The sequence below is a fragment of the Mycobacterium sp. IDUB_28 genome (genome assembly GCF_055419285.1).
This window is the reverse complement of record NZ_JBVAXK010000001.1, coordinates 724,809-782,479: the sequence shown is the minus strand read 5'-3', so window position 1 is coordinate 782,479 and position 57,671 is coordinate 724,809. Positions and strand designations below refer to the sequence as shown.

Here is a 57,671-nt window from a genome sequence, read left to right as displayed (position 1 = left end):
GCGCTCTACGGCAACCACAGCCCTGTCGGTCTGCATCTGCAGCACACCGAATGGGGCGTCGGGGTGGCGTTGGCTTTCGTCACCTTGCCTTTCGTAGTGCGCGCGGTCCAACCGGTGCTGCTGGAGGTCGATCGGGAGGTCGAGGAGGCCGCGGCATCCCTGGGTGCCAACGGCCCGAAGATCTTCACCTCGGTCGTGCTGCCCTCGCTGCTGCCCGCATTGCTGTCCGGAGCGGGTCTGGCGTTCTCCCGGGCCATCGGAGAGTTCGGTTCGGTGGTGTTGATCGGCGGTGCCGTGCCAGGCAAGACCGAAGTGTCCTCGCAGTGGATTCGGACGCTGATCGAGAACGACGACCGCACCGGTGCGGCAGCAATATCGATTGTGCTGCTCTCGATTTCGTTCGTGGTGCTGCTCGTGCTGCGCATCGTCGGCGGTCGGGCGGCAAAGCGTGAGGATACGGTCCGGTGAAACAATCACGGAGTGTGCGTTACCTGTTGCGCTACACCGCGCTGGCCTATATCGCGGTGCTGCTGATCATTCCGGTGACGCTGATCCTGTGGCGCACCTTCCGGCCGGGCCTGGGCCAGTTCTTCGACTGGATCAGCACCCCGGCGGCGGTGTCGGCACTGAATCTGTCGTTGTTGGTGGTCGCCATCGTGGTGCCACTGAACGTGGTGTTCGGCATCCCGACGGCATTGGTGCTTGCGCGCAACCGTTTTCGCGGCAAAGGTGTCCTGCAGGCAATCATCGACCTACCCTTCGCGGTCTCACCGGTGATCGTGGGCGTCTCCCTGATCGTGCTCTGGGGCGCCAGCGGCGCACTGGGTTTCATCGAGCGTGACCTCGGGGTGAAGATCATTTTCGGGCTGCCCGGCATCGTGCTGGCCAGCATCTTCGTCACCCTGCCGTTCGTGGTGCGGGAGGTCGAACCGGTGTTGCACGAACTGGGCACCGACCAGGAACAGGCCGCCGCGACATTGGGTTCCAGCTGGTGGCAGACGTTCTGGCGGATCACCCTGCCATCGATCCGGTGGGGCCTGACGTACGGCATCGTGCTGACCGTTGCCCGCACCCTCGGTGAGTACGGTGCGGTCATCATGGTGTCGTCCAACCTGCCGGGGCAGTCGCAGACCCTGACGCTGTTGGTTTCCGACCGCTACAACCGGGGCGCAGAGTACGGCGCCTACGCGTTGTCGACTCTGTTGATGGCAGTTGCCGTGCTCGTCCTCATCGTCCAAGTGGCGCTGGATGCGCGGCGGGCACGGGCAATCAAGTAGGCCGGACAAGGAGATTCGAAAATGACCAACACCGGTGACAACCAGGCCGGCCACGCGATCGTGGTGCGGGACGCCTATAAGAACTATGGCAACTTCGTCGCGCTCGACCATGTGGACTTCGTGGTGCCCAAAGGTTCATTGACGGCGCTGCTGGGCCCCAGTGGCTCCGGCAAGTCGACGTTGCTGCGCACCATCGCCGGCCTGGACCAACCGGACTCCGGCACCGTCACGATCGACGGCCGCGACGTCACCCGGGTGCCGCCACAGCGCCGCGGCATCGGGTTCGTCTTTCAGCACTACGCGGCGTTCAAGCATCTGACGGTGCGCAACAACGTCGCCTACGGGCTGAAGATCCGCAAGCGGCCCAAGGCCGAGATCGCTGAGAAGGTCGACCACCTGTTGGAGGTGGTGGGCCTGAGCGGCTTCCAGAACCGTTATCCCAACCAGCTTTCCGGCGGGCAGCGTCAGCGCATGGCGCTGGCCCGGGCGCTCGCCGTCGATCCGCAGGTGCTGCTGCTCGACGAGCCGTTCGGTGCGCTGGACGCCAAGGTGCGGGAGGACCTGCGGTCCTGGCTGCGTCGGCTGCACGACGAAGTCCATGTCACGACGGTGCTGGTCACCCACGACCAGGCCGAGGCGCTGGACGTGGCCGACCGGATCGCCGTGCTTAACAAGGGACGCATCGAGCAGGTCGGTTCCCCGACCGATGTCTACGACACCCCGGCGAACGCATTCGTGATGTCCTTTTTGGGCGCGGTGTCGGCGCTGAACGGGGCACTTGTCCGGCCGCACGACATCCGGGTGGGCCGCAACCCCGACATGGCGATCGCCGGCGGCGACGGATCAGCGGAATCGATTGGCGTGGTGAAAGCGACCGTTGACCGGGTGGTCACGCTGGGCTTCGAGGTCCGGGTCGAGCTGACCAGCGCGGCGAGCGGCGGGCCGTTCACCGCGCAGATCACCCGTGGTGACGCCGAGGCGCTGGCGCTGAGAGAGGGCGACACGGTCTACGTGCGGGCTACCCGGGTGCCGCCGATCGTCGACGCGGCGGTTGACGACGAGGACGACAAGGAGCTCGCCTCCGCGTAGGGCATCGGCCCGGCCACGGTCGACTACCTCGCCGAGCCTGTAGTGAGGGCGGGATTCTGGGCTTCAGGACGGCCTGAGTGCAGGCTCGGCGCCACCAGTGCAGGCTCAAGCTCCGCCAGGGACTACCCGATCAGGCTGCGACGCGCTGCGCCGCGGCTTGATCGAAGCGATCCAGCACGGTGGCAGCGACCAACCGGTGCGCCCCCAACGGCGCCGCCATCTGGACACCGGCATCGTGTGCGAAGCGCTCGACCCGATCCGGGATGCGCCCCGGCGCCAGGAACCACGGCGCGATGACGACCCGCTGTGCACCGCGGCGCCGCAATCCTGCCAGCGATTCGGCCATCGGCAGTTCCGGGCGAGTGGCAAACGCGGTTTGCGCTGCGGCCCAACGGGTTCCTTCCATCAGCTTGGGTGCCACCTGGGCGGTGCGAGCATTCGCCGCCGCGTTCGACGAGCCGATGGCCACCACGAGCACGCCGACGGCAGGGTCGAGTCGAGATACCCCAAGCTCCGCGATCCGCTGGCGCAGCACCGACACCAGCCTGTCGTCTTCGCCGAGCACACCGGCTTGGCGTACCCGGTCACCGACAGCGCTGGACGCGATCTGGGCTGGAATGTCCACCCGCGCGTGGTAGGCATCGGCCAGCAGCAGGGGAGTGACGATCGCGTCCTGGGGGCAGGAGTTGAGCACGTCGATCAAGCCGGGAGTGTTGTGCTCGCAGAACGCGACTCGGACGTCGAGCGAGGGCCGCAGCCGGGTCAGCCGTCCCGCGACGGCGCGCGCGTTGGCCGCCGATCGCGGGTCGGCGCTGCCGTGCGCGGTCAGTACAAGGGTGGTCACGACGCGTGCAGCCCGCATTCGGTCTTGGCCAGCCCCTGCCAGCGTCCGCTGCGCGGGTCGGCGCCCGCCACCGGTTTGGCCGTGCAGGGAGCGCAACCGATCGACGGATAGCCTTCGTAGACAAGGGGATTGACCAACACGTCGTGCTCGTCGATGTAGTCCTGCATGTCCTGGTCCGACCAGGCCGCCAGCGGATTGATCTTCACCAGCTTGAATGCTTCGTCAAAGCTGATCAGCGGGGCGTTGGCGCGGGTCGGCGCCTCGACTCGACGGATGCCGGTCACCCAGGCGGAGTAGCCGCGCAGCGACTTACCCAGCGGGACCACCTTGCGCATCCGGCAGCATTCACCAGGGTCGCGGGCGAACAGATCTTTGCCATACAGCTTGTCCTGCTCGGGCACCGAGTGCTCGGCGGAGACATTCAGGACGCGGATGTCGTAGACGGATTCGATCGCGTCGCGGGTGCCGATGGTCTCCACGAAGTGATATCCGGTGTCCAGGAAAAGCACCGGCACGCCGGGCCGGACCTTGGCGGCCAGATCGACCAGCACGGCGTCCTGCATGTTGGAGGCCACCACGTACTGGCAGGTGGCCCCTCCGCGTGGTCCGTTGACTCCGCCGAAGTTTTCCTCGGTCCACTGCAGCAGTTCGGTGGCGTTGGCGCCCTCGAGCTCGGCCGCTCCGCGCGCCGCCACCCTGCGCAGTTCATCCTCGGTCCGCTTGGTGGCCTCGGTCATCGCAGGTCGTCCTCCTCGGCCCGAATGGCCCACTGGGCGAACCGTTCACCGTCGTTGCGATGCTTGAGGAAGTTGCGCGTCACCCGGTCGATGTAGTCACCCAGCTCCGCGCTGGTCACCTTGTGCTGCCGCAACTTTCGCCCGAACCCGCTGTCCAGTCCCAGACTGCCGCCCAGATGCACTTGGAAACCCTCGACCGGGTTGCCGTCGCCGTCGTCGACCATCTGACCCTTGAAACCGATGTCGGCGACCTGAATTCGGGCACACGAGTTGGGGCAGCCGTTGATGTTGATGGTGATCGGCACGTCGAGCCGGGAGTTGACGTCGTCCAGTCGTGCTTCCAGTTCCGGGGCCAGCGTCTGCGCCCGCACCCGGGTCTCGGCGAACGACAACTTGCAGTACTCAATACCGGTGCACGCCATGAGGTTACGGCGCCAATGGGACGGCCGGGTCTGCAGATCGAGCTTCTCGAGACCGGCGATCGTCTCGTCGACCTTGTCGTCGGGGATGTCGAGGATGACCAGCTTCTGGTAGGGGGTGAACCGGACGCGGTTGGACCCGGCACGCTCGGCCAGATCGGCGACCGCCGTCAGGATGGTGCCCGAGACCCGCCCGGCGATCGGAGAGGCGCCAATGGCGTTGAGCCCGTTCTTGGTTCGTTGCACGCCGACGTGGTCGATCGGGTGCGGCACCGGTTCGGGGGCCGGGCCGTCGATCAGTGGGCGCTTGAGGTACTCGGTCTCGAGAACCTCCCGGAACTTGTCGATGCCCCAGTCCTTGATCAGGAACTTCAACCGCGCCTTGGCCCGCATCCGCCGGTAGCCGTAGTCGCGGAAGATCGATGTCACCGCTTCCCATACTTCGGGCACCTCCTGCAGCGGCACCCAGGCGCCCACCCGCTGACCCAGCATCGGATTGGTGGACAGGCCGCCGCCCACCCACAGGTCCAGGCCTGGCCCGTGCTCGGGGTGGTTGACACCGATGAACGAGATGTCATTGACCTCGTGCACCACATCCTGCAGCCCGGAGATGGCGGTCTTGTACTTGCGCGGCAGGTCGGCGTACTCGGGCTGGCCGATGTAGCGGCGCGCGATCTCTTCGATCGCCCATGTCGGGTCGAGCACCTCGTCCAGTGACTCGCCGGCCAGCGGTGAGCCCAGAATCACCCGGGGGCAGTCGCCGCACGCCTCAGTGGTCTTCAGTCCGACCTCGTCCAGGCGCCGCCAGATCTCCGGGACGTTCTCCACCTCGATCCAGTGGTACTGGATGTTCTCGCGGTCGGAAATGTCGGCGGTGTCGCGGGCGAACTCGGTCGAAATCTGGCCCAGCGTGCGCAGCGCGGCCGTCGACAGGGCGCCCCCGTCGCAGCGCACCCGCATCATGAAGTACCGGGCCTCGAGCATGTCCGTGTTGTCGTCGCCGGTGTAGGAGCCGTCGTAGCCCTGTTCGCGCTGGGTGTAGAGCCCCCACCAGCGAAAACGGCCCCGCAGATCGCTGATGTCGATGCTGTCGAAGCCCTCTTTGGCGTAGATGGTCTCGATGCGCTCCCGCACGTCCAGCGGCGCGCCGGCCTGCTTCATCTCTTCGTTGGGATTGAGCGGCTCGCGATTACCCAGCGCCCACTGACCCTCGTTGCGGGGGGCCTTGGCGGGACGTGCTGTGGTCATGCGGGGATCTCCTTCGCGGACATGCCGACTGGAACACGCGCAGCTCACCGAAGATTCCGGCGGCGCAGATCCGGCAGCCAGGCAGGTGGTACGGGTGGGCTGGGTCTACGACGTCAAGGCTGACAGCAACAGCTGCAAACGCGCTTGAGGTCGATATGCCGCCGCGCTACCAGCGCTACACGCAGGCTCGAGTTGGCGGCGGACACGGGTGCCATTCTGCCATGAATTGGGACCCGCCGTGCCACCAGGACAAATTTGATTTCACGGTGATTAAAACCACGTCGCAACCTGGGTGTTCAGATCAGGAAAACCTGGATTGAGCTGGGAATAACGCCCGAGCTGCGCCGCCGTGTCAAGATTTGGCATGGCTTCTCGCGCCGCGCCGGCAGAACTGCCGGCCACCCAGCCCGTTGCGGGGCGTCCGTTCGGGCTCTACCTGCACGTTCCGTTCTGCATCACCCGGTGCGGCTACTGCGACTTCAACACCTACACGCCGGCCGAACTGGGCGGGGTCAACCCGGATGCCTGGCTCGCGGCGCTACGTACCGAGCTCGAGATGGCGGCGGCCCGGCTGCCGGAGGTGACGGTCGACACGGTGTTCGTCGGCGGCGGGACGCCCTCGCTGCTGGGCGGTGCACGTCTGACCAGCCTGTTGAGCATGGTGCGCGAGCATTTCACGCTGGCGCCGGACGCCGAGATCACCACCGAGGCCAATCCGGAGTCGACCTGGCCGGAATTCTTCGAAGAGATCCGGGCGGCCGGCTACAACCGGGTGTCGCTGGGCATGCAGTCGGTGGTTCCGCAGGTATTGGGGGTGCTCGACCGGGTGCACACACCCAACCGCTCGGCCGCTGCGGCGCGCGAGGCACTGGCGCTGGGCTTCGAACACGTCAGCCTGGACCTCATCTACGGCACCCCGGGTGAGACCGACGACGATCTGCTCCGCTCGGTGGACACGGCGATCGACACCGGCGTGGATCACGTGTCCGCGTACGCGCTGGTGGTCGAGGAGGGCACCGCGATGGCCCGCCGGGTCCGCAGTGGGGAGCTGGCCGCGCCCGACAACGACGTGCTGGCGCACCGCTATGAGCTGGTCGACGCACGGCTGAACGCTGCCGGGTTGGCCTGGTACGAGGTGTCGAACTGGTCCCGGCCCGGTGGTGAGTGCCGGCACAATCTCGGTTATTGGAGCGGTGGCCAGTGGTGGGGCGCGGGACCGGGCGCACACGGTTACCTGGGTGCAACGCGGTGGTGGAATGTCAAGCATCCCAACGCTTATGATGAAATGCTCGCCGGCGGGGCGTTGCCGGTGGCCGACTTCGAGGAGCTGGACGCGGCCGCCCTGCACACCGAAGAGGTGATGTTGCAGATCCGGTTGCGTCAGGGGCTGCCGCTGGACCGGCTCGGACCGGCCGAACGCCTGCGCGCCGACGTCGCGGTGTCGGACGGGTTGTTGGTGCGGGACGGCGCGAATCTGGTCCTGACCGACCGGGGGCGGTTGCTTGCCGACGCGGTGGTGCGGACCCTGCTGGACTGACCGCCCCTAGACGCCGAACAGGTGCTGGAAGGCGCGGGCGATCTCGATGTACAGCGGAATCCCGATCGTCACGTTGTAGGAGAACGTCAACCCCAGTGACGTGGCCAACGGCAGCGTCGGACTGGCTTCGGGGATCGCCAGGCGCTGCACGGCCGGCACTGCGATGTAGGACGCCGCGCCGCACAGCACCGCGAACAACACGTAGGTTCCGGCCTTGAAGTCGGTGTGGGTCAGGGACGCGTAGCTGCAAGCGACGATAATCCCCAGTGTCGCAAAGACATTGGGGGCCAACAGGCCGAACAGGATGAAGCCCGGGCCGGCCTGCCGGAGGTCCTTGAGTTTGCGTGCTGCCGTCATACCCATTTCCAGCAGGAACAGGCAGAGCACGCCCTGGAAGGCCAGCACGAAGAACCTGTCATCGTCGGCGACGACCTTCTGTCCCTGCAGCCCGCTGATCAGACCGATGACGATGCCGCCGATCAGCAGCACGAGTCCCGGGTTGAGGAATACCTCTTGGAGAAGCTCGCGGGTCAGGATGCGCTTGCCCGACGGACCCGGTGCGGACTGCTTTTCCTCCCGGCCCGGGTGGTCGATTTGTTCGAGTGCTGTTGCCCGTTCGGCTGCGAGTTCGCTTTCCAGGTTCAGGCTGTCGCCCGGCGCCGGGCGGGCGGCGGTGCCGGGGCCGATCCCCGCTTTGAGCGTGTACCCGGGCTCGCCGGGCATGTTCCCCGCCGCGTCGAGTCCGTTATGCCGCAGCCGCGCAACGAAAAACAGCGCGGCCAGGCATCCGGGGATCTCCATGACCGCCAGCATCACGGGCATGTAGGCGTTGAAGGCGATGTTCGTGGCGGTCAGAACCGCTACACAGGTCGCGAATGTTCCTGCCGAGTCCGATCCGTAGTAGCCGGCGACGGTGGCCATATCAATTCGTCGCAAGGACTTCAGACGGCTCAGCATCAGGTAGGCCAACCCGCCGATGGCGAAGTTCAGCACGAAACCCAAGGCCATGAAACCCACCACGGCCCCGATGCTGGCGGTGTTGATCTGCGCGAGTTCTTCACCGCCGTGCCAGCCGATGGCCAGCAGCAGGTACAGCGTGAGGCCCTGGTAGAGGACATAGGGGAACTCGAACCGGACTTTGAGGATCGGGATCAGGAAGCCGAAGTAGAAGAACAACAACAGTGGCTTGAACAAGTTGTGCGTGAAGTTGTCCCAGAACTCGTGCAGCATGAGCACCTCCGAGGGGCGGGCGAGACAAGGAAGTACTGACCGCGGAGCTTTCGCGGCGACCAACTACATCCGAGTTGACGCTGAGAATCTAGCCGGGCTCCGGTGTGGCTGCCACTCACCAACGGATTGAAAGACGCTGGCTGGGGCAATATTTGACGATTACGCCGCCCGCGAAACGCGCTGGTAACGATCGCATCGGGCAACTGCGCTGGCTGACGCGTTGTGTTTCCCGGCGGTGTGGGTGACGTACGAATGTGCTGTCAACTCACTGGGAGTGCGAGTGTCGCGACCTTCGTGCCGTCACAGATGATCGGTGCTCTGATGATGGGTGTGCCTGCCAACCACAACGGGAGGTAGCACCGTCGGGGCGGCGCGCGCCCAGGGCATAGGTTAGGCTACATTTACTTGCGTGATGGAGGCCAGCGTCGAGACGAATTCTGCCAGCACTGCATCACTGGCCATACCGTTACCCCCGGATATTGATCCCGCCGACTTGGCGGCCGGGCTCGTCGCCGAGCTCATCGAGCCGACCGGGGAGCAGTACCTGCTCTACGAGCAGGACGGGCAGTGGGTGCTGGCCTGCGGTGTGCAGGCGATGGTGGAGCTGGACAGCGACGAACTGCGGGTCATCCGCGACGGTGTGACGCAGCGACAACAGTGGACCGGACGTCCCGGCGCGGTGCTGGGCGAAGCCGTCGACCGGCTGTTGCTGGAGACCGACCAACTCTTCGGCTGGGTGGCCTTCGAATTCGGCGTCTACCGTTTCGGGCTGCAGCAGCGACTGGCCCCGCACACCCCGCTTGCCCGGGTCTTCTGGCCGAGGACCCGCATCGTGCTGGCTCGAGACGAGATCCGACTCCATGGTGCGGGGCCGGACGAACGGGCGGCGGTGCACCGGTTGCTCAGCGCGGGTCCGCGCCGCGAGCCGCCGACCCGGGCGGTCCAACTGTCCGATGACCCTTCTGCCTACCGCGAGCGGGTGAGTCGCGCGGTCGGCGAGATCGCGTCGGGGCGCTACGACAAGGTGATCCTGTCCCGCTGCCTGGAAGTGCCGTTCGCGCTCGACTTCCCCGAGACCTACCGGCTGGGCCGACGCCACAACACGCCGGTGCGCTCGTTTCTGTTGCGGCTTGCCGGTACTCGCGCGTTGGGCTACAGCCCCGAACTCGTCGCTGCCGTTGCGCCCGACGGTGTGGTGGTCACCGAGCCGCTGGCCGGCACCCGTGCCCTCGGTCGCGGACCCGCACACGACCTGCAGGCACGGTACGACTTGGAGTCGAACTCCAAAGAGATTGTCGAGCATGCCATTTCGGTCCGCACCTCGCTTCAGGAGGTCGCCGAGATCGCCGAGCCGGGGACGGCGGCCGTCATCGACTTCATGGCGGTGCGCGAACGCGGCAGTGTGCAGCACCTCGGCTCGACAGTGACCGGGCGCCTGGACCCGGCCAGCGACCGGATGGATGCGCTGGAAGCGCTCTTCCCGGCGGTCACCGCCTCGGGTATCCCAAAAGCGGGTGGCGTGGAAGCAATCCTGCGCCTGGACGAGGCTCGTGGATTGTATTCCGGTGCGGTGGTGATGTTCTCGGCCGACGGCGGGCTCGATGCGGCGCTGGCGCTGCGGGCGGCTTACGAACGTGACGGCCGCACCTGGCTGCGGGCCGGTGCAGGCATCATCGAGGCGTCCGACCCCGAGCGGGAGTTCGAGGAGACCTGCGAGAAGTTGTCGACGTTGGCGCCCTATCTGGTCGAACGCCGTTGACCTGACATCAGTGTGGCTGCTCGAATTCGGCGGGTTGCTTGAGGTAATCCGCGAGCAGCTGGCTGACCAGAGATTCGATGGTCGACTCGATGGACGACGCCAGCGTTGCGGTGACAGTCGCGACCGCCTGCGTGCGGAATCGGACCAGCATGGTGATCAACTCGGCGACTTCGGCGTCGGCGGGCAGCGCTTCGCCGGGCTTGATGCGGTTGGCGACGTGCTCGAAACCGGCCTGCACCAGCAGGTCACTGATTTCGTCGATCTTCGGCAGAATCTGCTCGTGCAGGTCGATGAGTTTGTCCGCGCTCACGCCGTAGCCGCGCACTTCGTTGAAGGCGTCGATCAGCTTGGGCCGGGTGATGGTGGCCTGATCGCCGTCCACTCGGATCACCTGCAACCCGACCATTCGATCGAAAGCGCCTGCGTCACCGACGAGTTCGCGTGCCGCGGCCAGTGACATGGTCTGTGGCCGCTCGGTGGTCCAGGTGCCCACGATGGCCGATTCCAGTCCGAGCACGTCGCCGAGGTTTTTGCCCTCCTCCCAGGCGCTGAGCATCTCGCGCACATGGGCGATGTTGTAGCCGCGGTCGAGCATCGAGGTGATGAGTCGGAGCCGGGTGAGGTGGGTGTCGTTGAACAGTGCTATCCGCCCGACGCGCAACGGCGGCGGCAACAGGTCGCGGTCGCGGTACACCCGGATGTTGCGGGTGGTGGTACCGGCCAGCCGCGCCAACTCGTCGATCCGGTACTCCCCGGACGTTCCGATTCCGGAGGGATGCCCGACCGCGGCGTCGAAGAGCTGGGCGACGGCCGCCTCGACGAAGTCACGCGATTGCCGGCGCACGCGGTGCGGAGCGCGCCGCAGGTTGTAGAGCACCCCGGCGATCGTGCCCGGTTCAGGTCGTGCCGGCCGTTGCGTTGCCAACAGATCCCCGGTTACGTTGTCCGGCAACGACGTGAGCGACGCACCGTCAGCGTCACGTGGGCATAGCTAGCTTGTTCGGGTCCACCGGATTTCCCTTCCGCCGCGTGTATCAGCGGCTGGCCACCCGCGATATCAGACCGGCCGTGCGCGTATATGCGCCCGGCGCCAGCCGTTTGATATTCCAACCGATCTTGGCCTCCAGTTGTGGCATGCAGTAGAGGTCGCCGCGATCGTGGGCGTCCAGACAGACGCGCGCGACTTTCTCCGCGGTGTAGCCGGTCCAGCTCATCAGCTTGGTGGCCAGCTGGCTGGACTCTTCACTGATGCGACCGGAGCCGACGATGTTGGTCTTGACGAAGGTGGGACACAACACAGTGACTTTGACTGCGCTGCCTGACAATTCGGCCGCCAGCGTTTCCGACAGGGAGAGCACCCCGGCTTTACTGACGTTGTAGGCGCCCATGCCCGGAGCCGCACCGAACGCCGCCGCCGACGCGACGTTGATGATGCCGCGGTCCGCGTGGGCGAGTCCGGCCTCGCGCAGGATTGGGGTGAACACCTGGCAACCGTGAATCGGACCCCAGAGGTTGATGCCCAGCACCCAGGTCCAGTCATCGAGCGCAATCTCGCCGATGGGTGCCCCGCCGGCGCCCACGCCGGCGTTGTTGATCACCAGAGTCGGCGGTGCCCCGAACCACGCTTGTGCCTCCTTGGCCAGGGCGACGACCTCGTCGAATACCGAGACATCACAGCGCACCGCGACGGCTTTGGCGCCCAGGTCGGTGAGCGCGTCGACGGTTTGTTGGGCGGCTTCCAGGTCGATGTCGCTGCACACCACTGCGCCGCCCCGGCGAGCGAGTTCGACGGCGAAGGCGGCGCCGATGCCGCTGCCGGCACCGGTGACGACCGCCAGCGCATCGCGGCTGGTGCATTTCCTGTTCAGGAGCTTGTCCAGGGGACCAAACATCAAACCGCCTCTGCCACTGTGCTTGGCCGGGGTGAGTCCCCGGGGAATCGAACGTAGCTGACCGCGATCGCACCGCACGAGCGCAGTGTCCCGCACCTCGGAGCGCCGTCGTTCATGTCACGGAGTCAATATCAAATGGTGACATTAGTCAATGGCAGGTTCTGGCCGATCCATTCGGAAACACGCTGCACCCAGGTGTCCGACTACTTCGGAATACGTTGCGTGGGTGGCGACCTGACGTCTAGGCAGGACGCCCGGACGAGCCGTCGAATCCATCGGCGCCGTCGGCACCGACCGCGCCCTGGTGCAGGCCGTGCGCACCAGCTTGCCCCGGAATACTGAAGCCGCCCTTGGTTCCTACACCGACACCTGGGTCCCCGCCCGCGCCGTAGCCACCGCCGGCACCCCCGCCGCCACCGTCCGCACCGCCACCTCCGCCGCCCGGACTACCGGCCGAACCGAACAAACCGCCCGCGCCGGCGTTGCCGCCGTTCCCCCCACTACCGCCCTGGCCGCCGTCACCACCGGTGCCACCGTCACCGCCGGTGCCTCCGTTGCCGCCGCTGCCACTGCCGCTGCCGCTGTCCTTACTGATAGAGCCCACGCCGGTGCCGCCCTGACCACCTTTGCCGCCGTCTCCTCCTACAGCGCCCTGACCGCCGGACCCGCCGGCCCCGCCCAGGCCGCCGTCACCACCGGTCCCGAACAGCAGTCCGCCTCGACCGCCGGCGCCACCGCTGCCGCCCTGGCCGCCCGCGCCACCGGATGCGCCGATCCCCCCGGTGCCACCGTCGCCACCGTTGCCGCCGAACCCACCGATCACGTTGCCGCTGTTGGCACCGCCGTAGCCTGTCCCGCCCATCCCGCCGGTTCCCCCGGTCCCGCCACTGATCCCGCCCGTTCCGCCCAGGCCGCCCTTGCCGCCTTGGCCGAGGCCAGCGGGGCCGCCCGGTCCCGCACCCAAACCGCCGTATCCGATTCCACCTGTTCCGCCGTCACCACCAGCTGCGCCCGTGCCGCCGGTGCCGCCGGTGCCGCCGATACCACCGGTGCCGGTACCGCCGGAGTTACCGGGTCCGGACGAGGCGCCACCGACGGCGTCGCCACCGCTGCCACCCAGACCGCCCACCGTGCCGGCCACCGCATCGGTGCCGCCGTTACCGCCGTGACCGCCGTGGCCCCCGGTGCCGGCGGCGCCCGTGTTCGCGCTGCCCTCACCGCCGGCACCACCCTGGCCGCCGGCCTGCGTGGGGGTGGCGCCGTCGGCGCCGGTGGTGCCGGGACTGCCGACAGGGTTCCCGCCCTTGCCGGGGATGCCGCTGTCGGCATAGTCGGACGGATTCAGCGCAGTGGCGTTGACGCCCGGCGCGCCCTGCGCACCCGCCCCGCCCTTTCCGCCCGCACCACCGTTGCCGGACAGGTACCCCGCGGTCCCGCCGCTACCACCGTCGCCTCCGTCGAGTCCGGCTGCCGTGGCGTTGCCACCGTCGCCACCCCTGCCTCCGTTGCCGAACAACCAGCCGCCGGCGCCGCCGTTGCCTCCGGCCGCCCCTGCCCCGCCGGCGCCTCCGAGGCCGCCGTTGCCGTACAGCCAGCCGCCAGCACCGCCGGCGCCACCGGCCTGGCCTGGAATCCCCGCCCCGCCGGCGCCACCGTTACCGATCAAGCCGGCCGCCCCGCCGTTGCCCCCCGCATGCCCGGCGACGGCAGTCCCGCCCTGACCACCGTTGCCGTACAGCAACCCGCCGGCCCCGCCGTCCTGGCCGGGCAGCCCGGCCGTCCCGTCACCGATCAGCGGACGGCCCAGCAGTGCCTGGGTCGGTGCGTTGATGAGGTTCAGCAGTTCTTGCAACGGCGCCGCACCGGCGGCTTCTGCCTGCGCGTAGCTGACCGTCGTCGCGGCCAGCAGGCGGGCAAACTGCTCCTGCGATGCCGCCAATTGAGTGTTCAGTGCCTGGAACTGTCGCGCGTGGGAGCCGAACAGCGCGGCAACGGCCTCCGATATCTCGTCCCGGGCCGCGGCCAGGACATTGGTGGTGGGCGCCGCCGCGGCGGCGCCGGCCGCGTCGATGGAGGCGCCGATGCCGGCTAATTCCGTTGCCGCCGTTGCCACTATCTCGGGTGCCACCATCACAAACGTCATCGACTGTCCCCTTTTTCGGTAGGCGTTACCGGGGATCCTAATTGGATCGGTGTCAGATGAGGCGGAAATTCATGGCGAAAGTCACGGCTGTTCCGCTTGACCGCAGACTTGCGCGACGATCGCTTTCTTATCGACCTTGCCGATCGGGGTGGTAGGCAGCGTCGGCAACGCGACCAGTTGGTCGAGGCGGACGTGGGTAGCCGCACCGCGCTGGTCCAGGTAGGAGTTCAACTCCGTGATCGTCACCGGTTTGCCGGCGAAAACCACAGCAGCACAGATCTTTTCACCAAGACCGGCGTCAGGTACCGGCACAGCGGCGACCGACCGGACCGACGGGTGGCCCAACAGATGCTCTTCGAGGTCCCGGGCGGAGATCGTCTCACCGGCGCGGCAGATGACATCCTTGACCCGGCCGGTGACCACCAGGTTGCCGTCGTCGCGCAACCGGACCAGGTCGCCGCTGCGGTAGAACCCGTGCGGATCGAAGCTGCGCTCGTTGTCGCGCTCGGCACGGAAATAGCCGTTGAGGGTGTAGGGCCCCCGCACCAGCAGTTCACCGTCGGCGCCGGGTGCGACCGGTGCGCCGTCGGCATCGACGATGCGTATCTCGTCGGCCGGGCTCAGCGGTCGGCCCTGGGTGTGCTCCAGCACCTCCGGTGCGTCGTCGAGGCGGGTGAAGTTCAGCAGTCCCTCGGCCATGCCGAATACCTGCTGCAGGCCCGGTGTGAGTGCCGCGCGAATGGCAGCAGCGTCCACGGATTCGAGCTTGGCGCCACCAACTTGCAGCAGCCGCAGCGTCTTTGGTGTCACTGGTTCCCAATCGCAAGCCTGCGCCCACAGATTGGCCAGGGCCGGTACCAAGGCGGTGACGGTGACGCTATGGCGGTCGATGGTGGCGAATGCGGCCTCGGGGCTGGGGTCGGTGCCGAAAACGACGGTGGCGCCGACGCTGATAGCGCCGAGGATGCCGGGGCAGGCGAGCGGAAAGTTGTGCGCCCCCGGCAGTATCGCCAGATACCTGTCGTCCTCGGTCAGGCGGCACAGCGCGGCGCTCGCGGTGGCGTTGTAGACGTAGTCGTCGTGTGTGCGGGGGATCAGTTTGGGCGTCCCGGTAGTGCCGCCGGACACCAGCAACAACGCCGGGCCCGCGGTGTCCACCGCGACGTCCGGGACAGCGCCGTCCGGCAGTGCCGACCACGACAGGAACGGTCCGGGGTCACCGTCGACGACGACGTGCCGCAACCGGGGGTGCCTGGCGACCAGTTGTTCGGCCATCGGACGGTAGTCGAAATCCCCGGCCTGTGCGGCGACGATCAGTCCGACGGCGCCGCTGACTTCGGCGAAATGAGTCAGCTCCGCTGCCCGGTGCCCCGGCAGACACATCACCGGGATGGCACCGGCGCGCAGTACGCCGAACAGGGCGACCGCGAATCGACACGAATTGGGCAGTGCGAGAAGCACCCGATCGCCGGGGGCGATTCCCAGCGACGCCAACCCAGCCGCCGCACGGTCGGCAAGTTCGTCCAGTTCTGAGTAGGTATGGCCAGCGAGCGAGTCGACGACTGCGAGGTGGTCGGGCCGCGTCGCCGCGACCTGGCGCAGCAGGCCGGGCACCGTCTGGCCGGTCCAGTAGCCGGCCGCTCGATACGCGGCGGCCCGGTCCGGGGGAAACGGGATGAAACCGTCCGGGGCGCTGGTCTGGGACGAACGGAAAGGACGTGTAGGCACTCGGCAGCTCCCTTGGGGTGAGCGTGTCAGCCCATCGAATATAAGGTAGCGTACTCAAAAGTTAGGGCAGCCTGAGCTAATTCGGAGGTGGGGTCGTGGGCGGCGCGTCATTCGCTGATACGTCAGCGAACCGGCACGGCCAGCCGACAACTCACCAGGTGCTGCGGGCCGCCCCCGAGGCCGGTGCGCGGTGACCTCGACGCTGGCAATCGTCGGCGCGGGCGCCAAAGCGGTGGCCGTGGCGGCCAAGGCGGCGGTGCTGCGCGAAATGGGCATCGACACGCCGGACATCGTGGCGATCGAACGCACCGGGGTGGCGGCGAACTGGCTGCCCGGCGGCGGCTGGACAGACGGTCGGCAACGGTTGGGCACCAGTCCGGAAAAAGATGTCGGCTTCCCGTACCGGTCGGCCCTGGTGCCGGGGCGGGACTCCGAGATCGACGAGCAGATGATGCGATTCAGCTGGCAGTCCTACCTGGTTGCGACGGACCAGTTCGTCGGGTGGATCGATCGCGGCAGGCCGGCGCCGGCGCACGACACGTGGGCACGCTACCTGCGTTGGGTCGCCGAAGTGGCCGGCCTGAAAGTCGTTGCCGGCGAAGTACGCAAGATCTCCATTGAGGGATCGCGCTGGGCGATCGGCACGGCCGATTCCACCGTGACGGCCGACTCGCTGATGATGACCGGCCCGGGCCAGCCGGAGCGGTCGATGCTCTCCGGTGATCCGCGAGTGTTGTCCATCGCGCAGTTCTGGGAGCGCGCCGGGCAGCACGACCGCATCGTGGCGGACAGCGTCGCCGTCGTCGGAGGTGGCGAGACCGCGGCCTCGATCCTCAACGAGCTTTTCCACCACCGGGTTTCGGCGATCACGGCGATCTCACCGCAGGCGACGCTGTTCACCCGCGGCGAGGGTTTCTTCGAGAATTCACTGTTTTCCGATCCCGCCGGGTGGCGCAACCTCAGCCATGCCGAACGACGCAATTGCATCGCCCGAACCGATCGCGGGGTGTTCTCCGCGCGGGTCCAGGAGTCACTGCTGGCCGACGAACGCATCAAGCACATGCGTGGGCGGGTGGCTCGAGTTGTGGACAGCGACAACAAGATCTGGATCACCTTGCGCACCGACAACTGTGGTGAACCGCAGGAGACACTGCACCGTTTCGAGCTCGTCATCGACGGGTCCGGTGCCGACCCGCTCTGGTTCCTGCCGGTACTGCACCCCGACACCGTGCGCCTGCTGGAAGCGGAGGTGGGTGCGCCGCTCAACGGGGAACGCCTCGAAGAGGCCATCGGACCCGACCTGGCCCTCTCCGGTATCACTCCGAAGTTCTTCCTGCCCAATCTGTCTGGTGTGAACGAAGGCCCTGGTTTCCCGAATCTGAGCTGTCTGGGATTGCTCTCCGACCGGGTGCTGGGTGCCGAGATCGGGGTCGCCCGGTCGACCGACCGTGGGAGAAGCGATGAGTATCAATCCGTTTGACGACGAGCTGGGCACGTTCTACGTGCTGACCAACGACGAAGATCAGCACAGCTTGTGGCCGACGTCGATCGAGAAGCCCGCCGGATGGCAGGTGGTGTTTGGCGCGGACACCCGGGCGAACTGCCTGGCCTATGTCGAGGACAACTGGACCGACATGCGTCCCAGGACTCTTCGCGAAGCGATGGCCCAGGACTGAGACCCAGGTGTGATTTCTAGGCGTCCAGCTTCGCCAGCACGTCGGCGATGGATGCCCCGCCGAGCAGCTCCCCGACCTCGAGGTCGTGATCGAACTCCATCTTGACGCGGCGCCGGAACTCCAAGGCCTGCAACGAATCCAGGCCGATCGCCACCATCGGAGTGCTGGTGTCGATGCTGGCGACGTTGTCGACACCGATAGCCCCGGCCAACAGGCTGAGCAAGCGGTGCGAGACGCCGGTCGGTGCAGTCGATGCGGCGACGGCGCTGACGGTGGGATCTGCCGGGGCCGCATTGGTCAACTGCGACAACAGCGAAGCGCGCCCGCAGGTCTCCAGCACCGACCGCGCCCGGTCCAGGTCGAATGCCGCGACGGCGGCATTCCTGGTCAGCCTCCGCATCCCGACGGCCAGTGCGTCAGCCGGCTGCATCGGTACGACGCCGATACCGGCCAGCATCGCCAGGCCGGACTCGTCGAGATGAACTTGCCAATGCCCCCACTGCACCGAAACACAGTCCAGCCCGCCGGCCCGCAACTGCTGTGCCAACGCATCGAGCATGCGGTTGCCGGCGGCATACAGTGCCAGTCCACGCCCGCCCACCGTCGCCGACACCGAAGAGCACAGCAGCACCCGGCAGTCTTCGGCCCGCGGGAAAACGCTGAGGACACGCGAGATACCGACGACCTTGGCGCCCAGTGCCGTGGTCACCTGTTCGGCGGTGATGTCCTCGAGTTCCACACCCGAATACTCCACTGCGGCATGGATTATCAGATCGGCCGGGGCGTCCTGATGCTGGTCGGCCAACCGGGAGACCGCGGCTTCGTCGCTGAGGTCGCACGCCGCGACATCGATTCGGGTGGCGCTGGCCGACCGGATCAGACGTAGCCGGTCCGTGACCGCCGGGGTCTCACCGGACCTGTTGACCAGGGTGATGCGCTGGACACCCTGCTGGGCGAAGTACGCGCCGAATTCGAGTCCGAGCTTGCCGGTGCCTCCGACGATCAGCACGTGTCCGGGGGCGGCGGCGGTCGGCTCCGCAATGCCTTCTCCGGCCGCCACGATTCGCTTCGCGTACAGGCCGCCGTTGCGCAACGCCAGCTCCGACTCCCCGTCGGTGTGCAGGGCTTTGAGCAACGAGCGCGCCGCATCAGTCGGCGCCGCGTCGACCGGCAGGTCGAGGTGGCGGAAATGCACACCGGGGTACTTGGCGCCGACGCTGCGAAATCCGGCACTGGCCGCGGCGTGAACCAGATCCGGCGGCCCATCTGCGTCGATGACGGCCTCGCCGCCCACGGTCACCAGCCAGCAGTGGGCGACCGGCGCGGGGACCCCGTGCCACCAGGTGCGCTCGGCGAAGAAGGCTGCGACCTGATCGGTCGCGGCGGCGGGACCCAGCTCCGGCGATTGCGGTAACAGGATGACCTGGGTGTCGACATCACCGACGGCGGAATCAGGTCCGATCGGGACGGCGGTCGCGCCGAGTTCGGCTGCTGCCGTGCGCAACTCGTTGGCCAATTGTGCGCAGTCACCGGTGTGGTCGATGATGCCGATGGTCCGCGGGCGGGTGAGGGAAAGCCGGCTCAGTCGAACCCACTCTTCGGTGAGCAGTCTCGCGGCCGGGCCCCGGGCCGGCTCGGGCTCGGGCACCGTCTTCATGCGGGTGCGGCGCGGCAACACCTCGTCGTAGGGCAGCCACAGCGGGACGTCATTCATCAGGGAGTTGGGGAAGTCGGGCAGCGGCAGCGCTACCGGCCCGTCGTCGTCGACACGCAGTCGATCCCACGGGAAGTCCAGGTCGTGTACCGCCAGTTGTGCCAGGTTACGGGTGAACTCGGCGAGGTCGGCGGCAGAACGAGTGGAAGTGCCCACCACCCGGAGGTCGGTGTCCTGACCGGCGAGATTTTCCTGGATGGCCAACTGCAGGGTCGGGTGCTCGGCCAGCTCGACGAACGTATCGGCGCCCAGTCCGGCGGCGGCGGTCATCGCTTTGTCGAACCGGACGGTATTGCGCAGGTTCCAGAACCAGTACTGATCGACCGGGAGGTCCGGGGTGATCGGGGCGCCGAGAGTGGAACCGACGCAGTCGATCTCGCTGTCCAGGAACTTCGGATTCTCCAGTTGGTCTTGCGATGCGGTGCGGACCTTGTCGCCGAGCGCGTTGATCAGGCTGGTGTGCGCGGGATACTGGACGCCGATGACCCGGGCGAAAACCCCCCGCTCGGTCAGCGCATCCACGATGTCCTGCACCGTGTCGCGATCACCCGAGATACCGGACATGTTGGGCGAGTTGACAACCGACAGTTCGGCGAAGTCCGAGCAGCGGGCCAGCAGATCAGCACAGCTCTCCCGGTCGGTGGCGACGACCGCCATCGCGTAGTCACCGGACTCGATCTGCTCGGCAGCCTGCGCGCGAATTCCGATGATGCGCACGGCATCTGCCAACGTGATCAGACCCGATACGTAGGCCGCAGCGATCTCGCCCTGGCTGTGCCCGACGGCCACGTGCGGCGTGATCCCGACGGACTGCCAGGCCGCGGCCAGACCGGCCATCTGGGTGAACAACGCCGGCTGAACGGTGCTGGCGTTGCCGTCGACCGTGAATTCTTCGTCGAGCAGGTAATTCAGCGGTGACCGACCGGAAAGCTCGGCGAAAACCGCCGCGCACCGATCCACTTCGCCGCGGTAGGCCGGGATCCTCTCGTAATAGAGCCGTCCCATTCCGGGGCGCTGACTGCCCTGGCCGGGGAATACGAACGCGAGCCGACGGGCAACCGCCGGCGACGCGGTGCGGTGCACCGCAGGATGCTCGCGGCCGTCGCCGATGGCCCGCAATGCCGCCAGCAACTCGTCACGGGTGGCGACCACGGCCAACGCGCGGTGCTTGCGCGCGGCCCGGGTGCGAAACAACATCTGCGTGATCGCCTGAGGTGTCACCTCCGGATGCATCGAGGCGTACGCATGCAGCGCAGTGGCCTCGCCGCGCAGCAGGTCTGCGGTATCGGAGGCCAGCAGTACCGGCACCGAGCCGTCCGGAAGTCGGTAGGAAACCCCGCAATTGGCCACGGTCACTTATTCACTTCCTGCCGGCGCGGGCATTTCGAGGATGGCGTGCGCGTTGGCGCCTCCCGCGCCGAAGGATGATGTCGCGCCGTAGCGGACGCCGTTGGTGGGTGCCCACTCGTGCACTTTGGTGGCCAGCCGGATCCCGACCAGATCCCAGTCCAGCATCTTGGTCGGATTGGCCGCGTAGAGAGTTGGCGGAATCTGGCCGTGGTGGCCCGCCAGCAACAGCTTGATCAGGCCGAGAATTCCCGATGCCGACTGGGGATGCCCGATGTTGGGCTTGATCGAACCCAGCAGGGCCTCGGATCCGGCGGCACCGTAGGTCTTGAACAACGCGAGAAGTTCCACCGGGTCACCGGCCGGGGTCGCGGTCCCGTGCCCTTCGATCATGCCCACTATGGCCGGGTCGATTCCGGCCGCGTCCAGCGTCTTTCGGACCACTTGTTCCTGCGCTCGTACCCGCGGGACCAGGATCGGCTTGCCTTTGCCGTTGTGGTTGGTACGGATCGCCAGGATGCGTCCGTACACCGGGTGCCCCAATTGCCGTGCGCGCGACTCGCGTTCAACGATCACCATGCCCGCGGCTTCGCCCCACACGGTGCCGCTGGCGTCATTGCTGTAGGCGCGACAATGCCCGTCGTCGGAAAGCGCGTTCAGCCTGGAGAATTCGTAGAACGCACCGGGGGAGCCCATCACGCACACCCCACCGGCCAGTGCCCAGTCGCACTCATCGGAGGCCACCGCCGACGCGGCCAGGTGTAGCGCGGTGAGCGACGACGCGCAGGCGGTGTCGACGCTGACCGAGGGGCCGGTGAGTCCGAGGCTGTGCGAAATCCTTGCGGCGCCTCCCAATTGGCCCAAGCTGGCGATCCGATGTCCGGTCAAGGCGTCGGCCACCGATGCGCGCGGACCGTACTCCATCGGCGACATGCCGACGAAGCAGCCCACGAATTCGCCTTCCAGCGCCGCGGGATTGATGCCGGTGTTCTCCAACGCTTTCCATGCAAGTCGCATCGCAACACGTTGCTGGGGGTGCATGACCAGCGCCTCGCGGTGGGTGATGCCGAACAGCGTCGGGTCGAATGCCGTTGCCTTGTCCAGGAATCCGCCCGCATCGTGGACCGGGCCCCAGCCGTCCATCTCGCTGACCGAGAACAGATCCTCGAGCGGCCATCCGCGATCGCGCGGAAAGGGACCGATCAGCTCCTTGGCCTCGGTCAGGGCCTGCCACAGCGCTGCGGGGGTGTCGATGCCGCCGGGCGCCTCGACGGCCAGTCCGGAGATGACGATGTGGTCGGGACCGCCGTAGGTCATGAGGTCTGCCCGGACTGCCGCAGGTCGCCGGCCAACAGTTCCACGATGGCGTCGATGTGTGTGTCGAGGAAGAAGTGCCCGCCGTCGAACATCGTCACCTCGACGGTGTCGGAGTGCTTGCCCCACCCGTAGAGGTCGCCCAGCGTCACAATCGGATCCTGGTCACCGCCGATCGCGTGGATCGGGGCCCGAACCTTGGTGCCTTCGTCGCAGGCATAGGCGTCGCAGGCTCGGTAATCGGCTTTGATCACCGGCAACGCCAGTCGCATCAGGTCCCGGTTCCCGAAGACGTCGGAATTGGTGCCCTCCAGCGCAGCGAGATGGTCGAGGATCTCCTCGTCGGTCTCGGGGTGGGCCGGCTTGTTCGCCGCGTTGCACGGGGCGACCGCCGCCGAGACGTTGAGTTGTCCGACGTCGACGCCGTTGGCTTCGGCGATCCGGACGAACTCGAACGCCACCCAGCCCCCCATGCTGTGCCCGAACGCGATGACCGGCACGCCGCGGTTGTGATCCGAACGTGCGAACTCCTCGAATGCTCCGGCAGCGATCTCGGGCAGTGAACCCAGCGCTGGTTCGGCGGCGCGGTCCTGCCGTCCGGGGTACTGGAAGACGATCACGCTGAACTTGTCGCTGAGGGCTTTAGCGAAGGTGCGGTAGGCGGATGCGCCGGCGCCGGCATGCGGGAACACCAACAGGGTGGGGTTCTCGGGCGATCCCGGCTTGTAAAACTGCCTGATCCACCCCAGTGTGCGCGGCATGCAACCTGACCTTTCGCCTACTCATTCGCCCACTGCGGGTGCGCAGCGCTTTGCCGGGCCTGCATTCGGCTTGAGCCTAGTCGGACAGCGAGCCATAACTTAGCGAAGGCTAACATAATTTCAACTGGCCCCAGCGTGGGGTGACCCGCCGCCGACATCCATTCGGTGCAGGTCGACGACCTGCTGGGGGTGATCGTCGGGCCGATCGCGGACCATCAGGACGGCCCGCTTACCGGGCAGGTCGAGCTCCCCGGCGCGATGAAAGCCGGCACGCTCGAACGTCCGGATGGACCTGAGATTGCCCACGTCGGGCTCGGCGACCACTCGCGGGGACCGCGGGTCGGCATCGAGTTGCCAGTTGGAGACGGTGTGTAACAGTTCCGCGGCCAGGCCCCGCCCGCGGTGCTCGGTCGGTCCGAGCAGTAGATGGACGCCGAGGTCGTGCTCGCGGGCGGCGTAGTGCCCGGCGAGTGGATCAAGGTCGGCGCGGTAGAGCTCCCAGTAGCTCATCGGCGTACCGTTCAACAACCCGAGGTACGGCGTGGAGTGCGCGCTGTGATCCTGGTCGAGCAGGTAGGACCGGACCCGATCGCGCTCCCACCCCTTCTGCCAGTACCGGGCCACTGGAGGGTCGTTCATCCAGCCGTGCATCAGGGTGAGGTCGCGGTCGACCTCGAGGCGTCGCAGCGCGAACTCACCCACCTGCGCGCCGAAATCCACCTTGGCGCAACGCTGGTGCAGATCGCGCGCGTTCACGCCGGTACCTCCGCCGTTTCAGGGACGTTCCACCCGTTTTCCCCGGGCGGGCAATAGCCGACGGGGTGCGCGGATGGTCGCATTGATTATCGCGCCAGCGCGACGGCCGCGGGAACTGGGTAACTTAGCGAAGGCTAACATAATCTGCTGTAGCTACACCGGGTCGACCACACCTACCAGGACAGAACGGGGGTCCGTCTGATGCGAACGGTGCCGATGGCAGTGCTCGAGCCGCGGTACGGTGGTGCGCCGGGTCAGGTGATCGTGCCAAAGTGGGGTGGCGCGGCGATGTCCGGTCCGGGGGGCTACCGCGGCACCAGAGGCGTCCTGCCGACGCGTGGTCGGCCGCGTTCCGCGGGCACGACCCCTCTCGCGCGGCGGTTGTCTGGCCGATCCGGCATAACGGCGAGCTGAAACCCAGGAGTTGAGACCACCCATGGCAGACGATGCCAAGACTCTGCAGGAACGTCGCCGCGACCTGCTACGCCGACGAATCGTCGAAAGCGGTGTAGCGGCCGGGAAAACGGCCCCGGCGGCACACCTGCGCCCGGGCGAGCGCTACCGGCTGTCGACCGGGCAGCGCCGCATGTGGTTCCTGCAGGCCATGGACGCCGACGACACCACCCTGAACATCTGTGTGGCCTATCAACTGAACGGTGCGCTGGACGAGGCGCGATTGCGGACCGCCGTGGGCGAGGTCATCGCGCGGCACGCGATTCTGCGCACCACCTACGGCGTGGACAGCGAAGGCGAGCCCTACCAGGTCTTCCAGGAGCACGTCGAAACTCCTTGGCGGGTACTGGATTCAGCGGGTCAGTCGGTGGCGGACCTGGCCCGCGGTGAATTCGGTCGCCCGTTCGACCTCGCTGCCGATGCGCCGCTGCGGATCACCCTGATCCGTACTGCCCCGGGCGAATTCGTGCTGCTGCTCGTCGTCCACCACATCTGCTGGGACGACGAGGCGTGGGAGGTGTTCTTCACCGAGCTCAGCGCTGCCTATAACGGTGAAACCCCCGCCGACCCGGCGGCGCAGTTCGTCGCGGTCGAAGTGCTGGGGGGAACCGATGAACCCAGCATGAGCGACGTCGGTTACTGGGCCGACAGATTGCGCCCCGCGCCCGAACCGCTCGAGCTGCCCGGAGTTCCTGCGGCGCACCCGACGCGCCGGGCCGAGCGGGTGACCAGGGGCTTCCCGGACGGATTGTTCGACCGGCTCGAGCAATTCGCCCGACAGCACGCCGCCTCGCCGTTCATGGTGCTGCTCGCGGCCTACGGGGTGCTGGTGCGCCGCTACACCGGGGCGTCGGACTTTCTGGTCTCGGTGCCGGTGACCGACCGGAAAGCGGCCGCCGAGAAGGTGATCGGTTATTTCGGGAACACTCTGTTGCTGCGCCTCACCGCGCGGCCGAACGACACCTTCAACACGTACGTCGACGCCGTGCGCGACACCTGCCTGGACGGCTTCGCTCACCAGTCGGTCGGCATCGACCGCGTGGTGCGCGAGGCGAATCCGGAGCGCATGGGCCACGACGGCATGGACCAACTGGTGCGGCTGGGATTCAGCATGCGCAAGAGCGTCAGCGGATTCGCGTTGGACGGCGTGCAGGTGCGGCAACTTGACCTCGGCGCGGTCACCGCCCACCTGCCGCTCGCCCTGGCGATCGTGCTGGATCCCGAAGGCGTCCTGACCGAGTTCGAATACCAGACCGACATGCTGAACCCCGCCCTCGTCGAACAGATGGCGGCGCATTACCTTCAGTTGTTACACAATGCGATTGGCCAGCCCGACCGCCGGCTGACCAGCCTGGACATGCTCGACGCCGCCGAACGCGCAACGGTGCTGGAGCAGTCGCACGGCGAACTGGTGCCGATGCCGCCCACCACGATGGTGGCGGTGCTGGAAGCGGCCGCCGATGCCCGCCCCGACGCGGTCGCGCTGATCTCCGACCACACCCGGCTGACCTATGCCGAACTGCATGGCCGGGCAAATCGCTTGGCGCGCTGGCTCATCGGGCAGGGCCTGGGGGCAGAAGACATCGTTGGTCTACGTCTGACGACATCGATCGAATTCATCATCGCGATGCTCGGGGTGCTCAAAGCGGGTGCGGCCTACCTGCCGATTGACCCGGCCTACCCGGACGAACGCATCGAATACCTGGTCAGCGACGCGGGCCCGCAGCTGGTGCTGGGGCGCCCAGAACTGGAGAGCGCAGAACTGCAGGCCCACCAGCTGTCCGACGGCCCGCTCACCGACGCCGATCGGCGTTGCGTGCTGCGCCCGGAGCAGTTGGCCTACGTCATCTACACGTCCGGTTCCACCGGCCAGCCCAAGGGCGTGGCCGTGTCTCACCACGCGATCGCCGAACACGTGCAGGGTTTCGCGGCGGAGTGGAGTATGACCGCCGAAGATCGCCTGCTGCAATCGTCTTCGGTCAGTTTCGACGCGTCGCTGCTCGACATCTTCGTGACCCTGTCGCTGGGCGCGCAACTGGTGGTCCCCAAACCGTCCCCACTCGGCGGGGTCTTCAGCGACATATCCTATGTCGCGGACCTGATCAGCCGGCACAAGATCACCGTGCTGCACATGGTGCCGTCCATGCTGAGCACACTGTTGCTGCTGCCGCAGGTCAAGGAGTGGCGACAGCTGCGCCATGTGCCCGTCGGCGGCGAAGCGCTCGCCGGTGAGGTGGCCGACAAGTTCGCCGGATACTTCGACGCGCAGTTGCGCAACCACTACGGACCCACCGAGGCCGTCGTCTGCTCGACGCACCTGGTGGTCGACGGATCCCACGGGGTACGCGTCGTCCCCATCGGCGTGCCCAATCGCAACGTTTACACCTACGTGCTGGATGAGGAACTGCAACCGGTGCCCGCGGAGGTGATCGGGGAGCTGTACCTCGGCGGGGTGCAACTCGCGCGCTGCTACCTGGGCCGGCCCGGACTGACCTCGCTCCGCTTCGTCGCCGACCCGTTCAACCCCGGCAACCGGCTGTACCGCACCGGAGACCTGGTGCGCCGCAACATCTCTGGACAGCTGGAATTCATCGGACGTGCCGACGAGCAGGTCAAGGTGCGTGGCTACCGCATCGAACTCGGCGAAGTCGAATCCGTGATCGCCACCCACCCGGCGGTGCGGCACTGCCTGGTGGTGGCCGAGGACACCGGGGCCGGGCCCATGCTCGCTGCCTACCTGGTACCTGCGACCGGTGGCACCGAGTCGGATCTCGACCTCGATCTGGACGACGTCCGCACGCACGCGGCCGCGACGCTGCCGGAATACATGGTGCCCAGCGCTTTTGCGGTGATCCCCGAAATCCCGCTCACGGTCAGCGGGAAACTGGACAAGCGGGCGCTGCCGGCACCGACACCGGTCGCGGTGCGCAGCTACCGCGAACCGGCCACGGAAACCGAACGCCGGCTGTGTGCGATCTTCGCGCGGCTGTTCGGCTGGGAAAAGGTCGGTGCGGAAGATTCGTTCTTCGGGTTGGGCGGACACTCACTGCTCGCGGCGCGACTGGTCGCCCAGATCCGCGCCGAGTTCGGCGTGGAGCTCACCGTGCGGGCGGTGTTCGACACCCCGACCCCCGCCGGTCTGGCGACCAGACTGGTCGAGCAGTTCCGCGACCAGTTCGGGGTTGACCTCGACGGGGACGCCGAAATACCGGCGCCGCACTCGAGTCGGCCGCAGCTGGCCGTAGAGCTCGACCGCCCGGAACGGCCACCGCTGTCCTACTCGCAGTTCGCGATGTGGTTTCAGTACCGGATGCGCGGCGGCAACGACGTCTTCAACATGGCACTCACGCTGCGCTGCAACGGACCGTTGGACCGGGATGCACTCGCCGCCGCGTTGAACGACGTCGTGGCCCGGCACGAGGCACTTCGCACGAATTTCGTTGAGCACGAGAATATTCCGTATCAATTCGTGCATCCGGCCCGCGAGGTCGAACTTGCCGTCCGCAATGTCGAACCCGGACACTTCGACGAGACAGTAGCGCAGCTGCGCGGGCATGTGTTCGCTCTGGAATCCGATCTGTTGATCAGGGCTACCCTGTTGGTCCTCGACCCGGACACGAGCGTGCTTCTGCTTCTCGTGCATCACATTGTCACCGACCACAGCTCGCTGGGCATCCTCTTCGAGGATCTGTTGACGGCGTACCGGGCCCGCCTGCAGCAGAACGCGCCGCGCTGGCCGACGCCTGCGGTTCCGTTCGTCAATTTCGCACTCTGGCAACAAGATGCGTTCAACCCCTCGAACGAATGGGGGACGGCCGAACTGGCGCACTGGTCGCAGGTGCTGGACGGCATGCCCTTCGAGATCTCCCTGGGTGCCGACCACACCCGTCCACCGGTGCTGGGCCGGCGCGGCGAGGTCGTCAACTTCACGGTGCCGCCCCATCTGCGCGCGGCGCTGACACAACTGGCGGAGCGCCACGAGGCCAGCGAATTCATGGTCTACCAGGCCGCTACGGCGGTGGTGCTGCACAAGCTGGGCGGCGGTACGGACATCCCGATCGGCAGCCCGATCACCGCACGAGTTGACGTGGCTACCAACGAGATCAACGGACCGTGCGCCAATGTCGTGGTGCTGCGCAACGACCTGTCCGGCGATCCGACGCTGCTCGGCATGGTCGCTCGCAGCCGGGACGTGGTGCTCGATGCCCTGGCGCACCAGGAACTTCCGGTGGAACGTGTCGTCGAGGCGCTCAACCCACCGCGGTCGCCGTCCCGCAACCACCCGCTGTTCCAGACCTCGATCCACTTCCACGGCGAGGACTGGGCGTTGCTGGCACGCGACCTCACCGGAGACGGACAGACCCGGGTCACACCGATTCCGATGGACTTCGAGATCTCGATCCTGGACCTCAACGTCGTCTTCGCCCTCACGCCGGACTCGGCAGTCAAAGTCCGCGTCGTGGGTAACGCCGATCTCTACGAACCGGCCACCGTCCAACTCATCGCCGACGCGCTCGAGGCGGCATTGCAAGCGTTTGCGAGCACGCCCGAGTCGGCGGTGTCCAGTGTGCAGTTGCTGCCTGAAGCCGACCAGCAGCGCCTGCTGGCACCCGCTTCCCCGACGGCAGCGCAGCGCTCGCACCCGGTGGTCGGTGGTTCGGAGGAGACCGAGCGGGCCTTGATCGCCCTGCTGGAGGAGTTGCTCGAGATCACCGAGATCGACCGGGAGGACAACTTTTTCGCGCTCGGTGGCGACAGCATCATCTCGGTGCAGTGGTCAGCCCGGGCCAGCGCGCAGGGGCTGCCGATGACACCGGCGATGGTGTTCGAGAACATGACCATCGCCGAACTTGCGGCGGCCGTCGACGCGGGCGCCGGTCAGGCAGCGCCCGACCAGCCCGCAGCGCCGTCCGCGCCGATGAGTGCGTCGGGCCTGGATGCCGACGCGCTGGCGGCTCTCACGGCGTCGTGGAATGAGCAGCCGTGAGGCGATCGTGACGACCGCCCCGCAGCAGATCGAGGACGTGCTCGCGCTGACTCCGCTGCAGGAGGGCCTGTTCGCGCTGTACCGCCTCGCCGAGGACAGCCTCGACATCTACACCATGCAATTCGTCGCCGATATCGACGGTCCGCTCGACGTCGCGTTGCTGCGACGCAGCGCCCAGGCCCTGCTGGATCGGCACCCGAATCTGCGCGCCGCCTTCTGGGACCGCAATGTGCCCCGACCCGTCCAGATCGTGCCCGTCCACGCGGAGCTGCCCTGGACCCAACGCAGCACCACGGCAAGCGAATTCGATTCGATCGCCCGCTCGGAGCGGCGCCGCCCATTCGACCTGAGCCGCGGTCCGGCACTGCGCGTCGTGCTGCTCTCGGTGCCCGGCGAGACCAGGCGACGAATGATCTTCACCGCCCACCACATCCTGATGGACGGGTGGGGTCTGGGGGTGTTCTTCACCGAGATGCTCGCGGTGTATCAGGCGGGTGGTTCGACTGACGGGCTGCCGAATCCGCGCCCGTACCGCGACTACATTGCCTGGCTGGCACAACAGGACCGATCGCTCGCGCTGGCCCGGTGGACCGAGTATCTGAGCCGGGTCTCCGGACCGCTCATGATTGCCGACGGTGCCGTGCCGTCCAGCCACGGGGTGCCGGGGCAGTCCAAGCTGCTGCTGCCTGCAGCAGATACGATGCGCCTGCGAAAGTGGGCGGGGCGCAACGGGTTCACGCTCAATACGGCGGTGCTGTTCGCCTGGGTCGTGGTGCTGGGCCGGCTCACGGACCGGCGCGACGTCGTCTTCGGGACCGTCGTGTCCGGCCGGCCCGAACAGCTGCCCGGTGTGGAGACCATGGTCGGAATGTTCATCAACACGGTGCCGGTGGTGCACGACCTGAGCCGCGCCGACTCGGTTGTCGAGCAGTGTTCGCGGCTACAGCGCGAATCGTCGGCGCTGCGTGACATCAGCTATCTCAGCCTCTCGGAACTACAGCGCGCGCACGGCCACGGCGGTCTGTTCGACACGCTGTTCGTGTTTGAGAACGCGCCGTTCGAAGCCGCCATCGCGCCGGTGACAACCGCCGACGGCGCCCGATTCGAACCGGTGACGGGCGAGAGTCTCACGCATTACCCGCTGACCGTTGTCGCGCACCTGATGGGTGACGAGCTGGTCATCGTCATCGAGGCGATACGCGAAGCGCTGCCACATCTTTCGCCCACAGCGCTCGGCGAACGAATAGTAGCGGTGCTGCGACAGCTGCCCGACATCGACGACGGGACACCCGACGCGCTGGACATCCTCACCCCGGCGGAGCGCGCCGCACTCGGTGCGGTGGCTACGCGGTTCGCGCCGCCGCCAGAGGCAACCGTGTGGGCGATGTTCGAACGGCAGGTCCGCGCCACACCCGAAGCGATCGCTCTCACCACCGGTGCTGGTGAACGCTATAGCTACGATCAGTTGTACGCTCGGGCAACTCAACTGGCTGCCGAGCTCGCTGACCGGGGGGTGGGCCCCGAGCAGGCGGTGGCGCTGATGCTGCCCCGGTCATCCCGATTCCTGATAGCCATCCTTGCGGTACTGGCCGCCGGTGGCGCCTATGTGCCGGTCGATGTCAAGCTTCCCGATAAACGGGTGAAATCTATCCTGCGGCAAGCTAATCCGGTACTCATCCTGTCGGAATGCCAGTATGCAGACCTGCTGGAAGGACCGGTGCTGCTGCTCGACGACGAGGTCGCGCTGGAACGCATCGCCGCCCGGCCCGCGGTGGCGCCGAGCGTGCCCCGCCATCCCGAACAGAGCGCCTACATCATCTTCACCTCCGGCTCGACCGGCGAACCCAAGGGTGTGGTCGGGACCAATGCGGCCTTGCTCGGCTACTTCGCCGACCACCGCGAGCGGGTCTACCAGCCGGCTGTGGCGCGCCTGGGCCGAGCACTGCGTATCGCACACGCCTGGTCGTTCAGCTTCGATGCCTCTTGGCAGCCGATGGTCGGCCTGCTCGACGGTCACGGTCTGCACCTGTTCGATGGCGAGGAGATGCGCGACGCGGACCGCTTGGTGAAGGGCCTCATCAGCTTTCAGGTCGACATGATCGACACCACCCCCTCGATGTTCGTCCAATTACGTGCCGCCGGCCTGTCCGAGCACCCGCTGTGCGTGCTGGCGCTGGGGGGTGAGGCGATCAACAGCGCGTTGTGGCACCAGTTGCAGGCGCTTTCGTCGACCGAGGTCTACAACTGCTACGGACCCACCGAGGCGACGGTCGAGGCGGTGGTCGCCGCGGTCAACGACTATCCGGCTCCGACAATCGGCACCGCGAACATCGGAACCTGCGGCTACGTGCTGGATTCGGCGTTGCGCGCAGTCCCTGACGGCGCGGTGGGGGAGTTGTACCTCTCAGGGGCGCAGTTGGCCCGCTGTTACGTCGGCAAGTCTGCGATGACCGCCGCGCGCTTCGTCGCCGACCCGTTCCGGCCCGGGCAACGCATGTATCGCACCGGGGACCTGGTGCGCCGCCTGCCGCACGGGGGTTACGCCTATCTGGGTCGCGGCGACACCCAGGTGAAGATCCGGGGCTACCGCGTCGAAATCGCGGAAATCGAGGCCGCGCTGCGTAATCGGCCCGGGGTACACGACGCGGCCGTGGTGGTGTTGCAGCGCGACAGCGGTCCCACACTGGTGGGCTTCGTCGTCTGGCAGGAGAACGTCGGACCGGACCCGGTGCGGCTGCGTGCAGCGCTGGCCGAGCAGCTTCCGTCCTACATGGTTCCGGCCCCGATCCTGCCGATGACCCAATTACCCGTGAACGCCAACGGCAAACTGGACAGCGGCGCGCTGGAACAGGTGGCCCGCGACGCCCTGTCGCAGGTGTCCGCACGCGGCTCGGCTGCGGCGTCCACCGACACCGAGCGGGCGCTGTGCGAGATCTTCGCCGAGCAATTCAGCGGTATCACACCGCATGTCGACGACGACTTCTTTGCGCTCGGGCTCGACAGCATCTCGGCCATTTCGTTGGTCCATAAGGCCCAGCGGCGGGATATTGCGTTGACTCCGCGGATGGTGTTGACCTATCTGACTATTCGTGAATTGGCCGCCGCGGTCGACGCGAGAGTCGAATCGGGCGGGGCGGTGGCTCTCGCGGACTACGGCGAGGTACTCCCGCTGCCGATCGTGTCGTGGGTCAACGAGTACGGCAACTACCGACGCTTCACGAATACGATCTTGATGCGGCTGCCCTCCGACATCGAGCGGGCGGAACTCGAACTCGTGCTGCAGCTGCTCCTGGACGGGCACGAGGTGCTGCGCTCGATCATGACCGAGACGCCTGAGGGATCTCGTCTTTTGACCCGGGAACCTGGCGTGGTCAACGCCGCCGACGTGCTGTCGCGGGTGGACATGCCCACCCCGACCGATGCCGAATTGGCTTCGGCCGTCGCGGATACGGCCCGCGCCGCCATGGATGGCATCGATCCGCGCACCGGTGCCCTGGTGCGGGCAGTCTGGTTCGCCGGCACCAAGGACCGGCAGACATTGTTGCTCACGATTCACCACCTGGTGGTCGACGTGGTGTCCTGGCACATCCTGGTGAGCGACATCAAGGAGGCGTGGCGTTCGCTGCAGGCCGGTACCACCCCAAAAGCACTGCCCGAGTTCACTTCCTACCGTCGCTGGTGTGAGTTGATGTGGGACCGGGCGGGCCAGCCGCAGGTGCTGGCCCAGCGCGATTACTGGGCTGCACAGGTATCCGGGCCGGATCCCGCGTTGGGTGCGCGACACCCGGATCCCGCGCGCGACACCTGGTCTACCCTTCGGGTCCATACGATCCGCACCCCCGTGCATGTCACCGAGCGGCTGCTGGCCGCCCTCAACCGCGACGATCGCATGCGGGAAATCCTGTTGTGCGCCACCGCCATCGTGGTCGCGAGTTGGCGGCGCATGCGCAACCAGGATCCGGTCTCCGGTGCGCTCATCGCGTTGGACAGTCACGGCCGCGCCGACGGCATCGTGGGCGCCGACACAGCGAACACCGTGGGGTGGTTCACCAGCGCATATCCGGTACGGCTGGGCGTGGGAGCCGCCGTGGATATCGAGCGACTCGAGTCGGATCCCGAATCGGTGCGTGTCCTACTCGACGCGGTGACGGCCTATCTCGATGACGTCCCATTCGAAGGGCTGGATTACGGACTGCTGCGGTATATCGACCGTATTCCTGAATTGCAGGACAGAGAGCCGCAACTGCTGTTCAACTACCTGGGTCGGCTCGACCTCCGCAATGCAGAACACGAACCGTGGTCATTGCTCAGCGGTGCTGAAATCGAAACGGTGCCGATCGATCCCGAACCCGATCTACCGTTGCGGTTTGCGTTGAACATGAACGTGCTGGTGCGCGCCGCCCCCGACGGCTGGGAACTGATCAACAACCTGCTGTGGAGCGATGTCCTGTTCACCAGCTCCGATATCGAGTGTCTGACCGGCTTCTGGCAGCGCGCGGTGGCGACGCTGGCCGAGGCCCTGGACAGATACCCCGCGTAAGAGAGGATGGCAGATGCCGCCGCCCGGCGACGAATGGATCAGCAGGGACGAGATCAAGGCTGTGATCGCGGCCCAACTCGGCTGCCCGACAGCCGATGTGGCAGATCACGACGACCTCATCCAGTTGGGACTGAATTCGATTCGCATGATGGCGCTGGCCGGGGGCTGGCGTAAACGCGGTGCTGCCATCACCTTCGCCGAGCTGGCGGCAGCCCCTACCGTCAATTCCTGGCACGGTCTGCTCAGCGCGGGTCACGCTGCAACGACGCCGGCCCCAACCGCCGAACCTGTTGACGAGACCGTCGCAGTGGACGAGCCGTTCCCGTTGGCGCCCATGCAGCATGCGTACTGGATCGGCCGGTCCGACGAGCAGGAGCTCGGCGGGGTCGCGGCCCACCTCTACGTCGAATTCGACGGCCCCGCAGTAGATCCGCAACGACTCGAGCGGGCGGTGGCCGATCTGGTTGCGGCGCACCCGATGCTGCGTACCCGGTTCCTGCCGGACGGGACGCAGCAGACCATGCCGAAGCCGGGCAAACCGGTCTTTACCGTGGTCGACCTTCGCGGACACGATCCCGGCAGCAGCCGAGCCGCGCTGGAGCAACTACGCGAGCGCAACACGCACCAGCGGCTGTCCATCGAGGAAGGCCAGGTCCTCGACGTCACGCTGAGCCTGCGTGACGGCGACCGCAGCCGATTGCACCTCGACATCGACATGCTCGCCGGCGATGCGATGAGCTACCGGATCCTGATCTCGGATCTGGCCGAGTTGTACCAGGGCGCAACGCCGTCCGCCCCGGGTTACACCTATCGGCGATACCGCACCGAGCGGCAGACGGACACCGCGGCGCGGGACCGGGATCGGCAATGGTGGCAACAGCGACTGCCCGAGCTGCCGGGCGCACCGGAACTGCCCACGGTCGCGGTGGCGGATCGCGTTGCGTCGCAACGCACTGTCCGTTACGACCACTGGCTCGCGCCGGAAGCCAAGGCCCGTTTGGTGGCCGGTGCCCACGCGCGCGGGGTCACCCCGGCCAATGTGTTGGCGGCGGTCTTCGCGGACACCATCGGCGGCTGGTCCGCCCAGGATAGATTCCTGCTCAATGTGCCACTGTTCCAACGTGAGTCGGTGCATCCCGACATCGACCGCGTGGTGGGCGACTTCACCTCGTCGATCATGCTGGAGGTCGACGTCAGCGATAACGTGTCGGTGGCCGAGCGGGCCCGCGACCTTCAGCGCCGCATGTACGAAAGTGGCGCGCACTCGGCGTATTCGGGCCTCGAGGTGCTCAGAGACCTGGGCCGGCACCGTGGTGAGCCGGTGCTGGCACCCGTGGTCTTCACCAGCGCGCTGGATCTCGGCGAACTGTTCGCGGACACGGTGATCGAGACTTTCGGTGAGCCGGAATGGATGATCTCGCAAGGTCCCCAGGTGCTGCTCGACGCCCAGATCACCGAGTTGCGAGGCGGACTGCTGATCAACTGGGATGTCCGGCAATCGGCATTTCCACCGGGCCTGATCGACGCCATGTTCACCAGGTTCACCAAAACGGTGCAACGCCTCGCCCAGTGCGAAGCGGCCTGGGACGCCGAAGCGGCGGTGCGGTTGCCCAGCACGCAGGCGACGGTGCGCGCCGCGATCAACGCGACTGACGGACCGGTCAGCGGACGGTGCCTGCACCAGGGTTTCTTCGACCACGCCGCGGCCGAACCGGACACCCAAGCGGTGGTGTGGGGGGTGCACGGGTCAACCGGTGGCTGGACCTACGGTGACCTCGCGCGGCAGGCGCTTTCGGTGGCCGGGGCGCTCCGGGCGCAGGGCGTCCGACCGGGTGACACCGTTGCGGTCCAGTTGCCCAAGGGCCGCGATCAAATTCCTGCCGTGCTCGGGGTATTGGCCGCCGGAGCCACCTATGTGCCGATCGGATCCGATCAACCGGACGCGCGCCGTGCGAAGATCCTGCAGACCGCCGATATCGTGGCGGCGCTCACCGCCGACGGGACCGATATCGGACCGGGCATCACCTGTCTGTCCATGGCTGCCGCACGCCGGTTTCCAAAACCGCTGCCGGAACCGGTATTTCCGGATACCGCCGCAATCGCGTACGTGATCTTCACCTCCGGCTCGACGGGAATGCCGAAGGGGGTCGACGTCCCGCACAGCGCGGCGATGAACACCATCGACGCGGTCAACGAATGGTTCGATGTCGGCAGCGCCGACCGGGTGCTGGCGCTGTCCGCACTCGAGTTCGACGCCTCCGTGTACGACATCTTCGGCATGTTCTCGGTGGGCGGTTCGCTGGTAGCCGTCGACGCGCAGGAGAAGGCCGCGGCCACCATCTGGGTGGAATTGCTGCGCCGGCACCGGGTTTCGATCCTCAATTGTGTGCCGAGCATGCTCGACATGATTCTGGAGCTCGGCGGCGACCGGCTGGGAGACTCGTTGCGCGCGGTCACCCTCGGCGGAGACTGGGTGGGAGCCGACCTGGCGCGCAGGTTGGCCAAGCAGGTGCCGGGCTGCCGTTTCTCCGGCCTGGGCGGAGCCACGGAGACCGCCATCCACAACACCATCTGCGAAGTGGTGGGCGAACCGCCGGCGCACTGGACCACGGTGCCGTTCGGTGTGCCGCTGCGCAACGTGCGCTGCCGGGTGGTGTCGCCGTCGGGTCGCGACTGCCTGGACTGGGTGCCCGGTGAATTCTGGGTGGGTGGCGCCAACGTCGCCGCCGGCTATCGCAACGACGCCGAGCGCACCGCGAAGCGCTTCGTCGAGCACGACGGTCTGCGTTGGTACAAGACGGGGGACATGGCCCGGTACTGGCCGGACGGCACCATCGAGTTCCTCGGCCGAGCCGACCATCAGGTGCAGATCCGCGGGTACCGAGTCGAACTCGGCGAGGTCGAGAGCGCGCTTCGCACGGTGCCCGGCGTGCGCCACGCCGTCGCAACCGTCGTCGGGGCCAACGCGCCCAAGCTCGTCGCCGCGGTCTCCGGCGACCCGGTTGACACCGACGCCGTCAGTGCGGCGGTCGCCGACCTGCTGCCCGGTTACATGGTGCCGACCCGGGTCGTCTACCTGGATCGAATTCCGTTGACCTCCAACGGCAAATTGGACCGGCGCGCGGTGCTGGCACTACTCGAACCGGTCGCGGCCTCGGGCATTCCCGCCAGCGAGCCGCGCACCGATCTGGATGCCGCCCTCGTCGAGATCTTCGCCGAGGTACTCGGCGTCGAGTCGGTCGGGGTGCACGACGATTTCTTCGCGCAGGGGGGTGACTCGGTGCTGGCCACCACAGTCGTCGCCCGCATCCGCGAATGGCTCGACGTGGATCACGCAGTGGTCTCCGACCTGTTCGCCACCCGCAGCGTCGCCGGGCTGGCCGACCGGCTGCAGCAGCGGGAGGCACAGCGCGGCACACCGGGTCGGTTGAGCGTCATCGCGCGGCACTACCTCGACGTCGCGGCGTTGTCCGACGAAGAGGTGCTTGCCGAAGGCTGAGTGGGCGTTGCCACAGTTTCCGGCGCAGCGCAGTGGCTACTCAGCTACTCATGCCGGTTACACAGCTCAGCCACAGCCTCGCCGGACCGTTGCGCGCTAGCGTGATGTAACGCAACTTGACTCACAAGCGAAACAACAGTCACATTGACCACACCCGACCGGGTGCGAACAGGGGGACCTCCATGCAGTTCATCACATCCATCGTCGTCGGAGCGGCGGCGGTGGCGACCATCGGCGCCGCAGCCGGTGTCACCTCGGTCACGGCGCTGCCCGGCTACCAGGTTCAGCCCGCCGCCTTCGGTGCGCCGCTGCCGCAGGACCCGGCGCCCACCGCCGCGGTCCCGACCGCAGCGCAGCTCACCGGCATCCTCACCAGCCTTGCCGACCCGAGCGTGTCCTTCACCAACAAGAGCAACCTGGTCGAAGGCGGAATCGGCGGGACTGAGGCGCACCTCGCCGACCACCAGCTAAAGAAGGCCGAAAAGAACGGACAGCTGCCCCTGTCGTTCAGCATTGCCAACATCGCGCCCGCCCCCGGCGGATCAGCGACTGCTGACGTCTCGGTCTCCGGTCCCAAGCTCTCCCCGCCGGTCACCCAGAGCGTCACGTTCGTCAACCAGGGCGGTTGGGTGCTGGCGCGCAGCTCGGCGATGGAACTGCTCAAGGCCGCCTCACGCTGATCGGGCGCGAGCAGACGCAAAAGCACCCTTTTCCCACGTGAAAAGGGTGCTTTTGCGTCTGCTCGGCCCGGTTAAGCCATGTCCATGTCATAGACCCGGGCATGCAGGACGGTGCGGTTCCGCAGCGCCGCCCGCACCGCTCGGTGCAGGCCGTCCTCCAGGTAGACGACGCCCCGCCACTTGACCGCGTGCGGAAACAGATCGCCGTAGAAGGTGGAGTCCTCCGAGAGCAGGCGGTCCAGCTCCAGGACCCTGGTCGTGGTGACCAACTCGTCGAGGCGGATCTGCTGCGGTGGGATCTGGGACCAGTCCCGGTAGGTCAACCCGTGTTCGGGGTAGGGCTTGCCCTCGCGCACGCCTTTGAAGATCACCCGCCAAAGGCTAGTCGCCGCACCGCGCCGACGAGGCGTTGGCCACGGATCGCCCGGTTGTCGGGTGCGCTGCAGCTGAGACCGTAAAATGAAGCCTGTTTCAGGTACCCAGGAGGTGAAGAGTCAATGGCCAGCGCGGACGAACGTCGCTTTCAGGTGTTGCACGCCATCGTTGCCGACTTCGTCGCCACCCACGAACCGATCGGCTCGAAGTCTCTGGTGGAACGGCACAATCTCGGCGTCTCCAGTGCCACCGTCCGCAACGACATGGCGGTGCTCGAGGCCGAGGGGTACATCACCCAGCCGCACACCAGTTCCGGGCGGGTGCCCACGGAAAAGGGTTACCGCGAATTCGTCGATCGCCTCGACGACGTCAAGCCGCTGTCCTCGGCCGAACGCCGCGCCATCCAGGCTTTCCTGGAATCCGGTGTCGACCTCGACGACGTGCTGCGGCGAGCGGTGCGCCTGCTGGCTCAGCTGACCCGGCAGGTGGCCGTGGTGCAGTATCCGACGCTGTCCACGTCGACCGTGCGCCACCTGGAAGTGATTGCGCTGACCCCGGCCCGGCTGCTGATGGTGGTCATCACCGACTCCGGCCGGGTGGACCAGCGCATCGTCGAACTCGGTGACGTCATCGACGACCACCAGCTCACCCAGCTGCGCGAGATGCTGGGCCAGGCGTTGATCGGCAAGCGGCTGTCCGCGGCCTCGGTGGCGGTGGCCGACCTCGCCGGCCGGCTGCACGGCGGCGACGGACTGGGCGATGCGGTCGGCCGCTCGGCGACGGTGTTGCTGGAATCGCTCGTCGAGCACACCGAGGAGCGCCTGTTGTTGGGCGGCACCGCCAATTTGACCCGTAACGCGGCGGATTTCGGCGGTTCGCTGCGGCCCATCCTGGAAGCCCTCGAGGAACAGGTGGTGGTGCTGCGGCTGCTGGCCGCGCAGCAGGAAGCGGGCAAGGTCACGGTGCGCATCGGCCACGAGACCGAAGCCGAGCAGATAGCGGGCACCTCGATGGTGTCCACCGTCTACGGCAGCCACGACACCGTCTACGGCGGCATGGGCGTGTTGGGTCCCACCCGGATGGACTATCCGGGAACCATGGCGAGTGTCGCAGCGGTTGCCATGTATATCGGCGAAGTGCTGGGTGCTCGTTGACCCGGCTCCGGAGTTTGTGAACCGCCCCCGCGAGGGGGCCTAGAAAGGGCTGATCGTGGCACGCGATTACTACGGGTTGCTCGGCGTGAACAAAGGCGCCAACGACGCCGAGATCAAACGCGCCTATCGAAAGCTGGCGCGCGAGCTGCACCCCGACGTCAACCCAGACCAGGCGGCGCAAGCGAAATTCCAGGAGATCAGTGCCGCCTACGAGGTGCTGAGCGACCCGGAGAAGCGCCGGATCGTCGACCTGGGCGGTGACCCGCTGGAAAGCGCCGGTGCCGGTAACGGCTTCGGCGGCTTCGGTGGGCTGGGCGATGTCTTCGAGGCGTTCTTCGGCGGAGGTTTCAGCGGTGGCGGCTCCCGCGGACCGGTCGGCCGGGTACGGCCCGGTTCGGACTCGCTGTTGCGGATGCGCCTTGATCTCGAGGAGTGCGCGAACGGCGTCACCAAGCAGGTCGCCGTCGACACCGCGGTGTTGTGTGACCGCTGCCAGGGCAAGGGCACCAACGGCGATTCGGCGCCGGTTCCCTGCGACACCTGCGCTGGTCGCGGGGAGGTGCAGAGCGTGCAGCGCTCGCTGCTGGGCCAGATGTTGACCTCGCGGCCGTGCCCCACCTGCCGCGGCGTGGGCGTCGTCATCCCCGATCCCTGCTACCAGTGCATGGGCGACGGCCGGGTGCGCGCCCGGCGGGACATCACCGTCAAGATCCCGGCCGGCGTCGCCGAGGGGATGCGGGTGCGGCTCGCCGCGCAGGGCGAGGTGGGCCCGGGCGGTGGGCCGGCCGGCGACCTGTACGTCGAGGTCCACGAGCAGGCTCACGACATCTTCGCCCGGGAGGGCGACGACCTGCACTGCTCGGTCTCGGTGCCGATGGTCGACGCCGCCCTCGGCGCCACGGTGACGCTGGATGCCATTCTGGACGGCCCCAGCGAGATCGTGATCCCGCCGGGCACCCAGCCGGGGTCCACCATCACGCTGCGCGGCAAAGGGATGCCGCAGTTGCGATCCGGCGCCCGCGGGGATCTGCACGTGCACGTCGAGGTGGTGGTACCCACCCGCCTGGACCACCATGACACCGAATTGCTGCGTGAGTTGAAGAGCCGCCGCAACCGGGACGTCGCAGAGGTTCGCTCGGCGCACGCCGGTGGTGGCGGCCTGTTCAGCAGGCTGCGCGAAACCTTCACCGGGCGTTAGCTTTCCGGGGCTCATATGGTGGCCACGCTGTTCTACGTCGACGCGCTGTCCGACGCCGGTTCGCTGGTGGTCGTGGACGGTGACGAGGGCTTCCACGCCGCCACCGTGCGACGGATCCGCCCCGGCGAGGAGTTGGTGCTCGGCGACGGTTGCGGCGGGCTGGCCCACAGCGTGGTGGAACACGCCGGACGCGACGGGTTGCGGGCCCGGGTGCTGCAGCGCTGGACCGCCGCCGCCGCGGCGCCGGCGGTGACGGTGGTGCAGGCGCTGCCCAAATCCGAGCGCTCCGAGTTGGCCGTCGAACTGGCCACCGAAGCCGGTGCCGATGCTTTTCTGGCCTGGCAGTCGGCGCGGTGTGTCGCCTCCTGGGAGGGGGCGCGGGTGGAGAAAGGGTTGCGGCGGTGGCGCGCGGTGACGCGTGCGGCGGCCCGTCAGTCCCGTCGGGCATACATCCCGCAGGTCGAGGGGGTGTTGTCCACCAAGGCGCTGGTCGCGAGAGTGCGCGATCGAGCCGCCGGCACCCTGGTGCTCGTGTTGCACGAGTCGGCGTCCGATCGTCTTGCTGATGTTGTTGTGGCGCAAGCTGATTCGGTGCTGCTCGTGATCGGCCCGGAGGGCGGCATCACGCCCGACGAGATCCAGGCGCTGACCGGCGCCGGGGCGATCAGCGTGCGGCTCGGCCCGACCGTGCTGCGCACCTCCACCGCGGCGGCCGTGGCGTTGGGCGCGCTGGGCGTGCTCACCCCGCGCTGGGATTCGCCGGCCGACTGTGAAGTTGACGACGGGACACGCCGATGACCCGTCGCAGGATCCACAGTGGACGCTCAGATGCGGGCGCGTAGCTCGCCGACGCCGTCGCCGCTGAGCTGATCGAGCGCCCACGGGCGTCCGGCCAGCACCGAGGCGAGTTGCGCGGCCCCACCGCTGACCCGCAGTTCGCCGCTGCCGTGCGTCCAATCTGTGTCGGTGGCATGCAGATTCAGGCCGCGTGCCCGCGCGGCGGCCGGCACGAACGGATTGGGCACTCGCACCTGGGTGTCGAGCACTGCGACCAAGCATTCCGGTGCCACCTCTGGTTGCCGGCCGAGTGCGAAAGCGATGTCGAGCTCGTGAATCACGTGATCGCCCAACAGGAGTCGGCGCGGAAAGAGGCGGCCGAGGCCACGGGGCCGCTCGGTCAGGGCTGCGAAATCGTCGACGAGTTCGACGGGGCTGCGCCGCTGCGCACAGTCAACGGCCAGCGCGGTGTTGGCGCGGTCGAACGAGCCGCGGTGGGCAGCCATGGCCACGGCCACGGTGACCGGCGACGATCCGTAGCCGATGACGAGGTGAGCCAGCACCTCGTGGTTGGTCCATTCGGCGCACAGGCTGGGCTGGGCCCAGTCCGCGTCCGTCCGGCTCTTGGCGAACTGGACGAAACGAATATCGTTGGTATGCAACAGGTTACGCAACACGGAGGTGCTCCCGCAGGAATTCGGTCTGGTCGGCGAGCAGGTCGGCCAGCAGCGGCGGGTGGTAGATCTGGAAATGGTCGCCGTCGTAGTGGCGTGCGACTCCGCGCGGTGCCTGCCGGGCCACGTCTTCGGCGTGGCGCGGATCCATCAGCGTCTCCCGGTCCGACACGCACACCAGCAATGGTGCGGCGATCCGGCGGGCCGCTCGCTTGGCGCTGGTGACGGCGATCTCGACCACGTTGCAGGCGGCGATGCGGTTGTCGAAGGTGCCGCCCGGATCCACTGTCGAGTCCCACCCGTCTGCGGCGCCCGCCACGGTGACCGCTGCCAGGGTGCCCGGCTGCCCGACGATCGGGACGTAGTGGCGGCGCCGTCGCAGGGCCGCGCGGCCGGCATCGGCGACAATGGCCGGCCCGATCCGCAGCACCGCCGACGGACCCAACCTGGCGAGGACGGCGGGCCCGTCGACGATGGGGCACTGCACCACCACGGCGGCCAGCCCGGTGTCTGCCGCGGCGACCCGCAGCACATGCATGGCGCCCAAGCTGGTGCCCCACAGGGCGACGCGGGTGGCGTCGACCTCGGGCAGTGCGCGCACGTGCCGCACCGCGGCCACGATGTCCTGGCGATGGCGGCGCAGGCTGAGTCGCTGCCGCGGGGTGCCCTCGGAGTCGCCGAGGTTGCGGTAGTCGAAAGCCAGGGTGGCCAGGCCGGCGGCGGCGAAGTGCCGTTCGTAGCGGGCCAGCGCCATGGTGTGGTTGGCGCCCAGGCCGTGCGCAAGGACCACGCAGGGGTGCGGTCCGGCGCCGTCCGGTCGGGTGAGCCAGGCGGCGCAATGAGTGCCGTGCGAAACGAATGCGGTGCGGGTGGTCATGAGCTCCTCCAGATAAGTACGGTGTACGTGTTGTACTATGCGTACGTTGTACGTGTCAACCGGAAGGAGAAGTTCGTGCGGGCGCGCTTCACCGTCTCCGAGATCGCCAGGGCCGCGCTGGACATCGTCGACCGCGACGGACTGGGCGGGCTGAGCATGCGGTCGTTGGCCGGGTCCCTGAGCACCGGCCCGATGACGCTCTATAACTACGTCAAGGACCGGGGTGAACTCGAGGAGCTGGTCGCCGAGGCGGTCATCGCGGAAATCGTCATCCCGGCGCCCACCGAGGATTGGAGTGCGGATGTGCGCGCGATCGCGATCGCGATGTGGGAGACGGTGCGTCGACACCCCAACGCCGTCCCGCTGGTGCTGACCCGGCGCACCGTGTCGGCCTCGAGCTATCTGGCGGCGGATCGGCTGATCGGCGCCCTCGCGCGCGCCGGGCTCACCGACGTCGACCTGTTGGCCGGCTTCCGGGCCGTGCTCGGACTGGTAATGGGCACCGCGCAGGCGGAGCTGGCCGGACCGCTGGCCGGCGCCGGGCGGGACCGCGAACAGGGTGACGTGGCGGCGCGGATGGGCGCGCTCGCCGGCGTCCAGCATCCGCACATCGCCGCTCTGGCGCAGGTCAGCCGCAAATCGACGGCGGCACAGGACTTCGAACGTGGTCTGCAGATCTTGCTGGCGGGCGTTGAATCATTGGGAAGCGGCAGTGCGGCTTCGCTAGACTGAGGTGCCCCGTCCGACAGGCCAGAAATCAGGTAGCAGAGACCACGTGACGCCCCGCGAGACCCGCGCTGCTGAGGCTGCTCGTCAGCCCAACTCTCAAGTGCGCAGCAGCATCGACGTTCCGCCCGACCTCGTCGTGGGCCTGCTCGGCTCGGCCGACGAGAATCTGCGTGCTCTCGAGCGCGACCTCAGTGCGGGGCTGCATGTGCGCGGCAATACCGTCAGCATCTCCGGCGAGCCCGCCGACGTGGCGCTCGCCGAACGCGCGGTTGCCGAGTTGGTGGCCATTGCCGGTCGCGGCCAGTCGCTGACACCGGAAGTGGTGCGTCGCAGCGTCGCCATGCTCGTCGGCACCGGCAACGAATCGCCGGCCGAGGTCCTCACGTTGGACATCCTGTCGCGGCGCGGCAAGACGATCCGGCCCAAGACGCTCAACCAGAAGCACTACGTGGACGCGATCGACAACCACACCATCGTGTTCGGGATCGGCCCGGCCGGCACCGGCAAGACGTATCTGGCCATGGCTAAGGCCGTGCACGCGTTGCAGACCAAGCAGGTGACCCGGATCATCCTGACCCGCCCGGCGGTGGAAGCCGGTGAGCGCCTTGGCTTTCTGCCCGGCACGCTCAGCGAGAAGATCGACCCCTATCTGCGGCCGCTGTACGACGCGCTCTACGACATGATGGATTCCGAGCTGATCCCGAAGCTGATGTCGGCCGGGGTGATCGAAGTGGCGCCGCTGGCGTACATGCGTGGTAGGGCGCAGCCGTTGTCCACGAAAGTCCTTACGCCGGAAGGGTTCCGGCCGATCGGCGACCTCGAAGTCGGAGACTTCGTCATCGGCTCGGACGGCCACCCGACGAAGGTATTAGGGGTCTATCCGCAAGGTTTCAAGGAAATCTATCGCGTCTCGACCCAGGACGGCTCGTCGACATTGGCGTCCGGGGATCACCTCTGGTCGGTCTACACGCGATCTGATCGGCGTCGGGGCAAGCCCGCTCGTGTGCTGCAGACCAAAGAGATGATCGGCAACCTGCGGGCGGCGCACTACCACCGCTACGAACTGCCGCTACTGAGTGCGCCGGTCAGCTTTGCGCCGCGGCCAGTCCCGCTCGATCCGTACGCGCTGGGCCTGCTGCTGGGCGACGGGTGCATCACATGTGCGACGACACCAACCTTTTCGACCGCCGATCCCGAACTGGCCGCAGCGTTGGCCCGGCTGATTCCCGGCATCGAGATGCGGCAAACGTCAGAATTGGAGTACGTGCTCAACCGCGCCGGTCGTCCCCGCGGGTCGATGCCGAACCCGGTCACGGTTGCACTGCGCCAGCTCAACCTGGCGGGCACGACATCGGATACCAAGTTCATTCCGAAGGATTACCTGCTCAACTCGCCTGATGTACGGCTGGCGGTCCTGCAGGGTTTGCTCGACAGTGACGGAGGTCTCGTCAGTCAGCAGGGCCGCAGGTGTCGTATTCAGATGACGACGGTCTCCGACCGGTTGCGCGATGACGTGACCTTCCTTGTTCAGTCACTCGGCGGTGTCGTTTACCAGCGCACCGGGCCTGCCGCGGGACGGAAACCAGGACTCGCTGGAGGCCGAGCGGTCTATTACCGATCGGACGCCAACATTCTGAACATTCGTCTGCCTGCCGGCCTCGTTCCATTCCGGTCGACTCGGAAAGCGGTCGAGTACGAAGCCGACAGCGGCGGTCATCCGATGCGATTCGTGGACAGCATCGAGCCAGCCGGAACTGAAGAAGCAGTGTGCATCCAGGTCGCGGCGGCGGACTCGTTGTACGTGACCCAGGATTTCCTGCTCACCCATAACACGTTGAACGACGCGTTCATCGTCCTCGACGAGGCGCAGAACACCACCGCCGAGCAGATGAAGATGTTCCTCACCCGGCTCGGCTTCGGGTCCAAGGTCGTGGTCACCGGTGACGTCACCCAGGTCGACCTGCCCGGCGGCGCGCGATCAGGCCTGCGGGCGGCGGTCGACATCCTCGACGACATCGACGACATCCACATCGCCGAGTTGACCAGCCAGGATGTGGTCCGCCATCGGCTCGTCGGGGAAATCGTGGACGCCTACGCGCGGTACGAGGAGCCCGCCAACGGTATGAACCGGGCGGCTCGGCGGGCATCCGGCGGTCGCAATCGTCGATGATGAGTGCGTGAACGTCATATGAGCATCGAAGTCTCCAACGAGTCCGGCATCGACGTCTCGGAAGTCGAGCTGGTCAGCGTCGCGCGGTTCGTCATCGCGCAGATGGACGTCCACCCGGCCGCCGAACTGTCCATGGTGCTGCTGGACACCGCGGCCATGGCCGACCTGCACATGCGCTGGATGGATCTGCCCGGGCCAACCGACGTGATGAGCTTCCCGATGGACGAGCTCGAACCGGGTGGACGGCCCGACGCGCCCGACCCGGGACCGGCCATGCTCGGTGACATCGTGTTGTGCCCGGAATTCGCAGCCAAGCAGGCGGCCGCTGCGGGCCACAGTCTCGGACACGAACTGGCGCTGCTCACCATTCACGGCGTGCTGCACCTGCTCGGCTACGACCACGGCGAACCCGCCGAGGAACGCGAGATGTTCGCGCTGCAGGACCGGCTGCTCGAGGAATGGGTGGCCGAACAGGTCGAGGCGTATCAACTCAATCGGCAGGAAGAACGCGACCGCCGGTTATTGGACAAGTCAAGGTATTTCGAGAATTGACCGGCCTGTCGCAAGTGCTCGGTGCGATCGTGTTGATCGGTCTGGGCGGACTCTTTGCGATGCTCGACGCCGCCGTCAGCACGGTGTCCCTGGCCCGCGTCCAGGAGCTGGTGCGCGACGAGCGGCCCGGCGCCCAGGCGTTGCAGAAGGTCGTGGCCGATCGGCCCCGCTACATCAACTTGGTGGTGTTGCTGCGCATCGTGTGCGAGATCACCGCGACAGCGCTATTGGTGGTCACTTTCCGGGATCACGTGAGCCACCACTGGGGGCTGTACTACGCGGCGGCCCTGATGGTCGTCACCAGTTTCGTCGCCATCGGTGTCGGTCCGCGCACCCTCGGCCGCCAGCACGCCTACTCGATTGCGCTGGCGACCGCGCTTCCGCTGCAAGTGATGTCGTGGTTGCTGATGCCGGTCAGCCGGTTGCTGGTGTTGCTGGGCAACGCACTCACCCCCGGCCGCGGTTTCCGCAACGGGCCGTTCGCATCCGAAATCGAATTGCGCGAAGTCGTCGACCTGGCTCAGCAGCGCGGCGTGGTGGCCGCCGACGAGCGCCGGATGATCGAGTCGGTTTTCGAACTCGGCGACACTCCGGCGCGCGAGGTGATGGTGCCACGGACCGAGATGGTGTGGATCGAGGGCGACAAGTCCGCCGGACAGGCGATCGCGCTGGCGGTGCGCAGCGGACATTCCCGCATCCCGGTGATCGGCGAGAACGTCGACGACATCCTCGGGGTGGTGTATCTGAAAGATCTGGTGCGGCAACGGTGGTTCGCCGGCGACGCCAGTCGCGAGTCGTCGGTGGCGCAGGTGATGCGCCCGGCGGTTTTCGTGCCGGACTCCAAACCGCTGGACGCGCTGTTGCGTGAAATGCAGCGCGACCGCAACCACATGGCGCTGCTGGTCGACGAATACGGCGCCATCGCAGGACTGGTGAGCATCGAGGACGTCCTGGAGGAGATCGTCGGGGAGATCGCCGACGAGTACGACGAAGCCGAGACCGCGCCGGTGGAAGAGCTGGGGGACAACCGCTTCCGGGTGTCCGCCCGGTTGCCGATCGAGGACGTGGGCGAGTTGTACGGTGTCGAGTTCGACGACGATCTCGACGTGGACACGGTGGGCGGCCTGCTGGCCCTGGAATTGGGCCGGGTGCCGCTGCCGGGTGCCGAAGTGGTTTCGCACGGCCTGCTGCTGCACGCCGAAGGCGGCCGTGACCACCGGGGCCGGGTCCGGATCGGCACCGTCCTGCTCAGTCCGGTCGAGACGGAAGAGGACGACGATGAGTGAGCTCCTCGACGAGTTGGGGACGCTGTGACCAGCGACGAATTCCGTTCCGGCTTCGTGTGTTTGGTGGGACGCCCCAACACCGGCAAGTCGACTCTGACCAACGCGCTCGTCGGTGCGAAAGTGGCGATCACCTCGATGCGTCCGCAGACCACCCGACACACCATTCGCGGGATCGTGCACCGGGAGAACTTCCAGATCGTGCTGGTGGACACCCCGGGTCTGCACCGGCCGCGCACCCTGCTGGGTAAGCGCCTCAACGACCTGGTCCGCGACACCTACACCGAGGTCGACATCATCGGGCTGTGCATCCCGGCCGACGAACCGATCGGTCCGGGGGACCGCTGGATCGTCGAACAGATCGCGTCGGTCGCCCCGAAGACCACGCTGGTGGCCATCGTCACCAAGATCGACAAGGTGCCGAAAGACCGGGTGGCCGCCCAGCTGGTGGCGGTCAGCGAACTCGTTCCGACAGCGGCCGAAATCGTCCCGGTCTCAGCCGTTTCCGGTGCGCAGGTGGACGTGTTGATCGAGGTGCTGGCCGCGGCGTTGCCGCCCGGTCCGGCTTACTACCCTGACGGCGAGCTGACCGACGAACCCGAAGAGGTGCTGATGGCCGAGCTGATCCGCGAGGCCGCCCTGGAAGGGGTGCGCGACGAGCTGCCGCATTCGCTGGCCGTGGTGATCGACGAGGTCGAGCCGCGCGAGGGGCGCGACGACCTGATCGATGTGTACGCCGTGCTGTATGTCGAGCGGGACAGCCAGAAAGGCATCGTGATCGGCAAGGGCGGCGCGCGTCTTCGCGAGGTGGGCAGCGCCGCACGCACTCAGATCGAGAAGCTGCTCGGCACCAAGGTGTACCTCGACTTGCGGGTCAAGGTGGCCAAGAACTGGCAACGCGATCCCAAACAGCTTGGGCGCCTTGGCTTCTGAGTCGCCACATGCGATGCCCTACCGCAACACCTGCCGCGACCGCCGCTAGCGCCTTCGCGACGGCGGCTGCCGGACGCTGTGCATGGGCGGCACGTTGTTGCCGGTGTTCCACCACACCTCCGGCTGCTTGGCCGCCCAGCCGCTGACGGCTTCCAGTTCGGCGGCCAGCGAGATCAGCATGCCTTCGCTGTTGGCCGGGCCCATCAGCTGCACGCCGATCGGCAGCCCGTCGGAGGTGAAACCGGCCGGCACGTTGATCGACGGCCAGCCCAGCACGTTCCACGGCCAGGTGTACGGGCACGCCGCGATGATGGCGCGGTCGGTGGCCACGGCGCTCATCCGGTCGAAGGCCCGCGCCTGCGGCGGCGGCTGAGCGGTGGTCGGCGCCAGCACCACGTCGACGATGTTGAAGATCGACCGCACCCGGCGCTGGTCGGCCGCCTCGTGCCGGCGCGCGCTGCGCAGCGTCGCTTGCGAAAGCATGTGGCCGGTGCGCATGTTGGCCAGCGTGCGGGGGTCCCAGTCGACGCCGTCGCCTATCCGCTCCTGCCAGGCCCAGAGCGCAGAGGTGGACCTGGCCAGAAAGTCCCAGGACAGCCGCAGTCCATAGTCGGGGTTGCCGTTGACCACCTTGTGGCCCAGCAATTCCAGTTGTTCGCCCACCTGCTGGGTGGCGGCCAGGATCTCAGGATGCAGCTTGGTCCGGAAGAAGGTGTACGGGAACCCGGTGGACAGGGCGATCTTCAACGGACCGGGCGCGATGCTCACATAGTCGGACGCTGTCAGCGGGGGAGGTTTGTGCAGGTCACCTTCGACGTTGCCGGAGGCCGCATCCAGCACCAGCGCCGCGTCGGCCACGGTGCGGGCCAGCACGCCGTGCACCGTGAGGCCGTTGAACGATTCGGGTTCCGGCCAGGTGGAGATACGGCCACGCTGGGGTTTGATGCCCACCAGATGGGTCCAGGCGGCCGGGATACGCACACTGCCGGCGCCGTCGGAACCGATGGCCGCGGTCACCAGGCCGGCCGCCACAGCAGCCGCGCTGCCCCCCGACGAGCCGCCCGGAGTGTGCCGGCGCGACCAGGGGTTGCGGGTGTGCCCGAACCCGGGACCGCTGGTGAACGGCCACTGGCCCAGTTCGCACGTGTTGGTCTTGCCGACGATCACAGCGCCGGCTGCCTTGAGGCGGCGAACGACCTCACTGTCCTGGGTGGCGGGCCGGACGTATCCGTCGGTGCCGAATGCGGTCGGCACGCCAGCAACGTCGACGTCGTCCTTGACCGCAATCGGGATGCCCAGCAGCGGCGCGGTGTCGCCGGCGGCGCGGCGGCGGTCGGCCGCGGCGGCGTCGGCCAGCGCCGACTCGGTGAGCACCACCCGGAAAGCGTTCAATGTGGACTGGCTCACATCGATGGCGTGCAGGGATCGCCGAGCCAGCTCGGCGGCGGTGACTTTACGGGTGGCCAGCTGATACAACAGGTCGGTCAACGTGGGCAAACGCTGGTAGCCGGAGCCGGAAGAGGCCCCGGAACCGGACTGAGAAGCGCCGACCACGGGGTACGAGACTATCGGCGCGGATCCCCGCAATGTCGCGGCGGGGTGCAAAACTAGTGCGATGCGGCTGTATCGAGACCGGGCTGTTGTGCTGCGTCAGCATAAGCTCGGCGAAGCCGACCGAATCGTCACCTTGCTGACCCGTGATCACGGGTTGGTCCGAGCGGTCGCCAAGGGGGTGCGTCGCACCCGCAGCAAATTCGGTGCTCGATTGGAGCCGTTCGCGCACATCGACGCGCAGCTGTATCCGGGCCGCAACCTCGATATCGTCACCCAGGTCGTTTCCGTGGACGCGTTCGCCACCGACATCGTCAGCGACTATGGCCGCTACACCTGCGGGTGCGCGATATTGGAGACCGCCGAACGCCTGGCCGGGGAGGAACGCGCCCCCGCACCGGCTCTGCACCGGCTCACGGTCAGCGCGCTGCGGGCGGTAGCCGACGGTCGCCGGGCCCGTGAGCTGCTGCTGGACGCCTATCTGTTGCGTGCCATGGCCACCGCCGGGTGGGCGCCGGCGCTGACCGAATGTGCCCGCTGTGCCACACCCGGTCCGCATCGGGCGTTCCACATCGCCGCTGGGGGCAGCGTCTGCGCGCACTGCCGTCCGGCCGGGGCGACCACGCCGCCGCTGGGCGTGGTGGACCTGATGTCGGCGCTGCACGACGGTGACTGGGCCAGCGCTGAGCGGTCGTCGCAAGCGCACCGCAGCTACGTCAGCGGGCTGGTCGCCGCCCACCTGCAGTGGCATCTGGAGCGACAACTCAAAACGCTGCCGCTGGTGGAGCGGGACTACCGGGCCGACCACACCCTGGCCGACCGCCGCGCCGCGCTGATCGGGCAGGATAGCGAGTGTGGCTAAGGCCGAGCGGAAGCTGACGTCGGCGGACTTCCCCCAACTGCCCCCGGCGCCCGAGGACTATCCGACCTTTCCCGACACCTCGACGTGGCCCGTCGTCTTCCCGCAGCTGCCACCGTCACCCGACGGGGGGCCGCGACGCCCGCCGCAGCACACGTCCAAGGCGGTCGCGCCCCGAATCCCGACCGCCCAGTTGCCCAATCATGTCGCCATCGTGATGGACGGCAACGGCCGCTGGGCCACTCAGCGCGGCCTGAGCCGCACCGAGGGTCACAAGATGGGCGAGGCGGTGGTCATCGACATCGCTTGCGGCGCAGTCGAACTCGGGATCAAATGGCTGAGCCTCTACGCCTTCTCCACGGAGAACTGGAAGCGGTCGCCCGAAGAAGTGCGCTTTCTGATGGGCTTCAACCGCGACGTGGTACGGCGCCGTCGCGAAATCCTCAACGAGATGGGGGTCCGGATCCGCTGGGTGGGTTCCCGACCACGCCTGTGGCGCAGCGTCATCAACGAACTGGCGATCGCCGAGGAAGTCACGAAGAACAACGACGTCATCACCATCAACTACTGCGTCAACTACGGTGGCCGCGCCGAGATCGCCGAAGCCACCCGCCGCATCGCCGAACAGGTCGCGGCCGGCCGCCTCAACCCGGACCGCATCAGCGAGTCCACGATTGCCCGTCACCTGCAGCGTCCCGACATCCCGGACGTGGACCTGTTCCTGCGCACCTCGGGGGAGCAGCGATCCAGCAACTTCATGCTGTGGCAGGCGGCCTACGCTGAGTTCATCTTCCAGGACAAGCTGTGGCCCGACTATGACCGCCGCGATCTGTGGGCCGCGTGCGAGGAATACGCCTCCCGCAATCGACGGTTCGGGAGCGCCTGATGCCGTCGCTGCAGCAACGCCTCGCCTCGATTCTGGGCGATGTGCTGACCGTCGAGGAGGAAGCCGACGGTGCGCTGACCGTCCGGCATGGGGGCACTTTCGCTTCGTTGCGGTCGGTGAACATCGTCGAAGACCTCGACATGGTGGCGCTGACCCAGATATTGGCCTGGGATGTGCCGCTGTCCCGAAAGCTCAGCGACCGGGTGACCAGGCAGGCAAGGGATTTGAACTTCGGGTCGGTGACGCTGTTGCAGAAGGGCAAGACCGCCGATGTGATGCTGCGCTACAACTTCCCCGGCGCCGGCCTGACGGATGACGCGCTGCGCACGCTGATCTTGTTGGTGCTGGACAGCGGGGCGCGGATTCGCGGTGAGCTGACCGGCTGACCGCATCGGTCAGCGGCAGTCCGAGCAGGTGCCGAAGATCTCGATGGTGTGGCTGACATCGGAGTAGCCGTATTTGGCGGCTACTTCGGCCGCCCAGGTCTCGACTTCGTGGTCGCCCACCTCGATGGTGGAGCCGCAGCTGCGGCACACCAGATGGTGGTGATGATGATCCGAGCACCGGCGATAGACCGATTCACCGGTGTCGGTTCGCAGCGTGTCGACCATGCCTGCGGTGGCCATCGACTGCAGCGTGCGGTAGACGGTGGTCAGCCCGATGTTCTCCCCGCGGCGGCGCAATTCGTCGTGCAGTTCCTGGGCCGACCGGAACTCGTCCAGCGTCTCCAGCAGCGACGAGATGGCCGCCCGCTGCCGGGTGGAACGGACACTCACCTCAGTCACGGCGCCACTCCTTCGCTCCGTCCCCCGCGAGCGGGAGATGCCCCTGCACCGGTGTCGGCGCGGGTGCCGGTCATGCGAGGTCCTCGCCGGCGTGGTCGACTGCGTCGAGCACGATGTGCGCCAGGTGGTGGTCGGCGAGCCGGTAGAGCACTTCGCGACCCGACCGCTCCCCGGCGACCACCCCGGCCGCCTTGAGGATCTTCAGGTGCTGGCTCACCAACGGCTGAGGCACGCCCAGCGCGTCGACCAACTCGTGTACGCAGCGCTGGGATTCGCGCAACTGCAGCACGATCGCGATCCGCACCGGGGCGGCCAGCGCGCGCAGCAATTCCCCGGCGGCATCCAGAATTTCGCGGGACGGCGGCGTCGGATACACGGGGTGTGCCCCGAACCCGTCAGCACCGTGCTCGTGCGGCCCGACCAGGTCGTCATCGGCGGCAGTTGGAGTCGACGGCGACGTCACCGTAAGAGTCACCACCTCATCGATTGACCAGCCATGCCGAGCCACCAAGCATGCCCAAGTACCTTGCATTCGGACCGCTCTCCACTGTCACATGCATGATGATGCATGTCAAAGACCGGCACGACGGTCGCTACCATGACTGATGTTTTACGGGCGGCGGTCATGTCGCCTGCGCCGGCCAGCACTTCCGAAGGGAGCACACGCCCCGTGGCGTCTGTAATCGACAGCGTGGTCAACCTGGCCAAACGCCGTGGCTTCGTGTTCCCTGCCGGCGAAATCTACGGGGGCACCAGGTCGGCGTGGGACTACGGCCCGCTGGGCGTCGAACTCAAGGAGAACGTCAAACGCCAGTGGTGGCGGGCGGTGGTCACCGGCCGCGACGACGTCGTGGGACTCGATTCGTCGATCATCCTGCCGCGCGAGGTGTGGGTTGCCTCCGGTCACGTCGAGGTCTTCCACGATCCGCTGGTGGAGTGCCTGAACTGTCATAAGCGGCACCGGCAGGACCATATGCAGGAGGCCTTCGCCCTGAAGAAGGGTCTGCCCGATCCTGAGGCCGTGCCGATGGCTGAGATTGTCTGCCCGGACTGCGGCACCAAGGGTCAATGGACCGAACCGCGCGAATTCAACATGATGCTCAAGACGTATCTCGGTCCCATCGAGACCGAGGAGGGACTGCACTATCTGCGCCCAGAGACCGCCCAAGGCATCTTCGTCAACTTCGCCAACGTGGTAACGACCGCGCGCCGCAAGCCGCCGTTCGGCATCGGGCAGATCGGGAAGAGCTTCCGCAACGAGATCACCCCCGGCAACTTCATCTTCCGCACCCGCGAGTTCGAGCAGATGGAGATGGAATTCTTCGTCGAGCCCTCGACGGCCAAGGAGTGGCATCAGTACTGGATCGACACCCGGCGTGAGTGGTACATCGATCTGGGTATCGATCCGGAGAACCTGCGGCTCTACGAACATCCCAAGGAAAAGCTGTCGCATTACTCCGACCGCACCGTCGACATCGAGTACAAATTCGGCTTCCAAGGCAACCCGTGGGGGGAGTTGGAAGGCGTCGCCAACCGGACCGACTTCGATTTGTCAACGCACACAAAGCATTCCGGCACCGACCTGTCGTTCTACGATCAGGCCGGCGACACCCGCTACACCCCCTACGTCATCGAGCCTGCGGCCGGTCTGACCCGTTCGTTCATGGCGTTCCTGATCGACGCGTACACCGAGGACGAGGCGCCCAACGCCAAGGGTGGCATGGACAAGCGGACGGTGCTGCGACTCGACCCTCGCCTGGCGCCGGTCAAGGCCGCGGTGCTGCCGTTGTCCCGGCATGCAGACCTCAGCCCGAAGGCGCGCGACCTGGCCGCCGAATTGCGCAGATCCTGGAACATCGACTTCGACGACGCCGGTGCGATCGGCCGGCGTTATCGCCGCCAGGACGAGATCGGTACGCCCTACTGCGTGACGGTCGACTTCGACTCGCTCGAGAACGACTCGGTCACGGTGCGGGAGCGCGACGCCATGACGCAGGAGCGCGTTGCCATCGGCAACGTCGGCGACTACCTCGCGGTGCGTCTCAAGGGCTGCTGATGCCGCCGCTTTCGCGGCCCCCGTTATTGGTCGCCCACGCCATTCTTGCCGTGGCAGCTTTCCCGCCGGGGGCGCCAATGCCGATAGCCGGAAAACGAATTCCGGAAATTGCCGAAACGGCGACCCCGTCCGGCCCCGCCGGTGGTACCTACCGCAGCACCGGCAGCGATGGTCCTGCCAACCTCCGGTCCGTGCAACCGGACGGGAGTCCCGGTGGCGAACCGTTCCCGGATCTTGCCTCCGACGACGGTGTTTCGGGACGTTCCAGAGTTTCGTCCATCGATATCGGGCCGCGATTTCTGAGCATTATTTGATATCTTCCGCGACCGGATTCGGGTGGGAATGTCCAATTTCTGGACTCTCCACTGGACACTTGTCTGGTCACGCACAGGGTTGTCCCGGAAAAGCGGGAGAATCGTCAGAGATTGGCCTGAACCTCGGAGACTTTTCGTCGAAATGGGCTTACGATTCGGCCGTGGACTGTTTCGGGTGACGGACGCCACACTGGGAAGGCGCCGCTGACGCGGCTGGCTTGGTTGGGGTTGCGATGTTCTTGGATTTCGCGTGGTTGCCGCCGGAGATCAACTCGGCGCGGATTTTTGCCGGTGCCGGGTCGGGTCCGTTGCATGTGGCCGCGGCGGCTTGGGAGAGTTTGGCCGCGGATTTGTCGGCGGCGGCGAATTCGTTCGATTCGGTGATCGTGGGTTTGGCCAGTGGTCCGTGGGCGGGTCCGGCGTCGGTGTCGATGGCGGCTGCGGCGACGCCGTATGTGGGCTGGTTGGGGGCTGCGGCGGCGCAGGCTCAGGCGGCTGCGTCCCAGGCGCGGGCGGCGGCGTCGTCGTTTGAGGGGGCGTTGACGGCCACGGTGCATCCGTTGGCGGTGGAGGCGAACCGGGTCTCGTTGATGACGTTGATTGCGACGAATTTCCTGGGGTTGAATACGCCGGCGATTTTCGCCAACGAGTTCGATTACGTGGAGATGTGGGCCCAGGATGTGGCTGCGATGCTGGGGTATCACTCGGGTGCGACGGCGGTGGCTGCCAGCTTGACCCCGTTCAGTGCGCCGCCGCTTGACTTGGCCGGACTGGCCACGACGGTCAACGCCCACGTCGTGGGGGCGGCGACCTCGGTCTCGGCGGCGCTGAGCCCGGTGGCCGAAGGGGTTGCCGCGGGCGCGTCGTCGGTGGTGGCCGGCGTCCAGTCGGCGGCGGCCGCGGTGCCGGTGGCGACCGTGATGTCGGCGGTGCAGGCGGGGGCGATGCCGGCCAGCATGTTGATCGGTCCGATGATGCAGCTCGGGCAGACCGCCAACGCCGGTGCTGCCGGACTGGCCGGAGCCACCGAAGGGCTGGCCGACCTTCCCAAGTTCGTCGGCGACACCGCCCCGGCGCTCAACGGCTTGGGTGCCGGCGGCGGCGGACTCGGTTCCGGGATGGCGGCCGGCCTGGGCAATGCGCGCCTGGTGGGTGCGATGTCGGTGCCCCCAACCTGGCAGGGGTCGGTACCTAAGGCGCTGACCAGTTCGGCGATGACGGGTCTGGGCGCCATGCCCAACCCCGCCGGGATGGCTGCCGGTGCCGGCACGGGAATGATGCCGATGCCGATGCCGATGGGCGGCGGCGCCGGGGCGGGAGGCATGCCCGGCGGCATGATGGGCCGCGGCGGTGCGAGTCCGCACGTGGTGCAGAACCGGCCCAGCGTGATCCCGCGGACCGGAGTCGGATAGTCGCAAGCCTCGGCCAGGTGCCGATCACGGGCGCGGACACGCATCTGGACGGGTGCGCAATTCGCGCCCGTGGCATGTTCGAACGTGGAATATACTCAGTTGGAAGCAAAGTCGATTCGGTGTCCGAAAACCAAAACGTCAGCTCATTTGGTGAAAGCCCGAACTTATCGGTGCGGTCTGACTTACGATCCAGCCGTGAGCTGGGTACGGGGCAGGTCGCAGGTACTTGTTGGCGCCGTTGACGCGGCTGGCTGGTTAGGATAGCGATGTTCTTGGATTTCGCGTGGTTGCCGCCGGAGATCAACTCGGCGCGGATTTTTGCCGGTGCCGGGTCGGGTCCGTTGCATGTGGCCGCGGCGGCTTGGGAGAGTTTGGCCGCGGATTTGTCGGCGGCGGCGAATTCGTTCGATTCGGTGATCGTGGGTTTGGCCAGTGGTCCGTGGGCGGGTCCGGCGTCGGTGTCGATGGCGGCTGCGGCGACGCCGTATGTGGGCTGGTTGGGGGCTGCGGCGGCGCAGGCTCAGGCGGCTGCGTCCCAGGCGCGGGCGGCGGCGTCGTCGTTTGAGGGGGCGTTGACGGCCACGGTGCATCCGTTGGCGGTGGAGGCGAACCGGGTCTCGTTGATGACGTTGATTGCGACGAATTTCCTGGGGTTGAATACGCCGGCGATTTTCGCCAACGAGTTCGATTACGTGGAGATGTGGGCCCAGGATGTGGCTGCGATGCTGGGGTATCACTCGGGTGCGACGGCGGTGGCTGCCAGCTTGACCCCGTTCAGTGCGCCGCCGCTTGACTTGGCCGGATTGGTCACGACGGTCAACGGGCATGTTGCGGGATTGGCTTCGTCGGCCACGGCGGCGCTGAGCCCGGTGGCCGAAGGCGTCGCCGCGGCGGCGCCCGCCCTGGTTGCGGGCGTGCAGTCGGCGGCGGCCGCGGTGCCACTGGACATGGCGATGTCGGTGGTGCAGGCGGGGGCGATGCCGGCCAGCATGTTGATCGGTCCGATGATGCAGCTGGGACAGACTGCCGGCGCCGGAACCGCAGGTTTGGCGGGTGCGACGACAGCGGCCGATCTGGGCGCCATGCCGGCGCTGGCCAGCGACGTCAATCCAATGAAGGGCCTGGGTGCCGGTGGTGGCGCTGGATTGGGCGCCGGGATGGCGGCCGGCCTGGGCAATGCGCGCCTGGTGGGTGCGATGTCGGTGCCGCCGACCTGGCAGGGGTCGGTGCCCAAGGGCATGGCCAGCTCGGCGATGTCGGGTGTCGGGATGAACGCCGCGGAGATGGCTCAGGCCGCCGGTGCCGGTGCCGGTGCTGCAGGCGGCGGCATGCCGATGATGCCGATGCCCATGGGTGGCGGTGGCGCTGGACAAGGCATGCCCGGCGGCATGATGGGCCGCGGCGGGGCGAGTCCGCACGTGGTGCAGAACCGGCCCAGCGTGATCCCGCGGACCGG

The 57,671-nt window shown here is 67.2% G+C and carries 42 protein-coding genes and 4 pseudogenes (2 of these 46 cut by a window edge); 27 read left to right on the top strand and 19 right to left on the bottom strand.

The genetic code is table 11. From position 1 onward, the window contains the following. From cysT to ACZYZ9_RS03595, 3 genes and pseudogenes are all read left to right on the top strand, one after another. Window positions 1–468, top strand: a pseudogene (gene cysT, locus ACZYZ9_RS03605) (sulfate ABC transporter permease subunit CysT) (its annotated part extends 358 nt beyond the left edge of the window); the annotation flags it as partial. Further along, the gene (gene cysW, locus ACZYZ9_RS03600; protein ID WP_463824810.1) at window positions 465–1,277 is read left to right on the top strand and encodes a sulfate ABC transporter permease subunit CysW; all 813 of its coding nucleotides are present in this window, start codon (window positions 465–467) and stop codon (window positions 1,275–1,277) included. The pseudogene cysT and the gene cysW, both read left to right, overlap by 4 nt. Before the next feature lie 21 nt (window positions 1,278–1,298). Continuing rightward, complete coding sequence (locus ACZYZ9_RS03595; protein WP_463824809.1) at window positions 1,299–2,366, top strand: sulfate/molybdate ABC transporter ATP-binding protein; 1,068 nt, start codon at window positions 1,299–1,301, stop codon at window positions 2,364–2,366. Between the two features lie 130 nt (window positions 2,367–2,496). Here the strand turns inward: ACZYZ9_RS03595 and ACZYZ9_RS03590 are convergent, their stop codons facing one another. The 4 genes from ACZYZ9_RS03590 to ACZYZ9_RS03575 all read right to left on the bottom strand — a co-directional run bounded on the left by ACZYZ9_RS03590 (window position 2,497) and on the right by ACZYZ9_RS03575 (window position 5,829). Next, window positions 2,497–3,228 carry a sirohydrochlorin chelatase gene (locus ACZYZ9_RS03590; protein WP_463824808.1) on the bottom strand — a complete coding sequence of 244 codons (732 nt, stop codon included), beginning with the start codon at window positions 3,226–3,228 and terminating at the stop codon, window positions 2,497–2,499. Continuing rightward, window positions 3,207–3,947, bottom strand: a complete 741-nt coding sequence (locus ACZYZ9_RS03585; protein ID WP_463824807.1) for a phosphoadenylyl-sulfate reductase — start codon at window positions 3,945–3,947, stop codon at window positions 3,207–3,209. The genes ACZYZ9_RS03590 and ACZYZ9_RS03585 overlap by 22 nt, the downstream gene beginning before the upstream one ends. Further along, window positions 3,944–5,614, bottom strand: a complete 1,671-nt coding sequence (locus ACZYZ9_RS03580) for a nitrite/sulfite reductase (RefSeq protein WP_463824806.1) — start codon at window positions 5,612–5,614, stop codon at window positions 3,944–3,946. The genes ACZYZ9_RS03585 and ACZYZ9_RS03580 overlap by 4 nt, the downstream gene beginning before the upstream one ends. A 113-nt stretch (window positions 5,615–5,727) precedes the next feature. Beyond that, window positions 5,728–5,829, bottom strand: coding sequence for an Ms4527A family Cys-rich leader peptide (locus ACZYZ9_RS03575; protein ID WP_463824805.1), 102 nt, complete (start codon window positions 5,827–5,829; stop codon window positions 5,728–5,730). Between the two features lie 149 nt (window positions 5,830–5,978). Between ACZYZ9_RS03575 and hemW the strand changes: the two genes are divergently transcribed. Beyond that, entirely contained in the window at window positions 5,979–7,151 is a 1,173-nt protein-coding gene (gene hemW / locus ACZYZ9_RS03570; protein ID WP_463824804.1) for a radical SAM family heme chaperone HemW, read from the top strand. Between the two features lie 6 nt (window positions 7,152–7,157). Here hemW and ACZYZ9_RS03565 read toward each other — a convergent pair whose 3' ends face one another. Beyond that, window positions 7,158–8,381, bottom strand: coding sequence for a sodium-dependent bicarbonate transport family permease (locus ACZYZ9_RS03565; protein WP_463824803.1), 1,224 nt, complete (start codon window positions 8,379–8,381; stop codon window positions 7,158–7,160). A 409-nt stretch (window positions 8,382–8,790) separates the two neighbouring features. On the opposite strand from ACZYZ9_RS03565, the gene ACZYZ9_RS03560 reads away from it, so the two are divergent. Continuing rightward, window positions 8,791–10,140 (top strand): salicylate synthase, encoded by a 1,350-nt coding sequence (locus tag ACZYZ9_RS03560; protein WP_463824802.1) that lies wholly within the window; start codon window positions 8,791–8,793, stop codon window positions 10,138–10,140. Between the two features lie 7 nt (window positions 10,141–10,147). Here the strand turns inward: ACZYZ9_RS03560 and ACZYZ9_RS03555 are convergent, their stop codons facing one another. From ACZYZ9_RS03555 to ACZYZ9_RS03540, 4 genes are all read right to left on the bottom strand, one after another. After that, window positions 10,148–11,065, bottom strand: a complete 918-nt coding sequence (locus ACZYZ9_RS03555) for a MerR family transcriptional regulator (RefSeq protein ID WP_463824941.1) — start codon at window positions 11,063–11,065, stop codon at window positions 10,148–10,150. Between the two features lie 109 nt (window positions 11,066–11,174). Then, the gene (locus ACZYZ9_RS03550) at window positions 11,175–12,032 is read right to left on the bottom strand and encodes an SDR family NAD(P)-dependent oxidoreductase (protein ID WP_463824801.1); all 858 of its coding nucleotides are present in this window, start codon (window positions 12,030–12,032) and stop codon (window positions 11,175–11,177) included. Between the two features lie 241 nt (window positions 12,033–12,273). Continuing rightward, on the bottom strand, window positions 12,274–14,175 hold the full coding sequence (locus ACZYZ9_RS03545) for a PE family protein (RefSeq protein WP_463824800.1): 1,902 nt from the start codon (window positions 14,173–14,175) through the stop codon (window positions 12,274–12,276). Window positions 14,176–14,256: 81 nt separating this feature from the next. Beyond that, entirely contained in the window at window positions 14,257–15,903 is a 1,647-nt protein-coding gene (locus ACZYZ9_RS03540; RefSeq protein ID WP_463824799.1) for a (2,3-dihydroxybenzoyl)adenylate synthase, read from the bottom strand. 190 nt (window positions 15,904–16,093) lie between these two features. On the opposite strand from ACZYZ9_RS03540, the gene mbtG reads away from it, so the two are divergent. Then, window positions 16,094–17,383 (top strand): NADPH-dependent L-lysine N(6)-monooxygenase MbtG, encoded by a 1,290-nt coding sequence (gene mbtG / locus ACZYZ9_RS03535; RefSeq protein WP_463824798.1) that lies wholly within the window; start codon window positions 16,094–16,096, stop codon window positions 17,381–17,383. After that, the gene (locus tag ACZYZ9_RS03530) at window positions 17,364–17,579 is read left to right on the top strand and encodes an MbtH family protein (RefSeq protein WP_463824797.1); all 216 of its coding nucleotides are present in this window, start codon (window positions 17,364–17,366) and stop codon (window positions 17,577–17,579) included. The genes mbtG and ACZYZ9_RS03530 overlap by 20 nt, the downstream gene beginning before the upstream one ends. A gap of 16 nt (window positions 17,580–17,595) precedes the next feature. Here the strand turns inward: ACZYZ9_RS03530 and nbtC are convergent, their stop codons facing one another. From nbtC to ACZYZ9_RS03510, 4 genes are all read right to left on the bottom strand, one after another. Further along, the gene (nbtC, locus tag ACZYZ9_RS03525; protein ID WP_463824796.1) at window positions 17,596–20,649 is read right to left on the bottom strand and encodes a nocobactin polyketide synthase NbtC; all 3,054 of its coding nucleotides are present in this window, start codon (window positions 20,647–20,649) and stop codon (window positions 17,596–17,598) included. Further along, window positions 20,650–21,957: a beta-ketoacyl [acyl carrier protein] synthase domain-containing protein gene (locus ACZYZ9_RS03520; protein ID WP_463824795.1), complete on the bottom strand. Its 1,308-nt coding sequence runs from the start codon at window positions 21,955–21,957 to the stop codon at window positions 20,650–20,652. After that, complete coding sequence (locus ACZYZ9_RS03515; protein ID WP_463824794.1) at window positions 21,954–22,715, bottom strand: thioesterase II family protein; 762 nt, start codon at window positions 22,713–22,715, stop codon at window positions 21,954–21,956. Before ACZYZ9_RS03515 ends, ACZYZ9_RS03520 begins: the two co-directional genes overlap by 4 nt. A 120-nt stretch (window positions 22,716–22,835) precedes the next feature. Continuing rightward, window positions 22,836–23,471: a GNAT family N-acetyltransferase gene (locus tag ACZYZ9_RS03510; RefSeq protein ID WP_463824793.1), complete on the bottom strand. Its 636-nt coding sequence runs from the start codon at window positions 23,469–23,471 to the stop codon at window positions 22,836–22,838. Window positions 23,472–23,907: 436 nt separating this feature from the next. Here ACZYZ9_RS03510 and ACZYZ9_RS03505 point away from each other — a divergent pair, with 436 nt between their 5' ends. The 4 genes from ACZYZ9_RS03505 to ACZYZ9_RS03490 all read left to right on the top strand — a co-directional run bounded on the left by ACZYZ9_RS03505 (window position 23,908) and on the right by ACZYZ9_RS03490 (window position 37,630). After that, complete coding sequence (locus ACZYZ9_RS03505) at window positions 23,908–28,911, top strand: amino acid adenylation domain-containing protein (RefSeq protein WP_463824792.1); 5,004 nt, start codon at window positions 23,908–23,910, stop codon at window positions 28,909–28,911. Then, entirely contained in the window at window positions 28,898–33,451 is a 4,554-nt protein-coding gene (locus ACZYZ9_RS03500; protein WP_463824791.1) for a non-ribosomal peptide synthetase, read from the top strand. The genes ACZYZ9_RS03505 and ACZYZ9_RS03500 overlap by 14 nt, the downstream gene beginning before the upstream one ends. A gap of 13 nt (window positions 33,452–33,464) precedes the next feature. Continuing rightward, window positions 33,465–36,950 carry a non-ribosomal peptide synthetase gene (locus ACZYZ9_RS03495; RefSeq protein WP_463824790.1) on the top strand — a complete coding sequence of 1,162 codons (3,486 nt, stop codon included), beginning with the start codon at window positions 33,465–33,467 and terminating at the stop codon, window positions 36,948–36,950. A gap of 182 nt (window positions 36,951–37,132) precedes the next feature. Continuing rightward, window positions 37,133–37,630, top strand: a complete 498-nt coding sequence (locus tag ACZYZ9_RS03490; RefSeq protein ID WP_463824789.1) for an MTB12 family secreted protein — start codon at window positions 37,133–37,135, stop codon at window positions 37,628–37,630. Window positions 37,631–37,701: 71 nt separating this feature from the next. On the opposite strand, the gene ACZYZ9_RS03485 is transcribed toward ACZYZ9_RS03490, so the two are convergent. Next, window positions 37,702–38,001 carry a type II toxin-antitoxin system VapB family antitoxin gene (locus ACZYZ9_RS03485; RefSeq protein WP_463824788.1) on the bottom strand — a complete coding sequence of 100 codons (300 nt, stop codon included), beginning with the start codon at window positions 37,999–38,001 and terminating at the stop codon, window positions 37,702–37,704. Between the two features lie 126 nt (window positions 38,002–38,127). Here ACZYZ9_RS03485 and hrcA point away from each other — a divergent pair, with 126 nt between their 5' ends. Genes hrcA through ACZYZ9_RS03470 form a run of 3 tightly spaced genes read left to right on the top strand, consistent with a single transcriptional unit; the run spans window position 38,128 to window position 41,155 of the window. Further along, window positions 38,128–39,159: a heat-inducible transcriptional repressor HrcA gene (hrcA, locus tag ACZYZ9_RS03480; protein WP_463824787.1), complete on the top strand. Its 1,032-nt coding sequence runs from the start codon at window positions 38,128–38,130 to the stop codon at window positions 39,157–39,159. A 55-nt stretch (window positions 39,160–39,214) separates the two neighbouring features. After that, window positions 39,215–40,357, top strand: a complete 1,143-nt coding sequence (gene dnaJ, locus ACZYZ9_RS03475) for a molecular chaperone DnaJ (RefSeq protein WP_463824786.1) — start codon at window positions 39,215–39,217, stop codon at window positions 40,355–40,357. A 15-nt stretch (window positions 40,358–40,372) separates the two neighbouring features. Beyond that, window positions 40,373–41,155 (top strand): 16S rRNA (uracil(1498)-N(3))-methyltransferase, encoded by a 783-nt coding sequence (locus ACZYZ9_RS03470; protein WP_463824785.1) that lies wholly within the window; start codon window positions 40,373–40,375, stop codon window positions 41,153–41,155. Window positions 41,156–41,181: 26 nt separating this feature from the next. On the opposite strand, the gene ACZYZ9_RS03465 is transcribed toward ACZYZ9_RS03470, so the two are convergent. Together ACZYZ9_RS03465 and ACZYZ9_RS03460 are read right to left on the bottom strand one after the other, a co-directional pair. Then, window positions 41,182–41,796 (bottom strand): maleylpyruvate isomerase family mycothiol-dependent enzyme, encoded by a 615-nt coding sequence (locus ACZYZ9_RS03465; protein ID WP_463824784.1) that lies wholly within the window; start codon window positions 41,794–41,796, stop codon window positions 41,182–41,184. A gap of 4 nt (window positions 41,797–41,800) precedes the next feature. Beyond that, window positions 41,801–42,685 carry an alpha/beta hydrolase gene (locus tag ACZYZ9_RS03460; protein WP_463824783.1) on the bottom strand — a complete coding sequence of 295 codons (885 nt, stop codon included), beginning with the start codon at window positions 42,683–42,685 and terminating at the stop codon, window positions 41,801–41,803. Window positions 42,686–42,760: 75 nt separating this feature from the next. On the opposite strand from ACZYZ9_RS03460, the gene ACZYZ9_RS03455 reads away from it, so the two are divergent. The 7 genes and pseudogenes from ACZYZ9_RS03455 (at window position 42,761) to era (ending at window position 48,352) form a co-directional block, all read left to right on the top strand. Continuing rightward, window positions 42,761–43,417 carry a TetR/AcrR family transcriptional regulator C-terminal domain-containing protein gene (locus tag ACZYZ9_RS03455; RefSeq protein WP_463824782.1) on the top strand — a complete coding sequence of 219 codons (657 nt, stop codon included), beginning with the start codon at window positions 42,761–42,763 and terminating at the stop codon, window positions 43,415–43,417. Window positions 43,418–43,460: 43 nt separating this feature from the next. Further along, window positions 43,461–44,174: pseudogene (locus ACZYZ9_RS03450) on the top strand (PhoH family protein); the annotation flags it as partial. Then, window positions 44,163–44,966: pseudogene (locus ACZYZ9_RS03445) on the top strand (LAGLIDADG family homing endonuclease); the annotation flags it as partial. The pseudogenes ACZYZ9_RS03450 and ACZYZ9_RS03445, both read left to right, overlap by 12 nt. 9 nt (window positions 44,967–44,975) lie before the next feature. Continuing rightward, window positions 44,976–45,584, top strand: a pseudogene (locus ACZYZ9_RS03440) (PhoH family protein); the annotation flags it as partial. 18 nt (window positions 45,585–45,602) lie between these two features. After that, on the top strand, window positions 45,603–46,136 hold the full coding sequence (gene ybeY / locus ACZYZ9_RS03435) for an rRNA maturation RNase YbeY (protein WP_463824781.1): 534 nt from the start codon (window positions 45,603–45,605) through the stop codon (window positions 46,134–46,136). Further along, entirely contained in the window at window positions 46,133–47,422 is a 1,290-nt protein-coding gene (locus ACZYZ9_RS03430; RefSeq protein ID WP_463824780.1) for a hemolysin family protein, read from the top strand. The genes ybeY and ACZYZ9_RS03430 overlap by 4 nt, the downstream gene beginning before the upstream one ends. Window positions 47,423–47,446: 24 nt before the next feature. Beyond that, window positions 47,447–48,352 carry a GTPase Era gene (gene era / locus ACZYZ9_RS03425; protein ID WP_463824779.1) on the top strand — a complete coding sequence of 302 codons (906 nt, stop codon included), beginning with the start codon at window positions 47,447–47,449 and terminating at the stop codon, window positions 48,350–48,352. 45 nt (window positions 48,353–48,397) lie between these two features. Here the strand turns inward: era and ACZYZ9_RS03420 are convergent, their stop codons facing one another. Continuing rightward, a complete protein-coding gene (locus ACZYZ9_RS03420) occupies window positions 48,398–49,906 on the bottom strand; it encodes an amidase (RefSeq protein ID WP_463824778.1) in 1,509 nt (502 codons plus the stop codon). A 61-nt stretch (window positions 49,907–49,967) separates the two neighbouring features. On the opposite strand from ACZYZ9_RS03420, the gene recO reads away from it, so the two are divergent. The 3 genes from recO to ACZYZ9_RS03405 are packed head-to-tail and all read left to right on the top strand — an operon-like array spanning window position 49,968 to window position 52,034. Then, on the top strand, window positions 49,968–50,765 hold the full coding sequence (gene recO, locus ACZYZ9_RS03415; RefSeq protein WP_463824777.1) for a DNA repair protein RecO: 798 nt from the start codon (window positions 49,968–49,970) through the stop codon (window positions 50,763–50,765). Continuing rightward, the gene (locus ACZYZ9_RS03410; protein WP_463824776.1) at window positions 50,758–51,648 is read left to right on the top strand and encodes a decaprenyl diphosphate synthase; all 891 of its coding nucleotides are present in this window, start codon (window positions 50,758–50,760) and stop codon (window positions 51,646–51,648) included. Before recO ends, ACZYZ9_RS03410 begins: the two co-directional genes overlap by 8 nt. Then, complete coding sequence (locus ACZYZ9_RS03405) at window positions 51,648–52,034, top strand: hypothetical protein (protein ID WP_463824775.1); 387 nt, start codon at window positions 51,648–51,650, stop codon at window positions 52,032–52,034. Before ACZYZ9_RS03410 ends, ACZYZ9_RS03405 begins: the two co-directional genes overlap by 1 nt. A 9-nt stretch (window positions 52,035–52,043) precedes the next feature. Here the strand turns inward: ACZYZ9_RS03405 and ACZYZ9_RS03400 are convergent, their stop codons facing one another. Both ACZYZ9_RS03400 and ACZYZ9_RS03395 read right to left on the bottom strand, forming a co-directional pair. Continuing rightward, complete coding sequence (locus tag ACZYZ9_RS03400; protein WP_463824774.1) at window positions 52,044–52,433, bottom strand: Fur family transcriptional regulator; 390 nt, start codon at window positions 52,431–52,433, stop codon at window positions 52,044–52,046. A gap of 70 nt (window positions 52,434–52,503) precedes the next feature. Further along, entirely contained in the window at window positions 52,504–52,908 is a 405-nt protein-coding gene (locus tag ACZYZ9_RS03395) for an ArsR/SmtB family transcription factor (RefSeq protein WP_463824940.1), read from the bottom strand. Window positions 52,909–53,058: 150 nt separating this feature from the next. Here ACZYZ9_RS03395 and ACZYZ9_RS03390 point away from each other — a divergent pair, with 150 nt between their 5' ends. The 3 genes from ACZYZ9_RS03390 to ACZYZ9_RS03380 all read left to right on the top strand — a co-directional run. Beyond that, window positions 53,059–54,489 (top strand): glycine--tRNA ligase, encoded by a 1,431-nt coding sequence (locus ACZYZ9_RS03390; RefSeq protein WP_463824939.1) that lies wholly within the window; start codon window positions 53,059–53,061, stop codon window positions 54,487–54,489. A gap of 547 nt (window positions 54,490–55,036) precedes the next feature. Beyond that, window positions 55,037–56,215 (top strand): PPE family protein, encoded by a 1,179-nt coding sequence (locus ACZYZ9_RS03385; protein WP_463824773.1) that lies wholly within the window; start codon window positions 55,037–55,039, stop codon window positions 56,213–56,215. 266 nt (window positions 56,216–56,481) lie between these two features. Continuing rightward, window positions 56,482–57,671 carry the 5' portion of a PPE family protein gene (locus tag ACZYZ9_RS03380; protein WP_463824772.1) on the top strand. 10 nt of this gene lie beyond the right edge of the window, so 1,190 of the gene's 1,200 nt are visible here — the first part of the coding sequence; the start codon lies at window positions 56,482–56,484; its stop codon lies off the right edge, out of view.

Coding starts and splice junctions, on each gene's coding strand:
- ACZYZ9_RS03595 (WP_463824809.1), top strand. CDS start 1,299: ATGACCAACACCGGTGACAACCAGGCCGGCCACGCGATCGTGGTGCGG.
- ACZYZ9_RS03590 (WP_463824808.1), bottom strand. CDS start 3,228: ATGCGGGCTGCACGCGTCGTGACCACCCTTGTACTGACCGCGCACGGC.
- ACZYZ9_RS03585 (WP_463824807.1), bottom strand. CDS start 3,947: ATGACCGAGGCCACCAAGCGGACCGAGGATGAACTGCGCAGGGTGGCG.
- ACZYZ9_RS03580 (WP_463824806.1), bottom strand. CDS start 5,614: ATGACCACAGCACGTCCCGCCAAGGCCCCCCGCAACGAGGGTCAGTGG.
- ACZYZ9_RS03575 (WP_463824805.1), bottom strand. CDS start 5,829: ATGGCACCCGTGTCCGCCGCCAACTCGAGCCTGCGTGTAGCGCTGGTA.
- hemW (WP_463824804.1), top strand. CDS start 5,979: ATGGCTTCTCGCGCCGCGCCGGCAGAACTGCCGGCCACCCAGCCCGTT.
- ACZYZ9_RS03565 (WP_463824803.1), bottom strand. CDS start 8,381: ATGCTGCACGAGTTCTGGGACAACTTCACGCACAACTTGTTCAAGCCA.
- ACZYZ9_RS03550 (WP_463824801.1), bottom strand. CDS start 12,032: ATGTTTGGTCCCCTGGACAAGCTCCTGAACAGGAAATGCACCAGCCGC.
- ACZYZ9_RS03545 (WP_463824800.1), bottom strand. CDS start 14,175: ATGACGTTTGTGATGGTGGCACCCGAGATAGTGGCAACGGCGGCAACG.
- ACZYZ9_RS03530 (WP_463824797.1), top strand. CDS start 17,364: ATGAGTATCAATCCGTTTGACGACGAGCTGGGCACGTTCTACGTGCTG.
- ACZYZ9_RS03520 (WP_463824795.1), bottom strand. CDS start 21,957: ATGACCTACGGCGGTCCCGACCACATCGTCATCTCCGGACTGGCCGTC.
- ACZYZ9_RS03515 (WP_463824794.1), bottom strand. CDS start 22,715: ATGCCGCGCACACTGGGGTGGATCAGGCAGTTTTACAAGCCGGGATCG.
- ACZYZ9_RS03505 (WP_463824792.1), top strand. CDS start 23,908: ATGGCAGACGATGCCAAGACTCTGCAGGAACGTCGCCGCGACCTGCTA.
- ACZYZ9_RS03500 (WP_463824791.1), top strand. CDS start 28,898: ATGAGCAGCCGTGAGGCGATCGTGACGACCGCCCCGCAGCAGATCGAG.
- ACZYZ9_RS03495 (WP_463824790.1), top strand. CDS start 33,465: ATGCCGCCGCCCGGCGACGAATGGATCAGCAGGGACGAGATCAAGGCT.
- ACZYZ9_RS03490 (WP_463824789.1), top strand. CDS start 37,133: ATGCAGTTCATCACATCCATCGTCGTCGGAGCGGCGGCGGTGGCGACC.
- hrcA (WP_463824787.1), top strand. CDS start 38,128: ATGGCCAGCGCGGACGAACGTCGCTTTCAGGTGTTGCACGCCATCGTT.
- ACZYZ9_RS03470 (WP_463824785.1), top strand. CDS start 40,373: ATGGTGGCCACGCTGTTCTACGTCGACGCGCTGTCCGACGCCGGTTCG.
- ACZYZ9_RS03460 (WP_463824783.1), bottom strand. CDS start 42,685: ATGACCACCCGCACCGCATTCGTTTCGCACGGCACTCATTGCGCCGCC.
- ybeY (WP_463824781.1), top strand. CDS start 45,603: ATGAGCATCGAAGTCTCCAACGAGTCCGGCATCGACGTCTCGGAAGTC.
- recO (WP_463824777.1), top strand. CDS start 49,968: ATGCGGCTGTATCGAGACCGGGCTGTTGTGCTGCGTCAGCATAAGCTC.
- ACZYZ9_RS03405 (WP_463824775.1), top strand. CDS start 51,648: ATGCCGTCGCTGCAGCAACGCCTCGCCTCGATTCTGGGCGATGTGCTG.
- ACZYZ9_RS03390 (WP_463824939.1), top strand. CDS start 53,059: ATGTCGCCTGCGCCGGCCAGCACTTCCGAAGGGAGCACACGCCCCGTG.
- ACZYZ9_RS03385 (WP_463824773.1), top strand. CDS start 55,037: ATGTTCTTGGATTTCGCGTGGTTGCCGCCGGAGATCAACTCGGCGCGG.